The organism is Vibrio sp. Vb1018 (genome assembly GCF_033338775.1).
In the GTDB taxonomy this organism is placed as follows: domain Bacteria; phylum Pseudomonadota; class Gammaproteobacteria; order Enterobacterales; family Vibrionaceae; genus Vibrio; species Vibrio alginolyticus.
On record NZ_JAWOTI010000003.1, the window covers coordinates 1 to 57,671 of the forward strand.

A 57,671-nucleotide genomic window follows, 5' to 3' on the forward strand; every position below is an offset into this window, starting at 1 on the left:
TACGAGAGGACCGGAGTGGACGAACCTCTGGTGTTCGGGTTGTGTCGCCAGACGCATTGCCCGGTAGCTAAGTTCGGGATCGATAACCGCTGAAAGCATCTAAGCGGGAAGCGAGCCTTGAGATGAGTTCTCCCTGATACTTTAAGTATCCTAAAGGGTTGTCGTAGACTACGACGTTGATAGGCAGGGTGTGTAAGCGTTGTGAGGCGTTGAGCTAACCTGTACTAATTGCCCGTGAGGCTTAACCATACAACACCCAAGGGGTTTTGATGGACTCAATGAAAGAACATTGAATGTGTAAGAACGAGAATTAAAAAAACAGCTTTCCGAATTAAAGAATTTGCTTGGCGACCATAGCGTTTTGGACCCACCTGATTTCCATGCCGAACTCAGAAGTGAAACGAAATAGCGCCGATGGTAGTGTGGGGCTTCCCCATGTGAGAGTAGGACATCGCCAGGCTTTAAACATCGCTTTCAAGTTTCCTTTTCACTTGGTATAACTGAAGGCAAAACTAAAAATTAGCATCAATAGTATAAGACTAAGTTTTAGTAACAATTTGTGGAGAGATGGCTGAGTGGTTGAAAGCACCGGTCTTGAAAACCGGCATACGTTAATAGCGTATCTAGGGTTCAAATCCCTATCTCTCCGCCACTTTTAAAAAAACCGCTGTTCTTACAGCGGTTTTTTTGTATCTGCTGTTTTTTAACCGCTGTTATCGAAACTTCTAATTGGTTTTTCTCTAGCTCTTTCTCCAAGTTTTTGCGTACCTACATTGGGTTTAGTTTACGCAGTAATACCTTCAATCGAAGACATTTCCATACGTGTCATTTGGGCTTCAAATAGAGCTTTGTTAAGTCTCAACGTGGGATGCTTAAACGCATTTTGATAGAGTCCCAGTCTAAATACTGCAAATGTACTTGGAGAAAAAATGAAGCTACTTTACTGGTTAGATGAATGGCAAGCTCTTACTCAACAAGAACAAGAGACGGCTTTACCTATCTCTGGCTACGATTTACTTGATGATGTGTTTGTGAAGTATGAACTCGTCGATCTTAACAAGCCATTGTTGTTCACATTTTCTCCTTCTGGTACTGATGTGCAGGTACAAGACTTAACTCCGGATTTTTCTCCTTGGGGCTACGAGCTCGGAATACAACAAAAAGTAAACATTATTGCCTTTCAACATTTAGGACAAAGTAATTGGTTCCGTAGTCGGAATTTGATTTTCTTTCTGGAGCAGCTATCTGAGTTGCTTCATCCCTTCAAATGTCGTTTGGGTTATGGGCAAAGTCGAGGTGGCTTTGCAATTGGCGCGTTCGCTAACTTGCTGAAACTAGAACATCTTTTGTTGTTTTATCCTGTTAGCACTAAAAATAAAGCGTTAGTGCCTTGGGATGATCGGCCGAGTACTGAGCTTGCTCAGCAGTTTGCTTGGGAAAGCGGCTACCATGATCGAGATTTGGGCAATGCCAAAGGTTATATTATTTATGACCCATCCAATCGCATTGATCGTCTTCATGCTGAACGTTATCCAGAGCTTACCCATTTAAAAGTCGTCGGTATGGGACACGGCACTCAATCCACACAATTAGATAAATTAGAATTTTTTAATCTGGTGGCGCAGGAGTTTGTTCGCCATCAAACCTTAGATATTGACCAATTTAATAAGCAAATTCACGCTTTGTTTTAAAAGAGGACTGATATCAGAGTCCCCTGTAACCAGGGGGAGATGATCACACACTAAAAACTAGATTTTTAACACAATTGCTAGGCGCAATTTAGATGGAGGATTAATGAAGTTACTGTACTGGTTGGATGAATGGCTGGCTCTTTCTCGTGAAGAACAGCAAACCAGGCTACCGATGTCCGGGGAGGACTTACTTGATGATGTATTTGTTAAGTATGAGTTTGTCGACCGCAATAAACCGTTGTTGTTCACCTTTTCCCCTGCTGGTACGAATCTACAAGTACAGGACTTACACTCAGACTTTGCGCCTTGGGGCTATCGCTTAGCCCAGAAACAAAAAGTAAATATTATTTCATTTCAGCACCTTGGGAAAAGTAATTGGTTTCGCAGCCGTAATTTGATTTTCTTTCTAGAGCAGCTATCAACTTTACTTGAGCCTTTTGAATGTCGTTTAGGTTATGGGCTTAGCCGCGGTGGTTTTGCTATTGGTGCCTTTTCCAATCTATTAAAGTTGGATCAAGTATTGATGTTTCACCCGGTCAGCACAAAAAACAAAGTTTTGGTGCCATGGGATGATAGGCCAAGTACTGAACTAGCCCAACAATTTGATTGGGAAGGAAAGTATCACGACCTTGACCTTGGCGATGCAAAAGGCTACATCATTTATGATCCAACTAATGAAATCGACCGCCTTCACGCCAAACGCTACCCAGAGCTCACTCACTTGAGAGTCTTTGGGATGGGACATGGTACCCACGCGACGTATTTGAATAAATTCGGTTTTTATAAGCAAGTGGCCGTAGACTTTATACGTTATCAGAAGATAGATATAGCGCAGTTTCGTCATCAGACCAAAACGCTGCGCTTAAAAGAAGATTACTATCAGTGCCTTAACAAGGCGAATGCGAGTTCACAGCATCGTTTAAACTTACTGAGTACCGCTCATAATGTACTAATTGAAGAAAAGAAAGAACATGTGAAGGAGCATCAAGCGCAAATCGATATTCAGCCACTTGTTGATATTGCACTTAAGCATGAGTATGACAACCCGCAAGATGCAGTACAGCTTTTGGAAGTCGCTCAGCAGTTGGTTCCGAATGATCCCGTTGTGGAGCACAAGTTGCAGCAACTGTCGTAACGTTGAGATGTAATGCGGACGATATTGGTCGAAATAGGTCAGTGGCTTTTGTCGCTGGCCTTTTTAATAGCTTATGGATTGATATTTCGATGAAATCTAATGAAGCAGTACAAAATAAAAAGCCCAAGCAAATGCTTGGGCTCCATAAATGTTAATGCGAGTTTTAAAACTCTTTTGGCGCAAAGCCTGTCATCACATCAAGGCGAAGTTCTTTACCAACTTTTGTTAATGGGTGAACGATTACTAAGCCGCGTACACGTTTTTTCAGTTTGCCGATGTCCGCTTGTTCTGCTTTGGTGATTTCACGAGAGAAAGGCATATCAAGTAAGCTTTTACGTTCTTTGTTCAGCTCATAGTTTTGCTTGTGCTTTAACTGGTTAAGCTTTTTGGTCAGCTGTTCTACTTCATCCGTGAACTTTGTAATCATTTCGTGATCACCACGAGAACGTGCCGCATCAAGTTTACGTTGGCATGTATCTAAACGGTTGTGCAGCTTTTGAATATCAGTTTTTATGCTCATGGTAATTTGGCTCAAATTTTAAATAGTCGAGGAGTATAGCATAGCTGAGATCACACGCTCTACTATACTTCTCGATTGTCTGGCTTTAGTTAATCAGTTCATTGCCCGATACGTTACCAGAGAAAAAGGCTTCGACGTTATCAAGCGTCACAGAGGCAATATTATTCAGTGCTTCGTGAGTCAAGAATGCTTGGTGGCCAGTAAACAGCACGTTATGACAAGCCGATAAACGGCGGAAAACATCATCTACAATGACATCGTTAGATTTATCTTGGAAGAATAAGTCTTTTTCATTGTCATACACGTCTAGGCCAAGCGCACCAATCTTACCTTGTTTCAACGCTTCTATCGCGGCTAGTGAATCTAGCAACTCGCCTCGACTGGTGTTAATGATCATTACACCATCTTTCATTTGCGCGAAGGCTTTTTCGTTCAATAAGTGATAGTTTTCTTCACTCATTGGACAATGGAGAGAGATAATATCCGCATTAGCGTAGATTTCTTCAAGCGAACAGTAACGGGCTCCCATTTCTAGCGCTAATGGGTTTTCGTAGGGGTCGTAGCAAAGCAGTTCCATGCCAAGCCCTTTGAAGATACGCATCGTCGCGATACCAATCTTACCCGTACCAATAACACCAACGGTTTTTCCGAAAAAGTTAAAGCCAACAAGACCTTCTAGCGAGAAGTTGGCGTCACGTGTCCGTTGGTAGGCCTTGTGAAGACGGCGGTTTAGGCACATCATTAAACCAACCGTGTGCTCTGCCACTGCCTCTGGTGAGTAAGCAGGAACTCGAACCACTTGTAAACCTAGTTCTTTGGCTGCTTGTTGATCAACTTTATCAAATCCCGCGCAGCGCATAGCAATAAGCTTGGTCCCGCCCAGAGAAAGCTGTTTAAGGACAGGAGCTGAAAGATCATCATTAACAAACGCACATACGACTTCACTGCCGTGTGCCATCTTGGCTGTTTTTTCGGTTAGTCGGAAGTCGTGATAGTGAAATTCAAAATCGCGGTTATTTTTAATTTTATTAAAAGAGGCTTCGTCGTAGGATTTTGCACTAAAAAAAGCAATGTTAATCATGGTTCCCTCTCAAAAAGTGCGGACTTTATAAATAAATATGCTTATAAAGTAATGCAACTTAGCCGCAATGAATAGAGAAATCTTCTCTTTGACTTTTGTTGTATCAAACAACAACAAGAAGTACGCCTTTCAGCGAGTGCTATCTTACGGTTCCGCATTAGATACTGTTTGCTTTACGAGCATTAACTGACTAGCATTATCGCTCTTTTCTTGTTCACTTTATTAGCTTAGGCGTTACGACAATGTCAGTAAAATGGTGCTCTATGTTCTTGTGTTGTGTGTTTGCTTCTGGCACTCACGCAGCTGTTGACCTCGTTAAAGTCGACAAGTCTAAGCGTCGAATGTATTTGATGGAACAAGGAGCAGTGCTAAAAGAATACCGAATTGCTTTAGGAGCGAACCCTCAAGGACATAAACAAGAAGAGGGAGACAATCGCACGCCAGAGGGCGAGTACACTCTAGATTATGTTATAGAGGACTCTGCTTTTTATCGTTCTGTGCATATCAGTTACCCTGATGCGATTGATACGTTGGAAGCGAAGCGCCGAGGTGTGTCCCCTGGAGGGAACATCAAAATTCATGGCTTAAAAAACGGTGAGAGTCAGTTGCCGATTTACATCCAAAGTTTTGATTGGACTAATGGGTGTATTGCGATTACCAACGAGGAGATGGACGAATTTATCCAGCTTGTCGAGATGGGGACACCAATTCAGATTGAGTGGTAATAAAAGGTCCCCTTTAATGTTCTGGCTCTTATAGGCTATGGCATAAAGCGCTGTGGATGATCACTAAAAATACCGTCTAACTGAGGCAGGTATTTCAGTTTATTTGGATTGTTCACCGTATAGCACATCACTTTGTAACCGGCTTGTTGGAGTTTGTTTATCTGGCGAGTACGAACCCAGTTAATGTTTAGGTTGCAGCTATAGGCACTAACTTCTTCCAAAAGGCGTTTATCTTTTCTCGTAAAGAATTCACTTAACACACCCAATCGGTAGCCACTGCAGTATTTGTGCATCGCTCTAATGACGTCATGACTAAAGCTCGATAGGAGTACATTCTCTTGCGGCATTGGACTTTTTGTTAACGCATTGGCGAGAGTCTGCGCCACTTCTTCCGCTGGATGGTTGTCTACTTTAACTTCGATATTCAAGTTAAGCTTATTCTCAGTAGCTAAAGTGAGCAGTTCATCTAGTGTCACGATCTTCTCGCCTGAAAAGTCTGTGCTAAACCAACTACCGAAATCTAATGCTTTTAACTCTTCCAGGGTGAGCTCATCAACACGGCCTTGTCCATTGCTGCATCGATTGACGGTATGATCATGGCAAACCACTAAAACATTATCTTTGGTAGGCTGTATATCCACTTCCACCCACTTTAATCCCAGGTCAATGGCTGCTTGAATGCTTATTTTTGTATTCTCAGGGTATGAACCTGCCACGCCACGGTGACCAATTAATAACGTTTCCATTCGCTTTATCTTTTGCTTTGCGGTTGCCAGATTGTACTCGTTTTTTCTATGAAGATATATCTAGGTGCATATTGTTAGGAACCTTTAGTAAAAGTGAACATTAAACTCTAATGGCACGTTGCTGCTTCTTGGACTGAGTCCTGTGGACTTAAAGCCTTAGAGTGTGTAGTTGTTTAATTGGTAAATGAGTAATAAAATGCGAACCATTTTTATTTGAATGGTGAGTGGTAATGTCACGAGTTTTGATAGTCGATGATGACGTTCCTTTGTGTGAGCTGTTAGAAGCGGTTTTGCAAGAGGAGGGCTACATCGTCTCTTCTGTACATTGCGGTGAAAGTGCGCTGCAATATATGGAAAAAACGCCTGTAGATCTTGTATTGCTTGATGTCATGTTACCAAACCTTAACGGTATGCAAGTTGCTCGTAGGATCTGTCAGCGCTTCGCGACACCTATCCTAATGCTTACCGCTCTCAACGATGAAAACTCGATGCTTGATGGTTACCAAGCGGGGGCCGATCAGTATATCGGAAAGCCCTTTAATGTCGCTGAGCTTCTAATGCGCATCAAAGCGATTCTTCGTCGTGTTGGCTTGGAACGTCAACGTCAGACGATGTGTAGTACCGTTCAAACGATCAGTGACCAGCTTAATAGCTTACCCCTCACAAGTACGGAAGCTGAACTATTGAGCTACTTGGTAAAAAACCAAGGAGTCGTGATTTCAAAAGCAGAGCTTCAAACTGAAGTGTTAAAGAAAGAGCTGAGTCCTTTTGATCGCAACCTTGATATGCACATCAGTAACATACGTCGCAAGTTAGTTGAAGCGGGGCTTTCCAAGCAACATATCAAAACCTTCCGTGGCAAAGGTTACAGTTATTTAGAGGCTGTAAACCGTTAATGAAGCTCCGGTGTCCACCTTTTATTGCAAAACGTAAAGATAGCTTAGCGTTCAAGTTATTTAGTTGCATGACCGCAATTGTCATTAGTATTTTGGTCGTGCAATCCTTAGCGGAACAAGCTCTGGTGAAAGCCATGTTGAAAGTGCCCGATAGTGTGCGAGAAGAAATGCTAGACCTTGCACATCAAGCCAATGTATTGATTGAGCACGGAGACATGGACGAACTTGCTGACTGGGCAAATGCGCAAAACTTTTATTTATTTGTGTTGAATGAACATCAGCAACCAGTTACGCACCGTCTGATGCATCCGCACTTCGAGTTCAAACTTCAATTTAAGAGAAGCATTGATGATCAACTTGAGGGGAAAGTGAATCGCCCCATCATCAATATTCCTTTAGTTCATGGCAATACTTTAGTGATTCAGTTGCCACATCGACTGCACCCTGCAAATGACTTCATTCTGTATTTCTCTATTCTCAAAGTCGTGATTGCAGTGGTTATTTTGGCGCTCTTTTCACTGCTAATGGCACGTAACTTACAGCAACCATTGGATCGATTGAGAGAAGCAAGCAAAAAGCTATCTAATGGCGATTTTAATGTCAGTGTCGTGAAAGAGCTGAAGTCGAGCACGCGTGAGTTTAACGAGTTAGCGCAAGACTTCGATCACATGACGCAACAGATTCATTCTCTCGCTGAAAAGCAGCGACTGCTTATAAGAGATGTCTCTCACGAATTGAGAACGCCGTTAGCGAGGCAGAACTTGGTTCTGCATCTTTTGCGAAAGCGTGTTGGAGAAAGTGAGCAAAGCCTAGTGACAAGGCTAGAAGATGAAGCAAAAGAGCTAAACCATTTGATCAGCGATATATTGGAGTTCAGTCGCTTGGAAAATGCGCGCTTCGACAAAGCCACGAAACGCTGTGATTTAGAAGTTTTGCTCTCCCCGCAAGTAGAACGTTGCAAAATAGATTTGAAGTCAGAACAGACGTTGTCTTTCCGCTCAGAAGCTGTATGTGCTAAAGCCATTTGTGAAGAAACGCTGGTCATTCGTTGTTTGAACAATCTTATTGGTAATGCCATTAAATATTCAGGACAAGCATCTCAGATAGAAGTTTCTCTGGAAAATTATGTCAAAGAAGGGCAGCAATTCACCACCATGTCAGTATCTGATGATGGGCCTGGTATTCCAGAGAACAAGCTGGTCGATATTTTTGATCCGTTTACACGCTTAGATGCTTCTAGAGATAAAAAGCTTGGTGGCTACGGTTTAGGTCTTGCGATTGTCAAAGAATCCATGCGTATTATGGGTGGAGCAGTCACGGCGAAAAACCGTGAGCAAGGCGGTTTGAGGGTTACTTTAGTGTTCAAGCAATAAGTATGATTAAGTTGTAATTTTTGTGATTAATGTCACATTATCATGGCGCATCATCAGAGAGTACTTTACAAAAGTTTGCAAATGCAAAGAATGTAAATTTAATGCAAATGGTAATACTTATCACTTATATTCACCCGCGAAATAATTAAGAGGGAATCGCATTCAACAAGTATGTGACCCGAAAAATAATAATCGGAGTGAAAGGATATGTTTACTAAGAGCCATTTGGCGTTAGTGATCGGTGCAGTGTTAGCAACACCTGCAGTGGCGGAAGTTCAAACAGACGAACATGTAGTTGTAGAAGGTCGAGAGTTCGGCTACAAGGCAGATACAAACAGTACAGCAATGCGCATGGAAATGACGCAGCTGGAAACGCCGGGACAAGTAGCGGTTATCGATGAAACGGTAATTGATGAGCAGCGTGCAAGTACACTTGGTGAAGTGCTACGTAACGATGCAAGTGTTAGCGCGGGTGGTACAAGCCGTAACCGCGAACGTTTCTCTCTACGTGGTTTTGAACTTAGCAGTTCAGACGGTTTTCTTCGTGATGGTCGTCAACACTGGTCACACTACCGTCAGCCAATTGAGCTTTTAGAGCGTGTTGAAGTGCTTAAAGGTCCATCAGGTCTGCTATACGGTAAATCTGAGCCGGGTGGTTTGGTAAACATGGTTTCGAAAAAACCAACAACTCAAACACAAGCAAGTTTGAGTCAAGATCTAGGTTCGAATGATCACTCACGCACTGTGCTTGATGTGAGCGGCGCGCTAAATGATGCAGAGACACTGCGAGCGCGCGCAATTTTTGCCAAAGAAAGCTACGGCTCTTGGCGCAGGTACGGTGATGGCACTGAGCCTAAAACAGATCGTACGGTAGCTGGCCTAGTGGTTGAGTACGATATCACAGACAACTTTATGGTATCGGCTCATTACGATCGCACGAAAGACGATGGTAGCGTGGACTCTGGCGCATACATTGTTGATGGCAAAGCGGTTCGCGGTGATAAGTACATTTGGGATGCGCAGTGGTCTGAAATTGATAACGAAGTAGAAAACTACGGTGTCGATATTAATGCGCAAGTCACGGATAACGTGAACGTAAAAGCAGGTTACAACCGCCAAGACTTTAAGCGTTTTGATGTAGAGTCTTACCCTAAGTTTGATCAGTATGAAGAGTTAAATACGATTAAGCATCGAGGCAACGATCGCTCCGATAATTGGGTATTTGATACTGCATATATAGATGTGACGACGGACTTTACTTTGTTCGGTACGGAAAATACGTTGTTAGTGGGCGCTAACTACTTAGATTACAGTTATGATCGCTTTATGGCATTTCATAATGAGGCGAGTATTGCGCCAGGAGAAACGGTGCCTAAGCCTAGCTATCGTAGTTCGAAGAAATCACCAACTGCTGAGTACGATACTTGGGGTATCTACGCGCAAAATATGATGACGATTAATGATTACTGGCAAGTGCTTGCAGGTGTTCGTTATGACGAAAAGCGTGATGATGAACTGACCGAAAACCAGGTTTCTCCAAAATTTGGTGTCATTTTCCACCCATCGACGAATGGCTCGGTTTACGTTCAGTATTCTGAAAGCTTCATGCCTCAAGGTGAAGTCAGCAACGGTAGTCGTACCTACATCAATGAAGGTGAGAAACTCGACGCTGAGCGTGGTATCTCTTATGAAATCGGTACGAAGTGGGAACTGTTTGATCAGCGTTTATTTGTATCTGGTGCTGTGTTTGATATCACATTAGAGAACATCTCGCTGGATGTTGAAAGCGGCAAAGACGCGGGCGGCAATCTCCTACACAAGAAAACGCAAGGTGGTGAGCAAGTTCACAAAGGCGCTGAGTTAATGGCTCAAGGTTTTGTGACCCCAGAGTTGTCGCTAACCGCTTCTGCAATGTATTTGGATGCAGAGCTTAAGAAGGCAGAAAGATATGAAGGTAACCGCCCTGTAGACGTGCCAGAGTTCTCGGCAAGTCTATGGTCTAGCTACAAGGTTCAAGACAACACTAACTTAAACCTTGGTTTGATTTATGAAGGTGATCGCTACGGTGATGCAAAGAACACCTTCAAGAAAGATGGCTACGCTCGCGTTGATATGGGCGTGTCATACAAACATAAGTACGATGAAAACTTGGATATCATTGCTCGATTCAATGTCGAGAATTTATTCGATACCGACTACTTCGCAGGTGGTGGTAGCACGAATGGCGAGCAAAAAGGTGCGAGTGGGGTTGTGGTTGGAGAAAGCCGCAACTACATGGCAACAATCCAGTTCAAGTACTGATAACAATTTGATTATTAAAGGGGAAGGGTAGTCTTCCCCTTTGGTCGTTTTTGGAACACAGAAATATAACTCGTATGAATCTAATGAAATCAAGTATCGCTCTGTTGATATCATCGGTTTTGATTCCCGCTCACGCGGCGAACTTAAACGATGCACAAGCTGTGCAGAGTAAAACAAACCAGTCGTCGGCGGTAAGCCAAAAACGTATTGATGCAAGCGCAGAAAAATCACTTACTCTAGAAGCTGAAATTGAGCAGCTGCAAGAAGAAGTCGGTAACTTGAAGATTTATCGCGATCATCTTGCAAGCCTTGTTGAGAGCCAAAATCAAGAAGTTGATAGCTTGAACGAGCAAATTGAACAGATTGCTCAAACTCGTCAAGGTGTCGTGCCTTTAATGTATCACATGCTTGAGGGCTTAAAAGTGCTCGTCGCTAACGACAAGCCTATACGCAAAGCGCAACGTGAGGAGCGAATTGCAAAGCTGGATTCCATGATGACGCGTGCAGACGTTGCGGATGCAGAGAAGTTTCGTCGTATTTTAGAAGCGTACCAAATTGAAATGGATTACGGCACCAAGCTTGGCGTTTACCAAGGCAAGATTAACCTGGGTGACAATGAAGCTGTGGAGGCGGACATTCTCTATTTAGGCCGTTTGTCTTTGGTAGCGCGTAGCTTATCTGGTGACACATTTTGGAGCTGGTCACAGCAACAACAAGCATGGCAACAAGTGGGTTCTGAGCAAAAATCAGAGCTAGACAAAGCGTTCGCTATGGCGAATAAACAGATCGCGCCGAGTATGTTAACTCTGCCAGTGTCGTTAACCGCTGCGGAGGGCAAATAAATGATGAAAAAATGGTTATCGGTTGCATTAATCTCGACAGCCGCATTAATGCCTTATACAACTTTTGCTAGTGATGCGTTGTTACAAAAGGCGCAGCAAGAAAATCGTCAACAGCAATCGCACAATGTCGCGCGTGAATCAGGTTTTAAGCAAACAGAGCAAGACCTACAGGCTATAAAGAATAAATTGGTGGCAGAGCGTGCTGCTCTTCAAGCAGAGGCGGACTCATTAAGTGTTACCTTCGGTGAAAATGAAGCAGAACTGGCACAGCTAGAAGAAAAGTTGCGTCTAGAAACCGGGAGCCTAGGTGAGTTATTTGGCGTCGTTCGCCAGAACGCAAAAGAGCTAGAGTCTGAGCTAAAAAGCTCAGTAACCGGTGTAGATGCAAACTCATATCAGAAAGATATCGATGCTATTGTTGCGGCTAAATCACTGCCAACGTTGACCCAACTTCAGGCGATGTGGCGCAGCATGGAAGAACAAATCAAAGCAAGCGGTGAAATGGCAAACGTCTCTTTCACACTGCTAAATGGCGAGGGTCGTGAACAAACGGTTAGTGGTGTTCGTCTTGGTTCTATGGCGCTGCTGGATGACACTGGCTACGTTAAGTGGAATGGTCAACGCGGAGATGCGGTAAACTATCTTCGTCAGCCTGAAAGCGGTCCAACAGCGAATACTATTTCCTCTGGTGACATTGATGCGCTTGTCATAGATCCGTCACGTGGCATTCTTCTTGAGCAGCTCGCAAACTCACCGACTTTGGCTGATCGCCTAAATGCGGGTGGCGTTGTCGGCAAAATCATCCTTGGTTTATTGGCTATCGGCCTATTGATTGCGCTCGTACGTGGTGCATCTCTGATGATTTCGCGCCAGAAAATCATGAAGCAACTGAAAACCCCAGCGCAGCCAGGAAACAACCCTTTGGGTCGCGTGCTTGCGGTATACCAGAAAGACAAGCATCGCAGCGTAGAAGCGTTAGAACTACGTCTTTTGGAAGCTGTTGTTGATGAGCAAACCCACCTAGAAAAAGGGTTGTCGATGCTTAAGCTTCTTGCTGCTCTAGCTCCTATGCTTGGCCTACTAGGCACGGTAACGGGTATGATCGAAACCTTCCAAGTCATCACTCAATTTGGTAATGGTGATCCGAAAGTAATGGCGGGTGGTATTTCAATGGCACTTGTGACTACCGTACTTGGCCTTGTTTCAGCCATGCCTTTGCTATTAGCGCACAACGTATTGAGCTCTCAAGCAGAAAATATTCGCAGTATCTTAGAAAAACAAGGCATCGGTTTAGTTGCAGAACAAGCTGAGCGTGATATGCCGAGTAACAAAAGTCACTCTAACACCTTAGCGGAGAACGCAGCGTAATGGAGCAGATCCTACTCAGCACATTGGGTTTGATCAGTGAGGATTGGGCCACAACCTTGATGAGCTTTATGCAGCAAGGTGGTCAAATCCTATGGTGGCTGGCCGCCGTCGTGGCGGTGTGCTGGCTGTTGGTTATGGAGCGAGTTATTTATCTCACAACGGTTTTCCCTGGGGTAAAAAAACAGCTTTGTGAGCAGTGGCAAGCAAGATCAGAGCACCACTCTTGGTACGCGCATCAAATCCGTGAAGGATGGATTGCAAAAGCGCAAATCGAACTGCGCCAAAACCTATCGACTATTAAGCTACTTGTGGCGGTTTGCCCAATGCTAGGGTTGTTAGGGACGGTGACAGGCATGATTACGGTGTTTGACGTAATGGCATCGCAAGGCAGCAGCAATCCGAAATTGATGGCTTCTGGTATCTCACTTGCTACGCTGCCAACCATGGCAGGTATGGTAGCAGCGCTTGCGGGCATGTTTATTCATGCTCGCCTTAGCAAAGTGTGTGAACGAAAAGCTATCCAGTTAGAACAATCTTTAAGGAGTCAAAAGTGAGACTCGGACGCAGACCTAACCAACAAGATGAAGCTCAAGTCGATTTAACCTCGATGCTTGATATCGTCTTCATCATGTTGATCTTCTTCATTGTGACCAGTTCGTTTGTACGTGAATCCGGTGTAGAAGTGAATCGCCCTCAGGCTTCTAATGTAGTAAGCCAAAAAGATGCGGGCATTTTTATCGCAGTAACGGCAGCGAATGATGTGTACATCGACAAACGAGTGGTTGATATTGAGCGTGTTGAGGCCTCTATTGAGCACTTGTTACTTGATCAGCCTGATGCCTCGTTAGTTATCCAAGCTGACGAGCATGCTTACAATGGCACTGTCGTGAAAGTGATGGACGCTGCAAAGGCGGCGGGTGTGAAGAACATTGCATTGGCGGCGGAGAAACCTTAATGGGCAGGCTGTTACTTGCACTACCAGCATCACTGTTAATTTCTGTGAGCTTGTTTAGCTTTATGGCGTGGATGGTTGATAAAGGCAACCAGCGTGCACCAGAAGCTTCAGAAGCCGTTCGTTTTGATATGGTGATGGTAGAGAATGAAGCAGACGTGCAGCGTCGTCAACGTTCAGTGCCGGAGCAACCAGAACCACCTCAAGCGCCGGAGCCAATGGATCTGTCTCAAGCTGACACTCAAATGGAACCAATGAGTCAGATGACGCCAGTCAGTGCTTTAGGTTTAAACACTGCCCTTGAAGGTATCGCGATCAGTGCCCCAAACTTGAAGGGAACAATGGGCAACCAGCAAGCACTGCCGTTGTATCGTGTTGATCCTCGCTATCCAAGTAAGGCGCTGAAACGTAGAGTGGAAGGTTATGTCATTATGCGTTTCACGATCGATGCAACTGGACGACCAAAAGATATTGAAGTGATCGAGGCTGAGCCCGAGCGCATGTTTGAAAGGGAAGCAATCCGTGCGCTTAAAAAATGGAAGTATCAGCCAAAAGTTGAGGATGGTGTGTCAATTGAGCAGTTCGGACAAACCGCTAAAGTGGAGTTCAAGTTAGCCAAATGATGAAAAAATTCTTAATCGGTACGGTATTAAGCCTGAGTGCACTCTCAACCATTGCCAGTGAGTTAAGCCAATACACCGCAGCGAGAGTTCAACGAGCACACAACTTGGCTCAAGAGGAGAAACTAAAAGAAGCGATTTCATCTCTTGAGGCTATGGAGCTTTCTCGTGGATATGACCAAGCTTATGTCGCTCGAATGTTGGGTATTTTTTACTGGCAGAACGAGCAAACTCAAGCGGCGATTAAGCAACTTGAGTTGGCAGTCAATAGTGGTTTGCTACAAGATGAGCAAGCATGGCAAACCCGAAAAATGTTGGCTGATATACTACTAAACGAGCAACGTTTTTCTAAGGCTTTACCTCATTACTATGCCTTGAGCAAAAACATTCCTAAAGGTCAAAAAGCGCATGAGCTATGGCTGCGTATTTCCCAATCTCATTATCAACTGAGTCAGTGGCAAAAAGTGCTTTCAGCAATGGCTCGTTATGAGAAATTTGGTCAGCCAGACAAGCTTGGCGCATTGTCGATAAAGCTTTCTGCTGAGCTAGAACTGAAAAAGTGGAAGCCGGCAATCTCGACCATCAAACGCTTAATCGTGATTGAACCTGAGCGAATTGAATGGTGGCGTCAGCTTGTTGCTCTATACCTACGGGTTGATGACAACAAACGTGCCCTAGACTCTTTGGCGTTGGCAAAACTGAAAGGGTTACAACTTAGCCAAGATGACTTAAAGCTGCTGGCACAATTGTACGCGAAACGAGGTATTCCTGAGAGAGCTGCATTGGTGATGAACGAGCTAGAGGATGTAAACTCGAATAGTAAGCTAAAAGCTCAGCAAGCAACGTATTGGCAAATGGCAAAAGAGTGGGAAGAGTCTATTGATAGCTGGCGTATTGCAGCTCAGCTAGATAGGCAGTATTACTGGAACTATTCTCAACTGCTGGTGCAAGAAGGCCATTATAAAGATGCCATTGCCGCGCTCGATAATGTCAGAGGTCGTAAAGCGGATGTTGCACTTATCAAAACTCGCGCTTACTACAAACTTAAGCGGTTTGACGATGCGCTCGCTAATGCCAAAAGAGCGAATGAGATTAAGCCATCGAATCAGGCAAAAAGTTGGGTTAAGTATCTATCACAGCTACGCAAAGTAGAATCGACGCAGAACTCATAGCGAACATTTTTATTAAATACCCGAGCTCAGTCTCGGGTATTTTTTATCTAAAGTCATAAAGGCTATTTACTGCATGAGTTTTTCATAAAAGGCTAACGCATCAAATGGTCGGGAGAAAAAGGGGCTTTTCTCTATATATTCTTGATGTACTTTGCTCAGTGTTTCAAACTTTTCTATAGATGTAGGTTCGATATGAAAAGTAAGGCTTTCAGTCGATTCTACAAGCTTTAATGTTGAGGTTCTTGAAGCGTTATTTTTTGCTATTAATAAGTAATATGCTAGTTCTTGTTTCTCTTTTAAGACACAAGCTTCAAAAGCTTTTTCGCTTAAAAAAGGTAGAGCAGGAGTTAATGCTTCTATATGGTTCTTTGAATACTCTAGGGTTTGTTTGTCAGGTGTATTCTGGTCTGCCATAGATTCGCACAGCTTTATCTTAGCACCATAATTATCGATAGATTGGCTTACGTTGTTAAACAAACTGGCTTCAAACTTTTCACTTGCGAAAGTGACACTTGAGAAAAGTGATAAGAGAATTATTCCAACATTCTTGTTCATATTTTTCCTTCTGAACTACACCATAACGTTTGGCTAGCATCAGAAAATCTTCTCTATCTAACCCTACACTAACTTCTTAGCTTACCTTTTTTATCTAGTTTATGGATAGCTTTTAAGCTTTTCATTAAATATACATAAAGGCGCATTTTGGTGGAGTCTATCCCACTTTTTAGTATTGGAAATATCATTAAATTTTGAGTCATTAAAATTGATAGGGTTATTATCTAGAGGGTAGGCAATCGGTAACTCGCATTGGCCCAAATAGCTAAAACATTTGCAAGCCAAGCTGAATTGAAAAAGTAAACAATGTAAATTAAATGCCAATACGAATGATTATCACCTAAATTATGCCCCACATTTATTGGTGATGATTGTTTCTATGTTGCTTAAAAGCAAAGGTGTTCAAACTTGGGCTCGCCGCCTACATATCTATATTTCGATGGCTCTTCTCTTAGTTACGCTGTTTTTTGCAGTAACTGGTATTACCCTCAATCGCCCCGAATTGTTTGAACGCAGTGAACCTATCATTCAACAACATACTCTGACGGTTCCGCACTCAGTTCTATTCTCACATTCAGATACCTTTCAACCTAATCGTGAAGAACTGGTAGCTTTCTTGACTAAAGAAACCGAGCTTCGCGGCACTCCCTCCGCACTAGATGTGTATACCGAAGTTGAGCAAGGTGAGTTGTTACTCGGAGAGCTTTCTATGGATTTTAAAGGCCCGGGTTATAACGCTACGGTCTTTATTGATATGACTACTGGTGCAGCAGACGTCGAAACGACGCACTACGGTATTGTTGCGCTGCTGAACGATCTACATAAAGGACGCAACAGTGGTGGGATTTGGAAGTGGTTTATCGACGTCACTGCGCTTTTGATGGTGTTTTTTGTTCTTACAGGCGTGTGCTTGTTACTGCCTAAGAAGAAGACGCTCAGAACGTCAATGCAATGGATGAGCTTTGGTACGTTACTGTCGCTCGTAATTTATTTTGTTGCTGTTCCATAACAGCTTTTTAGAGAACACTTATGTTGAACACAGGAAGATTTTTCCGCCGTAATCACTTTTGTAAAGCCGCTTTGATCGCGGCTTTTACTCCTTTCTCTCTTTCCGCGGCGCCTCTACCAGATAACGCGAAGGTCGACTTCGAACTCGAACTTCCAAAGATAGATACCTCAATGTATGCACGCCCTTATGTGGCGGTTTGGGTTGAAAACGATCAGCGTAAACCGGTTAAAACCATTCAGTTATGGGTAGGGAAAGACGAATGGTTAAAAGATCTACGCAGCTGGTGGAGAAAAACGGGTCGTTATGATCGTGAACTTGTTGATGCGGTGACTTCTGCAACACGTCCTGCTGGTCAGTACCGCTTTGTCTGGGATGGAACCAATGACTCAGGGGAGCGTTTGGAACAAGGAAATTACACGTTGTACGTCGAAGTCGTTCGTGAACACGGTGGGCGAAACTACTTACGTCAAAAAATAACGCTAGCGGACAGTGACGTACGCTATGAGCTTAAACCAACACAAGAGACGGGTGTCATCACCGTCAATTATCAAGTTAAGTGATTAAAGGACACAACAATGAAAACCAAAATGAAAGCAGTGGCATTGGCGAGTGTAATGGCAATGGGATTGGCTGTAACCACCACCGCACAAGCACATCCACGTTGGGTTCTGCCCTCTCACTTTACGGTTTCTAAAGAAGGCGGTGACTGGCTGACATTTGATGTTACTGCCTCTCACGGAACGTTTGTTTTTGATAAGCCTGCGGGTAGTGACCAGGCATTTGTGGTGATGCCGGATGGCCGCTCTGAGCGTCCTAACTTTGTTGTTCGTGGCAAGCGTCGCTCTATGTTTGATTTCTTTTTTACAGAAGAAGGCACGCACAAAGTCGCGATTAATAATCAGCCGAGCTACTACACACAATACAAAGCGGGCCGTCGTGATACGGTGAAATGGGCGCGAGCAAACAAAGCTGAGCGTGGTGACGTGCTTCCTGAGCAAGCGCGTGATGTGGTTACTCAACTAAGTTACACCCGAGCAGAAAGCTACATTACGGTTGGTATGCCAACGGACAAAGCGTTGGAGATTGAAGGCAAAATGCTGGAGATGAAACCGATCACGCATCCATCGGACATCATTGAAGGTGAGCCTGTGACTTTCCAGTTTTTCTTTAACGGAGAGCCACAAGAGGGCGTTACTGCTGAGATTACACGTGAAGGTACCATGTACCGAAACCATCAAGAACAAATCGATGTGGTGAGCGATAAAGATGGCAAAGTGATCTTCACGCCAGAAGTCGCCGGGCGCTACTTAATGAAAGCGAACTACAAAGGTGAATTAAAAGATAATCCATTGGCGGATAAAGCGAGTGCCAATGTTCACCTTACGTTTGAAACTCAACTTAACTAATCGAATTAGGCTCAGCAATTGCTGGGCCATTTTGGAATTATCATGAATAACACTTCTCTTCTAAAAGCGGTTTTGCTTTTTTCTGGATTTGCGTCCTTTCACGCTGCTGCACATTTTCCTCTGATGAGCTGTCACTTGGCGCAAGATAAAGTGATTTGTGAAGCGGGCTACTCGGATGGATCGACAGCGGTCGACTACGATGTCGAAATGTACGATTACGACGACAATCTGATCGCCAAAGAAAAAACAGATAAGCGTTCCATCGCAGAATTTACTCACCCTGAAACAGATTTCTATTTGGTATTTGATGCCGGACATGAAAGCCCGGTGGAAGTGGATATCGTTGAGCTGAAAGAGAAATGAGTGTACAGAAAGTTCGCCCTGATGATGGTAACCGAGAAGGAAAGTGGGTCGCACTGACAATCGCAGCAATTCTCAGTTCAGCAGCCATACTTATGCCCTACCATCAGGTCGCGACTGAAAAGCCAGACATGCAGTCTCATCAAGTGTTAATCACGGATTTACATCAAAATGAGTTGGGGTTGATCGCTGAGCTTAAGCTCGCTCATGAAGAGATTCGTGATTTGCAGTTAGATACCGGAACTTGGCCTGAGATCTCTGATATGGAGGTGCTTTGGATTGCTCCGTTCGTGAAAGACCAAAACTGGAAGCGTAAAGGTTCTCATCAGTGGCAACGAATTGATGACGGTGTCTACATTGGCGTGAAGACCAGTGCCCAAGGCTCTGCTTCCATGCTGTTGGATAGCCGCAGTTCTCAAGCTGATATTTGGCTTAATGATTCTAGCCGTTCGTTAAATGTGGAGGGACTAAGCGATCTAGCTAAACGCCACGATTTCGGGTGGAAACAAATCGTTCTGTCAGACTCTTCCTCTCATTCTCACGCCCATTAAGACAACATAATTGATAAGTACTATGATCAAACGCTCTCTTTTACGTCGTATTCTTACAGCCACCGCGTTATTGACGGTGTCTTCTACTGGCTTTGCTGCCGATAAACTCAGTATTGGTATTACGCTTCAACCTTATTACAGCTATGTTAAAGCCGTTGTTGGTGAGAAGGCGGACATCGTTCCTTTGGTTGATGCTGGTTTTAATCCTCACAACTATTTGCCACAACCTAATGATCTTAAGCGCTTAAATGAAATGGACGTAATAGTGATCAATGGTATTGGTCATGACGATTTTGCACTGAAAGTGATCAAGGCTTCTCAGCGTGATGATCTCGTGGTTATAGAAGCGAACAAAGAAGTGCCTTTATTGCCCGCTATGGGGCAGTCTGTTGGTCAAGGAGCAGTGAACCCTCACACCTTTGTCGGTCTATCAACAACCATTCAAAAGGTTTACACCATCGCGAGTGAGCTAAGCCAATTGGACCCAGACAATGCTACGTTCTATCGCCAAAATGCTCGTAAATACGCGAAAACATTTCGCCTGATGAAGCGTGATGCAATGTTGTCTCTTGGTGAGTTGGACACGGCTGGTATGAAGGTGGCGACAACCCACAATGCTTACGGATATATCCTTCAGGAGTTTGGTGTTGACGTTGCCGCTGTCATTGAGCCTGCTCATGGTGTAGAACCAAGTGCAAGTCAGCTACAGGAAACGATAGAGAAAATTCGTGAATCGGGCATTGATGTTCTGTTTTATGAGCTCAATATGCCGAATCGCTTTGTTGATACCATCGAAGAGGCGACTGGGGTGCAGCTTTATCGCTTTTCTCACATGACTCACGGTGAGTATGAGGCCGATAAAGTTGAGGTTGAGATGCGAGATAATGTGGAAACACTAATCGAAGCCATGAAATTTGTGGCGAGTAAGCGAGCAGGGGAAAAGGCGTAATGACTGGACCTTCCGTTTCCTTAAGTAACGTGGGCCTAAAATACGCCGACAATATCATTTTGCAGAACATCAGCGCCGAATTCGAGAACGCGAAATGTCACGTGATTATGGGACCGAATGGTGGTGGGAAAACTTCTTTGCTTCGTTCGGTACTTGGACTTACGCCATTTTCGGGAAACATTGCACTCAATTGGCCAGAACCATCAGCTGCATCGGGGAAGATAGGGTATGTGCCACAAAAAGCGATGTTTGAAGCAAGCCTCCCGTTAACCGTGATGGATTTTGTACTGCTTAACCAAACCCGTATCCCTCTATTTTGGCGACGTAAAACGAAACAAACTCAACATGCCCTGGCCCAGCTGGATCGCGTGGGTATGGCAACGCGTAGCGACCGTCGTATGGGGCAACTCTCTGGCGGTGAGCAACAGCGTGTTTTGTTTGCGCAAGCTTTACTGGATGAGCCCAATTTATTGGTTTTAGACGAACCTACAACTGGCATGGATGAGCAAGGTGTTCGATATCTTGAAGGTTTGATTCATGAAGTCGTTGGAGAAGGCAAAACGGTACTGGCAGTACACCATGACGTGACCGCAGTGCGCCGTTTAGATGCGCAGGTCCATGTTGTAAATCGTCAAATTGTGGCGTCAGGGCACCATTCAGATGTACTAAGTCCTGATCGTATAGAAACATTATTCAAGCACTACACAGCAAAAGTGGAGGCTGCATAATGGATTGGTTGCGAGAGTTAGCGGTTAGCGGCGTTGAAGCTGGATGGTTAAGCGATAGCTTTTCTTATGCTTTCATGGTGAACGCAATTGTTGCAGCGCTGATATTAGGACCATTACTTGGTGGTCTTGGTACATTAGTCATCGCCAAGCGACTGGCTTTTTTCTCTGAAGCGGTTGGGCATGCTGCGCTTACCGGAATCGCGATTGGTGTGTTGCTCGGTGAGCCGCCAGAGAATCCGATCATCGGATTGTTTAGCTTTTGTATGATTTTTGCGCTGTTGCTTCACTTTGTTCGTAATCGTACGAATGTACCTTACGACACACTGGTTGGGGTTTTTCTTGCACTAGCGTTAGCGGTTGGTGCTGCGCTGTTAATGTACGTTGCTCGCAAGATCAACATTCACATGTTGGAGAACGTGTTGTTTGGCTCGATCTTGACTGTGACGGACAACGATATCCTTATTTTAGCGATCAGTTGTTTGATCATATTACTGCTTCTTATTCCAACGTTTAACCGCATTTTGCTGACTTGTATTAGCCCGGATATTGCACGTGTACGCGGCTTTAATACCAGCTTTTATGATTACTTATTTGTCATGATGATCACCTTGGTCACCATCGCCGCGGTAAAGATTATTGGCGCTGTATTGGTTGGTGCATTGCTACTGATTCCTGGTGCAACGGCTCGGTTATTGACTAAACGCATGGGCAGTTTTGTTCTCCTTTCTTCTTTATTGGCAACCATTGCGTGTTTAGTAGGAACCATACTGCCGATGGAGCTTGAGCTACCAGTGCCATCAGGCGCATCCATCATCATTGTTTCTGCGGCATTTTTCCTAACAGCAACGGTTTACCGAATTATCCAAAAAGCGTAACCCTTTTTATAAAGTAATGAACATGAAGATAAAAAAATTAGCGATAACTTTTGGTTTGGTTATAGCGACGACACTTCCATCGTTGGCAAGCGCCAAAGACATTTTAACCAGCACTCCCGTCACGTACATGTTGTCTGAGCAACTCATGAAAGGTACAGGGATAGAGACTCAGTATCTGCCTCCAAAGCGTTACGGCGTTGAGCGTCTTGAGAACTGGTTCGCAAATAAAGGTACAGAGCAAGTTAAGCAAGCGGGTCAAGCCGCGACGGTTGCTATTACTCTTGGTGCGATTTGGAAACAAGACCCGACTTATGTTTATGCTCGACAGGGCAACATTCACTTGATTGAAATCGATGCATCGCAGGCCATTTCTCCTAGAGCTCAAGGAGTTGCAGTACTGACATTGGAAAACGGGTCAACATCGAAGTACGCGTGGCTTAACCCTACAAACTTAATCCGAATGGCGGGTATTGTTGGAGAGGATCTACAACGTGTATATCCTGAACACCAAAAGACGATTCAAACGAATCAACAGGCTCTTATGCTCAATGTGCGTGAACTGATCAACCAACAACAGGCAGAGATCTTCGATAAAGGCATCGATTCAGTGGTACTGATGAGTGAGTCACTAGAGGACTTTGCCTCTGGCAACCAATTGTTTGTGGTTGGGCGCGAATTTAAGCCGGAATTTGAGTGGACAGAAGAAGACAAATTATCTTTAAAAGCTCAGTTTGAACAAGATAAAACGCTATGGTTAGTGACGGATAAACGACCGTCGAAAACCTTGACATCGCTTATTAAACCGAGCCGCATACTGCAAATTGATGTTATTGACCGCTGGGGCAGTAAGGGTATCAAAACTGAGAAGCCACTCGCACGTTGGGAGATGTGACACGTAAAAAGCCACAGATTTTATGATGGGGAATGAAAAGTTCCCTATTTTTTTGTGATCAATTTCAAAATGTGAGCATTAATACCACTGGTTGCATAAGAAAGTGTTTGTTTCATTTCTATTTCATTACTACTTTGTTATGTGTTCGTTGCGATTGATTCGGATTTAATCTGTGTCTAAGCGAACCGGTACAAACAACTATACGGATGTTAACAATGAAAATGAAAACTCTAGCCGTTGCAGTGGCGGCACTAGCATGTGGTTCACAGGCCTTCGCAGCAGAAGTTTACAACAGCGATGGTACATCTTTATCGATCGGCGGTCACGTTTCAGTTGGCGTGGGTGAGTATTTCGAAGAAGATGTAAAAGTTCACCAAGTGTCTCCACGTATTAACGTTGCGGGTAAGAAGGACATTGGCAACGGTATTACTATCGACGCTAAAGGTGAATGGGCGCTTAACTACCTAAACGGTGGTGAACAGTCATTCAAAACTCGTCTAGGTTACATCGGTGCTACTCATGAGCAGTTTGGCCGTTTAGTAGCAGGTACTCAATGGTCACCGTACTACGATGTCGCTGGCGTTGCGGATCTACCTATCGCGTTTGCGAACGATTTCTTGTACAGCAACCACGGTAGCCTAGGTTCAGCTCGTGCTGATAAAATGCTTAGTTACCGTAAAGGTTTTGAATTTGGTGAAGGTTTTGCTTTCAACCTAGGTCTAGGTTGGCAAGGTGAGCAAACTTCAGACGCCGTAACTTACGAGCAACGTGGTCAAATTGCATTGAGCGGCTCTATAGCTGGCTTTGGCCTAGGGTACGTATACAGCGGTGGTGATATTAAGGAACAGAACCTAGGAACTAAAACAGCTGAATCACACCTATTCTCTGTAAACTATGGTCAATACGGTTCAGGTCTATACGCAGCAGTAGTATACGGCATGAATGATTACTTCTTTACTTATGATGGTGCTCTTTACGAAGAGACTGCTCAGTTGGAGGCTCTACTTGCCTACGGCGTTAATGATTGGACATTCAGCGTTAACTACGAAGCTGTTGAAGATGATAAAGCTAACGACACGCTATTTAGTCAATCAGCTCTACAAGCTGAGTATGCTGTAACTCCGGCGTTTGTAACGTTTGCAGCTTACCAGTTTGACCTAGGTAATGATATCGACGTTAAAGAGAACGACTACTGGACTCTAGGTGCTCGTTACTACTTCTAATAAATAGGCCAGTTTCTACTGCCTAAACACATTTATTGTGTTAACGCCTACTCGTTGTGAGTAGGCGTTTTTCTTTCTGCTATCCTTTGGCTATAAGAGACGCTAGTCATTCTGTGCTTAGGTAACCCCACTCTTTGTTTAGAGAGTGCGTCTATAAAAATGCCCGCAACTTGCGGGCATTTTTTGTTGTTAGAGATACAGTTCTATTAATACGCTTATTTTTTATCGAGTAAATCGAGGAAGAAGGCATACTCTAGCGCATCTTCTTTTAAGCGCTTAAATCGACCAGATGCGCCGCCGTGTCCGGCTTCCATATCGGTTTTGAACAACAAGACGTTATCGTCTGTCTTCATTTCACGAAGTTTGGCGACCCACTTCATTGGTTCAAAGTACTGTACTTGAGAGTCGTGCAAGCCAGTCGTTACCAACATGTTCGGGTAGTTTTGCGCCTTGATGTTGTCGTAAGGCGAGTAACTCAACATATAGTCATAGTATGTTTTGTTATTTGGGTTACCCCATTCATCATACTCATTGGTGGTCAATGGAATTGATTCATCGAGCATAGTGGTTACCACGTCCACAAACGGAACATGTGCACCGATACCGCGGTACAGTTCTGGTGCTTGGTTGATGATAGCCCCCATTAAGAGACCTCCTGCAGAGCCACCAACAGCGAAGACTTTATCTTTCGCGCCGTAGCCTTGTTCAACCAAACCTTTAGTCACATCAATAAAGTCGTTGAATGTGTTTTGCTTGGTTAGTTTTTTACCGTCTTCATACCAAGGGCGGCCAAGCATTTCAGAACCACGAATATGAGCGATGGCGTAAACAAAGCCGCGATCCAATAGGCTCAAACGTGTCGAGCGGAAAGTTGGCTCAATGGTTGCGCCATAAGATCCATAACCATATTGGTAGAGTGGATTCGTACCATCTTTCTTAAATAAGTCTTTACGATACACCAAAGAAACGGGTACTTCTTTACCGTCACGGGCTGTGACCATGATGCGTTCTGATTGGTAATTGTCAGGATTAAAATCACCAAGTACAGGTGTTTGCTTCATGATTTCTGACCCGCCCGTTTTTAGATCGAAATCGTAGTAGGTTCCTGGAGTGGTTAAACTGCTGTAATAAATACGAACTTTCTCGTTATCCAGCTCTAGGTTACCTGTCAAATAGGCAGCAAACGCATCGTCATTAAATGTGAGGGGGAGTTCTTTTCCTGTTGAAAGCTGACGTACAGTGACGCTTGCTAGGCCGTTAGAGCGCTGCTCATAGACGATGTGATCATCGAACAACTCGAAGTCGACAAGTTGAGTGTTGTCGTCTGCGGCAATCACATCTTGCCATTTAGAGCGGTCATGCATGTCATTTTGATGAACTTTCATCAAACGGAAGTTGACGGCTTGATAGTTAGTATAAATGTAGTACCAATCGCCTAGCTTAGAAATACTGTATTCAATGCCATCTTCACGAGGATAGAACGGTTTCGCCTTTGCTTTAGGGTTGTTCGCATCAATAATAGAGACCCCACTGGTTTCTGTACTCGAATGCCAGATATAAATATCTTCGCCATCTTTGCTTTTGCTTAGTGAGGTGTAATAGGCGCTGTCGGTTTCCTCAAAAATCAGCTCATCGCTGCTTTGTGGTGTGCCCAATACATGACGATAAACTTGGTAGCCCAATAAGGTCTGTGGATCTTTTTTGATGTAGTAAAAGGCGTTGTTATCGTTCTGCCATGCGACAGCGCTTGAGGCCCCTTCGATTTCATCTTGTAGGTAATTGCCTGTTGTCAGGTCTTTGATCTTAAGGGTGTACACGCGGCGGCTTAATGTGTCTTCGCCATACGCTAATAAGTTTTCATTCGGACTAACGTATAGGCCGCCGATACTGAAAAATTCATGTTCTTTTGCTAGTTCATTGACATCTAAAATGATTTGTTTGTCTTTGCCTGCAAAGTCTTTAGCTCGCAAATGGACTTCGTACTCGTTATCTCCGGTCACTTCACTGGAGTAGAAGTAGTTGCCTTTACGAACCGGTACTGAGTTGTCGTCTTTTGCGACGCGCCCTTTAATTTCTTCAAATAGCGTATCTTGAAGTGTTTCAGTGTGCTTTAGAACGGTTTCTGCGTACTGATTTTCTGTCTCTAGGTGCTGTAAAATTTCAGGGTCTTTACGTTCGTCGTCACGCATCCAGTAGTAGTTATCAACGCGGGTATCGCCATGAATAGTCATCGCGTGAGGGATTTTTTTCGCAACCGGAGCTTGAGTTTGTTGAGCAACGATCTGTGTTTGGGAGTATTGAGTCATGCTGGGGATTCCTTGATTGCTGCATCCGGCGACAAGCGCGACCGAGACGGCCAACGTAGTTAAAGTGAAACGCATCTGATTTTATCCTTATTGTACACCCAAGTGGCCTCATCCTGAGGGCTGGGCTTTCATTTTGTTAGTGGTTTTCAGTTGTCCATTCTTTGTTATGGGGTATGCCGAAAAAGTGAGAATCCTCAATATTTTCGAGTTGGCTACTCAATTTGAAGGAAGCTGAAAACACATTGTGTAAGCAGCTGTTATTTTTAACAAATATCAATTCGAAAGTTAAATCATTCTCATCGGGAAATCGATATAGTGTGATATGAAAAAAGGGACACACTTGTTGAGTGTGTCCCTTTTGGATTTTGAAAGTAAGCTGATAATGATCAGATAACTTGCGGTACTTCGTTTGAGTGATTGTGTGCTCGATTCACCCACATTAACCCAAGCATTGCAATTACCGACATTGCCATCATCAAAATGCCCAAAGGCATCTGGTTATGCGCTGGAAATAGTGACGCGAGCAAAGTTGCGACACCTGCCCCCAAGTTTTGCATACCACCCAATGTCGCGCCTGCTGTTCCTGCATGGTATGGGAATGGCGCAATCGCTCCAGTTGTTGCTGCTGGGAAGAGAATACCCGCACCCAAAAAGTACACGGTTGCGCCTCCAACAAGCGTTAATGCCGTGGTTAAACCAAACAAGCCTGGGATGAGCACAATAGCAGAGCCCACAAAAATAGAGACCAAGCCTACGTTTAAAGCACGACGCTCAGAGCGACGTCTTGCGATGTAGCTAGATAAGCCAGCACCCACCAAGTAACCTGGGATCGGCAATATAAACAGCAAACTTACCGTTGTTGCCGGTAATTCTAATACCCCACCTAACAACACCCCAGCCGCCGCTTCGAATACACCCACACCAGCGAATGTTGCAACCAGGCAAATCAAAAAGCCTTGAAAGCGACGGTCAGACAAAACGTGTTTGTAGCTTTTGGCTACTGGTTCGAATTTGCGTTTCTCTTTTGGTAGTGTCTCCATCATGCTTGTCATCATGGTGATCACAACCGCGATAGCAAATAGCGCTAAGAACAAGTAGCTTGACCGCCATCCGAAAGCTTCTGTTAGGTAACCGCCTAATACTGGTGCCATTAAAGGTGAGAAAATCACACACATGCTAATTAAGCTGTTTGCTCTGTGTAGATCAGAGCCTTCAAAGCAATCGCGAGTCAGAGTGCGTGACATCGCACCGCCGCAGCCAATACCTAAGCCTTGGATAAAGCTACCAATCAAGAACCATTCAAATTGATGTGCAAATAATGCTACCAGTGTACCCGCGATGTAGATAAGCAGCCCGACGATGATGATCGGTTTGCGTCCCAAGCGGTCCGATAGTGTGCCATACGCAAATTGCGACAAGCCATATGGGATTAGGTAACAAGCCATCACAGCTTGAAGTGATGACGCAGATACCAAAAACTCGCCCGCCATATGACCGATTGAAGGCACGTACATTGTCTGGGTCATTTGACCCACGGCAGTCAATATAGCGATTAAAAAGGTAAGTTTCGCTAATGGAAACGAAGCAGACATTTGCGTATCTCTCCAAAAAATTTAAGACGTAAAAACCCTTAGCGCTCTTTTACAGAGTGCCAACTGACTTCTTGTGTTGCGGGGGTATTTGCGCGAGATAATAGTGCTTGCTTGTATAATTAGCAATCGAAAAGTGTGAAGTTGAGCAAGATAAAAATCTATGATTTCAGTTAGAAAAACTAATCCGATTTTGTTTTCAAAAAGCGGTGCATTTCTTTGTCTAATTACGTTAAATCTTTTACTTTTCGTGAATAGAATGAGCCTTATAGGTAACTGGTTTTAATGGTTAAAGTGCAAAAATAAAGCGTCTGCTCGGTTGATCTGAGTTCAAGATGAAACGAGTGAATAAAAGGTAGAGGAAGGCATCAGAAAGAAAAGGGAGCCGAAGCTCCCTTAGAAATGATTATGTCTATTCGCGCTCAGATGCGTATGCGTAAAGCATTTCTAGTGCGATGGTTGCTCCCGCTAGTGCGGTAACATCACTGTGGTCGTATGGAGGCGATACTTCGACAACATCCATACCCACGATATTCATGCCGGCTAAACCACGAATAATTTTCAGCGCTTTGTCTGAGTTCAAGCCACCACAAACTGGTGTACCAGTTCCCGGTGCGAAGGCCGGGTCTAAGCAGTCGATGTCAAAAGTAACATACACTGGCTTGTCTGCGACGGTGCGACGAATTTCTTCTAGGATCTCGTTCACCGACATGTCATTCGCTTGCATCGCATTAATCACATTGAAGCCGTGATCTTGCTGTTTGTACTCCGTACGAATGCCGATTTGTATTGAGTTCTTCGCTGAGATCAAACCTTCTTTCGGCGCATGGTAGAACATCGTACCGTGGTCGTATGAACTACCATTTGCATAGGTGTCCGTATGAGCATCAAAGTGAATCAAAGCTATTTGGCCATGATGCTTCGCATAGGCACGTAGGATAGGTAGCGTGATGAAGTGGTCACCGCCCAATCCCAACATGGTTTTACCACTTTTTAGAATTTCACTGGTTGCCGCTTCAAGGCGGTAAGTAAAATCTTCCGCATCACCGCAATCGAACACGAGATCACCTGCGTCGATCACTTTCAGTTTATCCAATACGTTGAAGCTCCACGGGAACTTCTTACCTTCCCATGCCAAGTTGACTGAGGCACGGCGAATTGCATCTGGACCCATACGCGCACCTGGACGACCAGATGTTGCCATGTCCAGAGGGACTCCCAACACCACAACGTCTGCGTCTGCCGATACCGGGTTACGAATGTACGGCAGACGTAAAAACGACATAGAGTTGGAGTAAAGCGAATAATCAGTTTTAGTAAACAAATCATTCATATCAGAAGTCCTCTAAATAGGTGTATCCTGCTAGACCTTGTTCTAGTTCTGCTAGGATTTGTGCTTGTTCATTGGCTTCAACTCGCTGTGAAACCAATTGTTTATAATTGTCACGAATCGCATCCACGTCGATATGAACGTAGCGCATCATGTCTTCTACACTATCACCTTCGTTGATGTAACTGATCTCAAATTGACCGTGTTCATCAACATTGACTACAGCACTGTGGGTATCACCAAATAGGTTGTGCATGTCACCAAGGATTTCTTGGTATGCGCCTACTAGGAAAAAGCCCATTAAGTACGGTTTGTCTTTGCTCCAAGCTGGTACAGGTAGCGTGCTCTCGATGCCTTGACCATCAACGTAGTGATCGATCGCGCCATCAGAGTCACATGTGATGTCCAACATCACTGCACGACGCTCTTCCGCCTCGCCAAGACCAGAAAGTGGCAGAACAGGGAAAACCTGATCAATACCCCAAGCATCTGGTAGAGATTGGAAGAGAGAGAAGTTCACGAAGAACTTATCCGCAAGACGTTCGCTCAACTCGTCCAGAATCGGACGGTGGAAGCGATTCTTAGTGCTCATCTTGCGGCTTAATTCGAAGTAAATGCGCAGTGACAATTGTTCTGCCCACGCACGTTGTTCCAAGTTAAGCACACCTGTAGCAAATTGAGAGTGCACTTCTGCCAAATCACTTTGGGTATCATTGTAAATCTCAATTAACGCACGAGCGTCTGTACCATCTTGCAAGTTTTCCCAGTTTCGCCACATGTTTTGTAGCAAAAGCGGAGCGTCATCATCAAGCTCATGTACTTCTTCCGGTAGGTACGACTCGGTACCAATTACGTTAGAAATCAATACAGCGTGGTGCGCTGTTAGCGAGCGACCCGATTCCGAAATGATCACTGGCATTGGTTGTTCGTATTGCAGACACACATCGCCCACTGTGTTGACGATATTACGTGCGTATTCTGCAAGGCCGTAGTTCATCGAATTCGATGATTGGCTGCGTGTGCCGTCATAATCCACTGCCAAGCCGCCGCCCACATCGAAGTACTCGATGTTTGCACCGAGCGCGCGTAGTTCGCAGTAGAAACGTGCAGACTCGTTCACACCATTGCGTACATCACGGATGTTTGCCATCTGTGAACCAAGGTGGAAGTGAACCAGTTGCATCGCGTCTAGGTTGCCTTCGCGTTTAAGGCGTTCAATAACGCTAAGCACTTGCGATGCTGATAAACCAAACTTCGATTTTTCACCGCCACTTGCTTGCCATTTCCCTGCGCCTTGAGAGGCGAGGCGAATGCGTAAACCAAGGCGCGGTTTTACGCCCAAACTTTTCGCTTCTTCTAGTACCAGATCCAGCTCAGAAAGCTTCTCTAGTACGATGAATACCTTGTGACCCAGCTTTTCACCGATCAGTGCAAGACGCACATACTCTCGGTCTTTGTAGCCATTACACACGATCACGGAGCTACCTTGTTGAGCCAATGCAAGTACCGCCAACAATTCTGGCTTGCTACCCGCTTCAAGACCAAGCTGCTTGGTTTCTAGTTGAGCTTGGCTCGCTAGAATTTCATCCACCACTTCACGTTGTTGGTTTACTTTAATTGGGTACACCAACAAGTATTTGTTTGGATATTGGTATTCTTCAATTGCTTGGTTGAATGCGTGGCAAATACCGTGCACACGTTGGTGCACGATTTGCGGGAAGCGTACTAATACAGGCAGATTTAACTGCTTCGCTTCTAGCTCATTTACAATAGCGCTGAAAGGGATTTGATGTGCACGATCACTACGTGGTGATACATATACTTCGCCTTGGTCATCAATGCCGTAGAAACCTTGGCTCCAGTAGTGAACGTTGTAGTCCGCGCGGATGCGGTCTAATTTAGTTGCTTTTTCCAACTCGATTCTCACAAAAATGTACTTAACTCCTTAATTAATTAGAAGGAAAAGTACAAAAAAGCAAATCATGAGGTATTTACCTCATACCCTGACACGAACTCCGTGTGCGCGCATTAACGGATAAAAGGGCCCTTGAGTCTAATGATTAAAATCTATCATCTCGATTATGATTTGTTGTCGTCGCTACGTGTGAATATTTGTTTACCGAAGCTTCCATTCTGCTGTTATAGTTGGTCTGACCAGTAAGGATTCGGTCATGAAGCATCTCACTAAAATAAGGACATATTTTGCAGCTGCACAGAATTCAGGGGTACATTCAGACCATGTATCTCGCCGAATATTCCGATAAATTATTGTTGCTTGATGGTGCCAGTCGAGCAGACATCCCTCATCTTAAAGACTTTATTGAACATCAACTCCATCGTCCTTTTTCTGACCTAAAGTTGGTTGTTGTGACCCACATGCATCCAGACCATGCTGGTGGTGCGCACAAACTACGTGATTTAACAGGATGCAAGCTATTGGCCGCAAAGCGAGAGAACCAGTGGTATAGCGGTGTAGACGGTTGGCTAATGCATTTGACCGATTTGATGTTAGCACGCTGGATGGCGAATCGGATGCGTAAACCAAAGCAAAACCTGTGGTATTCCCGCAAGCTAAAGCCAGATATTGAACTTATTGATGGAGAGTTTATTCCTGGATTTGATGATTGGCAGGTGCTAGAAACGCTTGGGCATACCGACAGAGATCTGTCGGTTTATCATTCTGAACAAGATGTGCTGTATGTGGCGGATTTAATGGTGCAGGTGAAAAAGCATCTGATTGCGCCGTTTCCCATATTTCATCCGAATCAATATCGGCAATCATTAAAGCGTGTGTTTGAGATGAATCCGCAATGTTTGCTTCTGGCACATGGGGGAGAGGTGACTTTGGATGAAAAAGCGTATCAGCACATTTTGAATACAGCGCCGACTAAGCCAATGACGCACTGGCGAGTGACAAAAGTTAAAGCGAAGGGATTGTTGTTTGCGTTATTTCGTAGGAAGTAGGCGAAGATAAAGCCAGACGAGTGATGCTCAACAAAAACGTTCGATCACTCATCTGAAGCTACGGGGTTAAGATGCCAATAAGTGAGATTGGCTAGGATCAACGAGCACTTTGTCTGCCATGCCCTGACGACCTAACAACATCATGTAAGTCATTTTTTCACGGTTAGTCAACGTAATGTCGATTGGCCATTGTTGGTCGCCTATACGCAGCATCGTCGTGATCACGCAGCGGTGCTCAAAAGTACCGTTAGAAGATTTAACCTTACGGTTTGCTTTTAGTTTCGCTGTGCAGCGAACCACTTGTTCTAAATGGTATACATCTGGGTGCAGATCGAATGCAACATAAGACTGACCATCTTTTTCAAAGCAATCAATATTGTCTACATGTAATGAAGAGGTTTGAGCGCCTGTATCAATACGCGCTTCAAGGTGAGTAATCCCTAACTCTGGCAAGCAAATAGCTTCGGCATTCCCAATGATCATTTTCTGATTCATAGTGTCATCCTAGCGACGAGTAACAAGAGAGCCGGTTTTTGGCTCTCTTGTACGTTAAACAAAAATCAACCTTTACCGCGAGTACGGTTTGAATTTGGCTTAGCGTTTTTCTCGATAAAATCGAAGATCATACCTGCAATGTTTTTACCCGTTGCTAGTTCGATGCCTTCTAGACCAGGGGAAGAATTCACTTCCATTACCACTGGGCCATTTTTAGATTGAAGGATATCCACACCACAAAGGTTCAAGCCCATCACTTTCGCTGCATTTACAGCGGTCGCACGCTCTTCTTTGCTCAAACGCACGAGTTGTGCAGAGCCACCACGGTGAAGGTTGGAACGGAACTCGCCTTCTTTTGCTTGGCGCTTCATTGCGGCAATCACCTTATTTCCGACAACAAAACAACGGATGTCCGCGCCTTTTGCTTCTTCGATAAATTCTTGCACCATGATGTTAGCTTTCAAACCCATGAAAGCTTCAATCACGCTTTCTGCCGCTTTATTTGTTTCAGCAAGTACAACACCAATGCCTTGAGTGCCTTCTAGCAATTTAATCACTAGAGGTGCGCCACCAACGTTTTTGATCACGTCCTGAATGTTGTCAGGATGGTGAGCAAAGCCAGTGCGTGGCAAACCGATGCCTTTACGTGATAGCAGTTGTAATGAGCGCAACTTGTCACGAGAGCGGCTGATCGCGACAGATTCGTTGACACAAAATGTACCCATCATTTCAAACTGACGTACAACAGCAGTGCCGTAAAACGTAATAGATGCCCCAATACGTGGAATAACAGCATCGTATTGCGGTAATTCTTCACCCTTGTAGCGGATCTTAGGGTTGTTGCTCGTAATGTCCATATAACAGTGAAGCGTGTCGATCACATCGATTTGATGCCCACGTTCTTCACCCGCCTGTTTTAGGCGCATGGTTGAATATAAATTTTCATTACGAGAGAGAATAGCAATACGCATGGCAATTCCTTAGTAAGTCAGTACCAAATTAAAATATAAGTATAGAGCATAGAATGCAGTAGGCAGGTGATCATGTTATGACATAACCTACTTACTTCAACGATTTAGAATTGTGGTTGAACAACCACGTCGTCAGAGGTGCGCACCTTAGGGCGTTTTTTTGTGAGATGAAAACGAAAAAGCATCGTCGACACGACAAAAATATTTTATCGAACGCTCACGCCTTGCGGTATGAGACTGTCAAGGGTGAGATAAATAAAATTGAGCAAAAATTTCATCGCTTTGTCACGAATTATCGCTTAAAAAAGCGGCCAATTTGACCGCTGTTTTTAGCTGTTTTGATAGTGACTTAAAAAAAGTTCCGCCGTTTGGGTAGCTAACAGCCTAGATTCTTCATTCGACAAAGAGGGGCGAATTCCCATTAACTGCGGCCAGAATGCACTGCCTTTAAGTAAGTTGTGCAATTGAGTGCTTGCTATATGTACATCATCAATTTGCAAAGCGCCACTGTTCGATTTCTCAGTAAGCCAGCGGTACAGGGCGGTTTCCTGTTTCGACATTTGTTCTGCTTGTTCTTTGAGATCTTCCGGCTTAAATAAGAAGTGCCCAAATGCCACTTTTGCCAGCTCAATATAGTTTGGTTCCGTTACCACAATGATCTCGCTGTAGAGTAATTCAATCAATTGATCTTTGAGTGGCAGAGTGGCCAAGCGTTTAATATCGCTTTCCATCATTGACGAACGCCAAAGCTCACTCAGCAACTCCGTCACGATCGCTTCCTTAGAAGGGAAGTGATTATAGACCGTGCGCTTAGAGACTTGTGCGATTGCAGAGAGCTTATCCATGCTGGTGTTTTGCACCCCAAACTCTTGGAACGCTTGCCTTGCCGCGCACAAGATGGCTTCTCTTTTGGTTTCGCTACGACTTTTTCTTTTTACATTCATAAGCTTGCTAAGTTAAGAAGATCATTTCTTGATCTATTTTACACTAAGTAGTTTACTTTTGATAATTAGAATGTAAACTGCACCGTGTAGTTTACTTTTGTTCGGGTTAACTTTTTATGAAAAAAACTTTGCTAGCCACAGTAGGAGCGTTCGCGATGGGTACATCAATGATTTCTTGTTCTAATGTTGATACTGAAAAAGCGCCAACATACCCGGACAAATTTGCAAATACAGAGTTGGAATACAAAAGCGGTTTGGGCGACATGTTCGAAATCATGAAAGCGTATTTTACGACTGAGCGCCTTAACCCAACACCAACGATTGAAATTCCAGTGCATGTGATCACAGCGCGGCAACTGTTAGAAGAGCAAGATGACGTCATCTATCGTCTGGGTCACTCAAGCGTATTAATGAAGCTCGATGGAAAACTGGTGATGACTGACCCTGTATTCAGTGATCGCGCGTCTCCTGTACAATGGGCAGGGCCAAAACGCTTTCACCAAACCCCCATCACGATAGAAGATTTGCCAACTATCGATGTGGTGGTGATCAGTCATGACCATTACGATCACCTAGATAAAGCTTCTATTAAAGTGCTAGGCGACAAGGTGGGCACTTTCTTGGTGCCGTTAAAAGTTGGCCAATTACTGGTGAATTGGGGTGTACCCAAAGAGAAAGTGATCGAACTAGACTGGTGGGAGTCACACTCTGTTGACGGCATTGAATATACACTAACTCCGACTCAGCATTTCTCTGGTCGAGGTTTGACAGACCGCGATACGACGCTGTGGGGCAGTTGGGTTATCAATGCACAACAACACAAAGTGTTCTTCAGTGGTGACTCTGGTTACTTCAATGGCTTTAAAGAGATTGGCGAAAAGTACGGTCCATTTGACTTCACCATGATTGAAACAGGTGCGTACAATGAACTCTGGTCAGACATTCACATGTTCCCAGAGCAAAGCGTTCAAGCACACATCGATGTGCAGGGCAAAGTTATGATGCCGATCCATAACAGCACGTTTGATTTATCGATGCACGATTGGAATGAACCGATGCAACGCGCGTTAGACATCAGTGAAGAGCGCGGTGTAACGTTAGTTAGCCCTGAGATCGGTCAACGCTTGGCGATTGCGGAGCCTCAGCCTGCTCAGGCATGGTGGCAATAATTGCTGAACTAAACAGCCAAACACCAGAATAGTTAAGTCACTTATCAGTAGTTACTATTAGTAGTTACGTGGTCAGGGATAAGGATAAAGGTGCGATGAAAGCAAAGTGGACGTTGTTACTTACATTAAGCATTCTGCCGACCTTTGCACTAGCAGGGGTAGAGCAAGATATCTCGACGTTGATAAAACGAGTTGAGCAATCCTCTTGCACCTTTATCCGCAACGGCAAGGCGTACACTAATCAAGAAGCGGCAGAACACATGCGTAATAAATGGGATTACGCCAAAGATGACGTTGATTCCGTGGATGTGTTTATAAAAGAGGTCGCGTCAAAGAGCTGGTTATCTGGCAAACCATATTGGGTGGATTGCCAAGAGGAACGCATTACCAGCGAAGAGTGGCTAACATCATTGATGCGCGCCACCGATCACATCCAATAACACTTCTTTGATGGTCTGATAGCGCAGAGGTAGAGCACGACTGCGCTTACGAACCAGAAATAGCTCTTCACATACAGTGTTTTTCAGTTGAGCAATGTATAACGTGTCTTTTAGTGGAAAATTGTCGACCGCACTTTGAGGCAGCACGGTGAAGCCAAGTCCTTTGCTGACAGGCAGCAAAATTTGGCTCAACTGATTTACGTAGCCGGATAATGGTAAATCGCTCATCTTAATTTCTTGGAGCTGTGGTTCTTCACATTGGTCAAAAAACAGCGTCATGTAATGCTCGGCATCAGGGTGGCTAATGACACCACAGTCATGCAAGAGTTGTGGCGTTATCTGCTTATTTTGATATTGCTTTGGCAGAACCAAGCACAACCTCTCTTTACCAATTCGCTCACTGTGAAACAGACCTTTGTTGGGAACATCAGTCACGATACCAATATCAATGTGCCCTTGCGTTATGGCGTTGAGAATAGATTGATTTGGCGCGGCTTCTAAATGTAACGATAAGCTCGGGTGCTGTTTTTGCTTCTCCAAAATGGGCCCATACAACATTAACGCCATTGCACCAGAACAAGCCAGTTTACAGTGGCCTGAAAACGCATCATCAAAACTGAGCTCTTCGAGCAGCTTCTTCTCTCTATCTTCTAACTCGAGCGCATATGCGTAGACAATCCTGCCTTGTTCGGTTAATTCGAAGCTTTTGTTTTCGCGCTTGATCAAGGCATGCTGACAACTTTGCTCTAATTTTTTGATGTGTTGGCTGACGCCAGGCTGAGTCATAAAAAGTTTTTCTGCCGTTTGCGTAAAATGACCGACTTCAATCAATGTCTTAAATGTATGTAACCAAACAGGATTAAGCATAGTGTGTGATTTTCTGAGAGCTTTGTTGGGAGACGTAAAGAAAATGATAGCACGGTGTTTTATGAAAACAGAGAAGACTTAAACGATAAAGATGAATCTTTATCAATACATTACAGACAAAATAAAACCCCGCCTGGTTTCCCAGACGGGGCTTATTCTTTTTCGCAGCAATCCAGCTACTAATAGGTGCTCCCTGCATCTATCCTTGATTGTGGCTAAGTCCTTTAACCGAGTTCCTTGTTCATCGCCTTCCTAGCGGTGTCCATTCTTGCCTATCATCCTGACGGGCGAACTCTATCCTAGAGCTTAACTACATCCTTGCTGACAACTCATCCTAAGCTATCAAATCTTCATCCTGAAGATACCCAATCCTTTAGGCTTTTTTCCTGTTCCCGCCAACATCCTGTCGACAAATTGAGTATTGATGTTTTGCTGATTTGACTCAATTAACTTTTCTAAATTATTTTTACTTATTATTTTAAGTGAATTTAAATATTACTGTTAAATCATATGTTTAATGTTTTTTCTGGCATTGCTCTTAGACGTGGTTAATCTATTTGCTTACAACTCTTGTAAGAGATATCGCACAAGTTTGGTGGTGAATGTATTAATGAGCGCTTTTTGTTCCGAGTTCTGTGGATTGAACTGGATCACAATGCGTTAAAAGGGAGACGATAAAGATGAAAGTGAATTGATCTTGAGTAGAGATTTGTTTGAAAAGAAATAAAAAATCTTGCGGTTTTTATAAACAGTATGGTAAATCTGAAATGCCCACCTTGTTAATCCTTATTAAGATTCAATGACAGTATAAGTAGGGAACTTGATTGCCATTTTTCTGTCATATCTGGTGAGTAAGTTAACTGTGTCAGATAGATAATATGCCGTTTGCCAGTAAAAACAGGCTGCAAGAAATCGGTAATTATCATTATGTTGTGAAATTGGTCACGGTTAAATGATTGATTCCCTTATAGATTGAAGGGGATACGACCTTAGACAATAAGCTCCATGAGGAGCGTTACTTATATAAGATGAGGGACTTTACTATGAAAAAGACTAGAAGAGCTCAGCTACATCGTGTGCGTATTCAATACTGGAAAGACACGAAAGACGCCCCAGCTAAAAAATCATAGTTAATTATACCTAAAGGCACGAGCTGGCTGTGGAACGCAGTTTCCCGTTGATTGCCAGCTCAAAAACGCCAAAATCACTCCGCGCAACTTCCCAAGCACCCTATTTTTAATATCGCATTCTTCCAAAAATAAAAAAGCCAGTCTTAAGACCAGCTTTCTCTACCATTTATTGAGCTCTGCGTATTACAGGTTGCCCTTTAGTTACAGGTAGTTGGCGTCAACTAGTTCGCCCGCTTGCGCGCTTTTCACTTCTGGGCGTGCTTCTAACCATTTGATAACTTGCGCTTTCTGTTCTTCAGTCGCACTGCCGTAACGGTTAGTAGAACATAGGAAGCCTTCAAACAGTTCTAGACCACCGCCACCGAAGCAAAGACCAAGCTCGTCAATGTAGTCGATAAAGTCATCAACGAATGCATCGTAACGGTCGAAGTCGTTAATGTCTGTTTCACAGCTGATCTCGAAACCTAGGATTGCGAACTCCCCTAAGAACAGCTTTTTACGGATACGACGGCTCTTGTTATCGATCTTGTCTAATTTCATGATTATCTCTCGTAGATGATTTGATTTCGTACACCTTATACCTTCTATCATACTTTAGCCCAAGTAAAATCAGAATGAAGCGATACAGTTGGTGATTATGTGACCAGAATTTAATTGCTTCGTTAGCTGTGTTGGTTGGTTTGCAGTATTGTTGAAACACAAGTTTCATATGTTTTAAGCACTTTTGTCATTTTTCTTATCCAAACTTCTTGCCGTTCAACTAATCACCTATTTATTAATTAAACTATAAGATCGGGAAAGTAAAAATGAGCAAGGAAACCTTTGACGCGACGCGTTATAACCAAAGTGAAAACAAACCATTTGAAGAAGTATTAGAAGCGAGCCTATCTCGACGCAGCATTCTGAAAGGTGGTTTAGGTATCAGTGCGATGACAGCGTTTGGTGCTTTCGGATTGGCTGGTTGTAACTCGTCTGACTCAGGGAGTACAGTAAGCAGTGGTTCGGGCGCATCTAAAGCCGTTCTTAACTTTGAATCTATCCCTGGCTCACTCACTGACGCAGTTTCAATTCCACAAGGCTACACCGCACAAGTACTAGTACCTTGGGGAACACCACTTAATGCGCAAGGCAGCGCATGGCAAAATGATGGTACCAACACCAGTACCGATCAGTTAAATGCGCTAGGCATGCACCATGACGGCATGCATTTTTTCCCATTGAACGATAGCACTACAGATGGCTTGCTATGTATTAACCACGAGTACATCGACACATCAGCACTGCATCCAAATGGTCCGACGGTTGAAAATGGCGTACGTACCATTGTAGATGAAGTGCGCAAAGAGATTAACGCGCACGGTGTGTCAGTGGTTCGCATTCAACTGGAAGACAACATGTGGAAGTTGGTTGATACCGATCCACTAAACCGTCGTTATACTGGTGCGACAGTCATGGATTTGTCTGGCCCGGTGGCCCACACATCTTTAACTGTCACTCGTTTCTCGCCAGATGGCAGCCAAGCGCGTGGTACGTTAAACAACTGTGGCAACGGCTACACGCCGTGGGGCACGTACTTAACGTGTGAAGAGAACTGGCCAGGTTACTTTGTTAATGCCGGGACTCGTACAGAAGAGCAAGATCGCATTGGTGTCGATGATCAAAGTACACGCTACTTGTGGGAGACATTAGCAGGAAATTCAGAAGAGCGTCTTGATGAGTTCTCTCGCTTTAATGTGGCTCCAACAGGAGCAAGTGCGATGGATGATTACCGTAATGAAGCCAATGGTCACGGTTACATTGTCGAGATTGACCCTTACACGCAAAACTCACGTGCGAAGAAACGTACTGCGCTAGGTCGTTTCCGTCACGAGGGCTGTACTTTCGGTAAGCTTGAAGAAGGCAAACCAGTGGTATTTTATTCTGGTCACGATTCTCGCTTTGAGTACCTATACAAATTTGAATCAGCGGCAGCGTGGGATCCAGCAGATGCTAACCCTGATAACCGCTTGGCGATGGGTGACAAGTACATGGACGAAGGCACACTGTATGTGGCGCGCTTCAATGAAGACAGCACAGGTACTTGGTTACCATTAACGCTTGATAGCGTAACAACCGCTGGTGGTACATTAGCGGATCACTTTGATTCACTGGCTGAAATTATCATCAATACTGCGGGTGCGGCGGATTTAGTTGGGGCAACACCAATGGATCGACCAGAGTGGTGTACGGTTGATCCATTCACGGGTTCAGTATATTTAACATTGACGAACAATACGCGCCGTACAGATGAAACCAACCCTGCGAATCCACGTTTGAATAACAAGTTTGGTCATGTTATTCGTTGGGATGAAGGTGCTTCAGCAACTGACTTTACTTGGGATATCTTTGTCTTCGGTTCGCCAGCAAATGGTGATGCAGATACCAACCGTTCTGGCTTGAATGAGCTAAACCAGTTTGCGAGCCCAGACGGATTAGCGTTTGATGGCCGTGGTATTTTGTGGATTCAGACTGATAACGGCGCAGATGAAGTCACGTCTTACACCAATGATCAAATGTTGGCTGTTGTGCCATCTAAGCTAACAGATGAGAATGGTGATCAAGCTGTGATTGGTGCGGATAATCAAGCTGAATTGAAACGCTTCTTTGTCGGACCAAATGGTTGTGAAGTAACAGGCTTTACCATCAGCCCTGATTACAAATCATTGTTTGTGAATATTCAGCACCCAGGCAACTGGCCATACAGTGAAGATGCAGCCGAAGAAACGCCTGCTGGTGTTTCTGTGCGCCCACGAGCGGCGACAGTGGTTATTCGACGTGAAGACGGTGGAGAGATTGCAGTTTAATCTCTAAATGAATAAACACCTTAAAATTCAAGCCCTGCAATTGCAGGGCTTGATGGTTTAGGCGAATGCCTAGTTGCACTTTATACCTAGACAACCGGCTTAGCTTTTCAATGAACCGCCTGAAGTACGAATCACGTCTTGATACCAGAAAAAGCTTTTCTTGCGTTTACGTTCTAGCGTTCCTTGCCCATCATCATGACGATCGACATAGATAAAGCCGTAACGTTTGCTCATCTCTGCGGTTGAGTTTGCGACCAAATCGATTGGCCCCCAGCTGGTAAAGCCCATCAGCTCAACGCCATCCAGAATCGCTTCGTGTGCTTGAACAAGATGGTCGTTCAAGTAAGCGATGCGGTAATCATCTTGAATCTCACCGTTTTCATCGATTTCATCACGTGCACCTAAGCCGTTTTCTACGACAAACAGTGGTTTTTGGTAGCGATCGTGAAGGAAGTTCAGCAGAACGCGAAGACCCTTTGGATCGATCAACCAACCCCATTGGCTCTTCTCAAGATATGGGTTTGGTACGCTATCGACAATGTTACCCACTTCCTTCTGTTTCGGGTCTGCACTTGCACAGCCACTTGCGTAGTAGCTGAATGAGATGAAATCGACACTTGCCGATGCAATTTCTTCTAAGTCGCCTGCTTCCATCTGAATTTCGATACCGTTTTCACGGAAGTAACGCTTCATGTAGCCAGGGTACTGACCACGTGTTTGCACATCACCGAAGAACAACCACTTGTTGTTTTCATGCATTGCTGCCAGCACGTCATCAGGGTTACAGGTGTATGGGTAATTGATTGCGCCAAGCAGCATGTTACCAATCTTGCCGTTTGGTACGATTTGCTGACAAAGTTTTACCGCTTTTGCGTTTGCGACTAGCTGGTGGTGAATCGCTTGGTAAATCTCTTGTTCACTGGCGCCTTCTTGCAAACCAACACCAGTAAATGGTGCGTGTAGAGACATATTGATTTCGTTGAAGGTTAACCACAGCTTCACTTTGTCTTTGTAGCGTTCCAGCACTGTGCGAGCATAACGTTCGAAGAATTCGATGACGCGACGATCGCCCCAACCGCCATAGTTTTCAACCAGTGCGTAAGGCATTTCGTAGTGAGATAAGGTCACGAAAGGTTGGATGTTGTGCTCGGCAAGTTCGTCAAAAATTTTATCGTAGAACGCCAAACCTTCTTCGTTAGGTTCTAGTTCGTCCCCGTTCGGGAAGATGCGGCTCCATGCCAAAGAGAGACGCAGACAGTTAAAGCCCATCTCTTTGAACAGCGCGATGTCTTCTGGGTAGCGATTGTAGAAGTCGATCGCCACGTCTTTGATACCCGGTGTACGCTCTTCACGGGTTTGATGCGGACTCAAAATACCGTTTGGCAGCATGTCTGATGTCGATAACCCTTTACCCCCAAGGTTGTACGCCCCTTCTACTTGGTTTGCAGCAATGGCACCACCCCAAAGAAAATGTTCAGGAAACTTAATCATGTTTCTCACTCTTTATCGTTCGGAAGTTATTCGTTTTATTTGCTTGAGAATAGTGTAGGTCAAGGAGGGATTCTTGTATCGAGATCGTGTTTTTCTCAAACAGCGGGGATGCCTAGTTCTAATGATGATTTTGTAATCAATATCAACCTAGGCTGATTTGAACAATAGAGTGAAAGTCAGCCCATTTTGTTCATTCTTATGCACGGTAATTTGTCCGTTCATATCACGCATATTGTTGGCCGTAATCGCTAAACCCAGCCCCAATCCTTCACCAATTTTCTTTGAGGTTTGGAAGGGCTCGAACATCGACTCAAGCATCTCATCCGACACGCCGCAGCCATTATCACTGACGATCAGTTCGACCTGATTGCCGGTTGGGTTGACGATCAAGCTGAGCTGCGGGTGGGTGGTACGGTTCATTGCGTCTAGCGCATTCGAGACAAGATTACCGAGCACCTGAAGCAGTCGTTGTTCTTCACCCATGATGTTAGGTAAGTCATGAGGAACTCGAACACGTACATCCACCTTGTCTAATTGGGTTTGATAAACGCGTAGGGTTTCTTCGAGTGCGGAGGTAAGAGAAATTGCTTGTAGGCTTTCTGGTTTGTTGTAGGCGAACGTCTTTAGCTGACTGGTCATGCTTGCCATACGATCAATCAGCTTTTGCACCAAAACATTGTTGGCTTTCATCATCTCGGCTTCGCCGCGTTCCGCCAGCAGTTCGTTCGTGGTGAGTAGGGTACGCAAGCCTGTCAGTGGCTGATTGAGCTCATGAGTAATAGCGCTCGACATGCGCCCCAAGGCTGCCATTTTGCTCGATTCAATTAACTGGCTTTGCGCTTCTTTTAGCGCTTGAGTTCGCTCTTCAACCCGTTGTGCCAGTTCTTGGTTGACCTGTTGTAGTGACTGTTCGGCTTTTTTCCGCTTGCTGATGTCGATGATCGTTGCAAGGAAATACTGCTCGCCATGCCAAGGGAAACTGGTTAGCGAGAACAGGACAGGGAAGACGCTTCCATCGCTGCGTCTGGCAATGGTTTCGACCGTGCTGATCTCTGCGAGCTCTTTATGCTTAGGCAAGTCCTTGAGCAACTTAAGTGTGGTGGAATTGGGGTTGCCTGCGTCGAATAATTCCCAAGCAAAAGCGTGTCGATTGACGCTTTCTGGTAAACAGAACAAACGCTTCGCCATTGGGTTGAGATCGAACAGTTGTCCTTGTTCATCAATCAATAGCAAACCAACGTGAGTTTTATTGATCATCTGTTTCAAGCGGCGTTGGGACTCTTCCAACAGGGCTTGAATTCGCTGTTGATTGATGTGCTTTTGGCGACGTTGTAGACCAATGATGACGAGTAATATAACCAATAAGAGTAGCGCTGCTACGCTCCAACCAATTACGTTGATGGTTTGCTGAATCGGCTTAGAAGGGGTGAGGTAGCTTACGTACCAATTCAAATCATCCAATTTTACGGTGTGCGCAAAATAGCGTTGCTGATTGAGCGTCCACACACTGATATTGGTGTTGTCGTATAAGCGCTGCGTTTCTAACTGAACGGTGTTGCTCGGTTCGTTAAACCAGTCAGCGTTATAGAGCGAGCTGCTCGATAGGAAAAAGCGTTGCTGGCGATTTTGCAACGTAATGATGTCTTGGCTAGTAATGGTCTGTTCGGTCAACAAGCTGAGGTTGATCTGCACCACCACAATGCCTGCGATATCCAGACCGTCGTAGATAGGAGCTGCAAGGTAATACAACGGGCTCGAACCTTTGGTTTTGTTCACCAAGGAAACACCGCCGCCTTGATTGTGAATTTGTTCCACAATGGCTTTTCGGTCAGACAGGCTAAAGCGCTCTTCGATCAAACTCGATACCAATACTTCGCCAGAGTTAGACAGGATTAGCCAACCTTCCGTATTGGCGGCTTTATCTAGCTGAGTCAGTTGGGTTTGCAATGGCTCGTAATAAGTCCGGTTTCCTTTCACAAATGCGATGGTTTCCGGGTTATTGGTGACAAGGTAAGGCAAGTGATAGAAGCGTTTGAGTGCACGGCGAACTTCACCGATATAGTCGAGCAGTTTTTGTTGAGCTTCGGTTTGAGTTTGTACACTCAACCACTGACGAGCCACCTCTCTGCTGGCGCTATAACAAGACAACATCAGCACTGCTGCAATTACGACCACAAGCCACGTTTTGCCATTCCTTTTGTGCTGCATACTGACTCCGTTCAGCTAGTGCGTTCTCACCGAGAGTCATTAAAGAGTGCGCCTAACTGGTTGGATGTTAAAGACTTGTAAGCAAGAAGTGAGATCTAGCTCCTTTTCTCCTCAGTGGTTTTTGCTACCGTTAGCAAAGAGCGATTTCTATTCCACCTACGGTAGTAACTCATGGCTTTTGACGACACCCCTAAAATTGCACTTATCGAAGACGATGACATTGTTCGTCAGGCTACCAGCCAGTGGCTGCAACTGGCGGGGTTCGACGTGACCGTATTCAGTTTAGGAGAAGAGGGGAAAGCGGCCATTCTGAGCCAAGAATTTGATGCGATTGTCAGTGATGTTCGCCTGCCGGACACCGACGGCTTGTCGATACTAGAAAGCCTGATTGCTAATCACATCCCAACGCCAGTTATCTTGATCACCGGACATGGTGACGTCGATATGGCAGTAGGGGCGTTACAAAACGGTGCGTTCGATTTTATTGAGAAACCTTTCCAACCTGAGCGTTTATCCCAACGAGTGACCGATGCGGTCGAGAGCTATCGCGCACAAACGTCTACTCAAGATCGCCAAGAGTACCTATCTAGCGTTAGCGGCTTAGAAGAGGTGTTGATTGGGCGAAGCCGAGTGATGCAACAGCTTAGAGAACAAGTAGCCAAGTTAGCACGCATTGATACTAACGTGATCATTTACGGCGAAACAGGTTGTGGTAAAGAGCTGGTGGCGACCAGTTTGCACAATGAAAGCCAACGCAGAACCCATCATTTTGTGCCAATCAACTGTGGTGCAATTCCTGAGAATCTGTTTGAAAGTGAGCTGTTTGGGCATGAAGCAGGGGCATTTACCGGAGCGGGTAAAAAGCGCATTGGTAAGTTGGAATACGCGGATAAAGGCACTTTATTCTTTGATGAAATCGAGAGTATGCCGCTGTCTATGCAGGTGAAAGTGTTGCGTTCATTGCAGGAACATACGGTTGAGCGCGTTGGGGGTAATCAGCAGATCTCGGTTGATTTGAGAGTGATCGCCGCCGCGAAAGAAGATCTCAATGATCATGACGAGTTTCGTCAGGATTTGTACTATCGTCTTAATGTGGCGCAGATCTATTTGCCACCGCTACGTGAGCGAGAAGAAGACGCGTTGATCTTGTTCGAACACTTTGCTCTGAAAAGTAACCCTGAGAGTCGTCCGCTGAGTGAAGCTGATAGAAAAGCCATTCTTGCTTACGCTTGGCCCGGTAACGTGCGTGAGCTAAGGAATGTCGCGATGCGTTTTGCATTGGATGAAACCGTCTCCGTGATGGAAATTCTCTCCAGTCGACCATCCTCAACAACTGAAGAGACGCATGCGGGCGTGCCGTTGGCGATTCAGCTACATAACTTTGAACGTAAGGTGCTACATGATTCTTTAGTCAGGCATCATGGACGCATCAATGAGGTGATGCAGGAGTTGGATTTACCACGTCGAACCCTTAACCAAAAGATGCAGAAGTTTGGTTTGAATCGCTCCGACTATACTTAGTGCGATTTCTAGCTAATGTAAAATCATTGGCATAACAAACATGTTATGCGCTTTTGGCAGGAGCTGGGACAAACTTATAATTTAGGTCTTTCCCTTCTCCAAACAAGGTAACGAGGTTCCTTCCTGTATGTTTAGAGCTATATAGCGCTTCGTCTGCTTCAGCAAGCGCCTCTTGAAGTGATTGCCCCTCAGATAACTGACTGATACCAAAGCTCATGGTCACTTCAGTTTTAAATGATTGCAAAGCGGTTTCAGTTTCGACCGCAAGGCGAATTTGCTCTGCGACAATTTTGGCTTGCTGTGCTTTTTCGAGCAAAACAATCATGAACTCGTCACCACCAAATCGCACAATGCAGGCGGACTCAGGAAGATGCTTTTTAAAAATAGTGGAGATCGTTGCCATGACGGAGTCGCCAACCGTGTGACCATAGTGATCATTAATCGCTTTGAACTTGTCGACATCAGTCATAATAATGCTGATTGCTTGGCTTTTTTTATGTGCTTTACTAACCAAGTTTGGAACGATTTCTTCCATGGCTCGACGATTATATAGCCCTGTGAGTGCATCTAAATGAGAGAGATCATTAATGGATTGCACCAAGCGTCCGTTAATTAACCACAGCATACTAAAGCTCAAAGCAACGATCAGGCAGATGCTAAATAAGAACGTCAGCTGATGGATAAGGCCTGCGACCATAAAGCTTGGTAACTCACCTGAAAAAGTACTCCAAAGCGCCCTAAATCCCATAAAAAAACTAAATCCAAAGAAAGAGTAAGCCATTGCTTTAACAGGGAGCTTTAAGTCCTTTTGGGTACCTTTAAGCATAGCGACACCACTAAAGAAGGTGACGATACAAATATACATGCTCAGATAAATAATACGGCTTTTGATAGAAGGATCATGGAAGGTGAAATAGTAAAATGAACCACTGAAAACAGGTGTTAACAAGGTGAGACAGTGAGCCAATTTTAAAGGGTATTGACGAAAAATGCTTACGCTATATAGCGTAAGCAAGAAGCCGACTAATATGAGAGTGTTGGCTATGACGATGGTCAGCCAGTCTGGCGCAGAGCCTCTAAAGCCAAGTAAAAAAGGGCCTAAACCAATAAACAGTAGTGATATCGAGAAGGTTTTTAAGCCTTTGACTCTACCCTGAGTGTATTGATAACAAAGCAGACTAATAGAGTAAATGCAAGAGAACAGAATAACGATAAAGTTCAGTGTTCTGATGTCTAGATACTGATTATCCATAGGCGACCCATATCAATCTTTCATTCAGGCAACTCCTTTGCCTGATATCAATAAGCGAGCTACATAGTAACGCACTTATTGAGCGATGTCTTATGTTAAACGGCTATTCATTCACCAGCTCGAATTGTTCGGTTTGGTTGGTTTTCGTCGTAAACAGCAGACCAACAATCATCATAAATACGCTAGGCACAATCCAGCTAGCAAAGTCATTGTACAGAGGCATGTAATTACCCATCCACTCATCAGTGGAATTTGGCATGTAACCTAGGATGTGCAGCGCATCAACACAACCAAACGTTAGAGCAGTGAACGCCGTCGCGACGACCATGATTTGCGACATCTTGTTGCGAACCGGTGCCATGATCATCAACGCAATCGCTACTGGGTGAAGCGCCACAACCGCTGGCAATGTGATAGCCAATAGTTGCTCTAGACCTACGTTGGCGATCAAACCAGCCAATACCATGGTCGTGATAACGCAGCCTTTGTAGTTCACTTTGCTGAAAGTGTTGTCGTAGAACTCACTGCCTGCGGTGGTTACGCCGATAGCAGTAGTCAAACACGCCAATACCATCACGGCACCTAGTAATAGTGAGCCAAATGCGCCGAAGTGGCTGAAGGTGAATGCCGTTAAGATGTCGCCGCCATTACTGAACTCAGAACCCAAGTATGAGCTTGTCGAACCAATGTAAGCCAATGAGATGTAGACAAATGCCATAGCAACCGCGTACATCAAAGCTGCGATCAGCGTGTATTTTGCAGTGGCTTTCGGACAATCCACACCCATGCTACGAATCGCGCGGAAGATAATCCAACCAAAACCGATAGAACCTAGCGCATCCATGGTCATGTAGCCTTGGGTCAAGCCTTCAGCAAATGCGCCAGATACGTATGGTCCTGTTGCGGCAGTTAGCTCACCTGCAGGAGAAATCAAAGCCGTCACAGACATGATGATTAAGATAGCCATCAATGCTGGGGTTAAGATCTTGCCTAGGTTGTCGACCAATTTGCCCGGGTATAGCGCAAACAAAATGGTGGTAACACAGAAAGCAATTGTGAAAGGTATCAAAGCGGCATCACCAAACATTGGTGCAAAGCTAAATTGGTAAGCTACGGTAATCGCACGTGGGATCACGAACGCAGGACCAATCACAATAAATACCATCACCCAAAAACTGGTCGCCAAAGGTTTAGGTAGGGCGGCGGTTAGTTTGTCTGAACCGTTTACTATAGCCACCATCACCAGTGCCATTGCAGGCAGGCCTACGCCCGTTAAGAGGAAGCCAGACATCCCGCTCAGAAAGTTTTCACCTGCTTGGTAACCCAAAAATGGAGGGAAGATTAGGTTACCCGCGCCTAAGTACATGGCGAAAGTCATGAAGCCCAAAGCGGCGATATTGCGTGCGCTTAACATTGTTATTCCTCTTATGTTTCGCTTGGAAGAAACTGAAAGGAATGGGAGGAGTATGTGGTGTTCCCGTCAGCTTCTTCTCAAGCTGACAGAAAGTTTAGATATAGCCTGTCAGCTCTGAATCAGTTTCAGAGAGAGCAGGAGGATCGCAGCAGCAACGCCAGATGGGCGTTTTAAAGCGAATTGTAATTGCGCAGTTGCTGACATGGGTGATCCTTAATGACGAAAAAATACCAAGGAATACGTTTGCCTTGGTGTGTTGTTACCCTAACGAACATAGGGCTATTGGCACAACCCCGAAGTAGAAAATAAGTTGATACGGTCAATGTTTGTTTCTGAACTGGTGGATCGAACTGCTTTTTAAATTCAAAATTAGAATAAATGACTTTTCATTTCTGTAACATGGCTTGTTTTGCTGTATTTTTGTGCTATTTGTAGTCGTTTAGGCTATAAACCTCCGCTGATAAAGTGAGCAGTTTAGAATGATGCGCTTTTTCTTCTTATTGTTAAGACGCTCATTAGTTGCAGTTCAATCCAAAATTGCATCGGCAAAATATTGCTTATTAGTGAATCGTGCATTTGTTTTGTCTTGATCACATTTTATTAACCTTTTGCGATCTAGGCGCACAACCTTCTTCTCTTCAATGAGCAAGATCTTGCTCATTACTTTGCTATCAAATCAGCAGAATTTTGCTCATTTTTGATGTCTTTCAGCACTTAGTTCAATAAATACAAAGGGTTAAAAGTTGGCATTTCAATTGCTCTAGGGAATTTGTTGTTAATAAAGATTTAACATGATGTAAATCCCCAATCGTGAAACGACTACACGGAGAGTAATAATGAAAATGAATAAGCTGGTAAAAGCTTTGGCTGTCGCTGTGACTTCTTTTGGTATTGCTGCTAACGCTGCGGCAGAAGATCGTAGCTACATTCTTGCAACGGCATCGACAGGTGGTACTTACTACCCTGTGGGCGTAGCGTTGGCGACGTTAAGCAAAGTGAAATTGGCACCAAAGCACCACTTCTCCCTTTCTGCAATCAGCTCTGCGGGCTCTGGTGAAAACGTCAAACTGCTGAACGAAAACGAAGCACAGTTCGCGATTCTACAAGGTCTTTACGGTGCGTGGGCTTGGTCTGGCGAAGGTCCGTATGAGAAAAGCGGTCGCCAAGAACAACTGCGTTCAGTCTCTATGCTGTGGCAAAACGTTGAGCACTTTATTGTTCGTTCTGACCTAGCAAAAACTGGCACAGTGACTGACCTGAACAACCTTGACGGCAAGAAGTTTTCTATCGGTAAGAAGAACTCAGGTACTGAAAACTCTGGTCGCCAAATCATGAAAGGTCTGAAAGTAGATCCTGATAAATTCAACCTTGCTTACATGGGCTACGGCGGTAGTGCGAGTGCACTTCAAAACGGAACCATTGACGGTATGAACACGCCTGCAGGTGTACCTGTTGGTGCGGTTACTCAAGCTTTTGCTGCGTTGGGTAAAGACATTTCGATTCTTTCGTTTACTGACGAACAAATCAAAGAGGCGAACGGCAATTACAACCTATGGACGAAGTACGAGATCCCAGCGAACACGTACCCGGGTCTAGATAAGCCGATCACCACCATTGCACAGCCAAACTTCTTGGCAGTTCGTGAAGATATCTCGGAAGAAGACGTTTACCAGCTAACCAAAGCGATCTACGAGAACCTGCCTTTCCTACAAGGAATCCACAAAGCAACAAAAGCAATGGCGATTGAGAAAGCGATTGCTGGCTTGCCAGTGCCTCTTCATCCAGGTGCGGCGCGTTACTACGAAGAAATGGGCATCGAAATCCCATCAGACCTAATGGCGAAATAACGCTAACTTGGCCCCGAGTTTTGGCTCGGGGCATTTTATCCCTACCGATTTCTAAGATGGAAAAAGCCGCCAGAGCTTGGAGTATGAGATGAGCGACTCAATAGAAAAGGAATTGCAGAAATTTGAGCTGCCCACGCGCACTGATTTTCCGTGGGTAACCACCACAATCACAGTGTTTGGCGTGGTGTTGTCTGCTTTGCACATTTGGTTTAATACCTTATCGACGTTACCAGAGTTATGGATTTCCGCGACCCACTTTGCTGGCTTTGCGGTGATTTGTGCGCTTTGGTATCCGGCTCATATCTCTCTCAAGCAGAGTAAGATTGCACTCGGTATCGATGTGTTAATTGCCATGGGCGCGGTCGCGTGTTTGCTCTACATTCCCTATGCCGAAGATGCGCTCTACGAACGTGGTGTGAAGTTCGTGACCAGCGATTGGGTCTTCGCCATCATGGCAATCCTGATTGTGATTGAGCTTATCCGACGCACCATGGGTTGGTTTATTCCAGTGCTGATTGTGGTGTGTCTGAGCTACGTTGTGCTTTGGGGTAAGTGGGCGACAGGTATTTTCCACTTCCCGGGTTTGAGCATGGAAACCTTGCTCTACCGTAGCTTTTATTCTTCTGAGGGCATGTTTGGCTCTATCTCGCGCATCAGCTGGACTTTCGTATTCATGTTCATTCTGTTTGGTGCGTTTCTTGTGCGTTCTGGTGTCGGTGATTACATTATCAATGTGGCACGTGCTGCGGCTGGCAAAGTCATTGGTGGTCCCGGTTTTATTGCGGTGATTGGCTCCGGTTTGATGGGCTCAGTATCCGGCTCTAGTGTGGCAAATACGGTTTCCACCGGTGTTATCAGTATTCCTTTAATGCAAAAAGCAGGTTTTCCTTCGCGCTTTGCGGCGGGGGTTGAAGCTGCAGCGTCGACAGGTGGTCAGTTGATGCCACCAGTGATGGGGGCGGGTGCTTTCATCATGGCGTCTTACACGCAAATTCCTTATGTCGATATCATCGCAGTTTCTTTCATTCCTGCTCTTATCTATTTCTTGTCTGTGGCGTTCTTTGTGCGTATCGAAGCCAAACGCAGCGGCGTTCAAAAAATCACGACCAGCGATGAATCTCTATTAAAAGTGTTGATCAGCGGTTGGCACAACCTTATCCCGCTGGCGGTATTGGTTACTTTGTTGGTTCAAGGTTTTACACCGACTTACGCTGCGGGCTTGTCGATCATCTCAGTGGTGGTGGCGTCTTGGTTCTCGAAAGATCACAAGATGGGACCAAAAGCGCTCATCGAAGCACTTTCGCAAGGCGCGAAAAACATGGCGACAACTGCCGTATTGCTGGTGGGTATTGGTCTGGTGATCAACGTGATCAGTACAACAGGCATCGGCAACACGTTCTCACTGATGATCGACGGTTGGGCGAATGGTGACTTGTTCATCATGATCGTTCTGATTGCGCTCGCTTCTCTTGTTTTGGGTATGGGTTTACCCGTGACAGCGGCGTATATTGTATTGGGCACACTGTCTGCCCCTGCGCTTTACAAGTTGATTGCGGAAAACCAATTGCTTGAATTGATGGTGTCGGGTCAATTGCCTGAACAAGCAAAAGCCATCTTCATGTTGGCGGCGCCAGAAAAGCTGGAACTGCTTAATGCACCAATGGCGTTGGAAACTGCGAAAGAAATGGTGGCGCTAGTACCCGCGGACTTTATGGAAACCCTACTAGAGCAAAGTTTGGGTATGGAAGCGGTAGGCTTGGCATTGCTGGCTGCTCACCTCATCATCTTCTGGTTATCGCAAGACAGCAACGTTACGCCTCCAGTGTGTTTGACCGCATTTGCAGCAGCAACCATTGCAAAAACACCGCCAATGCGTACCGGTTTGATGGCATGGAAAATCGCTAAGGGTTTGTATCTTGTACCATTACTTATTGCCTACACAGGCTTAGTAAGTTGGGATGTAACGTCGGTAATTACCGTGGGCTTCTTCGCCATCATCGGAACCTATGCATTGATTGGTGCGATTGAAGGCTACTTGGAAGGTCCTCTAAACATTCTGACTCGTCTCTTGTTGGTAGTGGTGGGTACATTGCTGGTTTGGCACGACATCCCAATGTTGGTTCGTGTGGCAAGCTGCGCGGTATTTGTCGCGGTGTTCATTTACAGTGGTCGCAAGTTCAAATTGCAACAATCTCAACTATCGGTTTTATAAGAGGTCGTATGAAATCAGTCTATGACTACATTATTGTCGGTGGCGGTATCGTCGGCGTATCGACAGCATGGCAACTGCAACAACGTCACCCAGACAAATCCATTTTATTGGTTGAGAAAGAGTCCGGTTTTGCCAAGCACCAAACCGGACACAATAGCGGTGTGATTCATGCTGGGGTGTACTATGCTCCGGGCAGCTTAAAAGCCGACTTTTGTAAGCGTGGGGTAGAGCGAACCATTTCGTTCTGTGCTGAGCACGATATTCCGGTGGAGAACTGTGGCAAGTTGTTGGTTGCCACTAATGAGCAAGAAGTCGAACGCATGAATGCCCTCTATGAGCGCTGCCATGTCAACGGCATCGACGTAAAGCTACTCGATGAAGTTCAACTCAAACTGGCTGAACCAAACATCACAGGCTTGGGCGCGATTTATGTCAAAACCACCAGTATTGTCGATTATCGTTTGGTCACTGAGCAGATGGCGGAAGAATTCAAAAAGCTCGGCGGTCAAATCAGCTTGAGAACCAAAGTGGTGGCTGCCGAAGAGAAGGACGAGGAAGTCCAACTGACCTGCATTTCAGACGGTCAAACGATGCAGCTTAATACTAAGTTCTTGGTTACTTGCAGCGGCTTGATGGCGGATCGAATGACTAAGATGATGGGTATTCCAACTGACTTTCAGATCATCCCTTATCGTGGTGAATACTACCGCTTAGATAGCAAACACGACCAAGTGGTGAATCATCTTATTTACCCAATTCCCGACCCTGATTTGCCATTCTTGGGCGTCCACCTGACTCGTATGATTGATGGCAGTGTGACTGTTGGTCCAAATGCGGTGCAAGGCTGGAAGCGAGAAGGGTACGATAAGGTCAACTTCAGCTTGCAAGATACCATGCAAATGCTGAGATTCTCCGGTTTCTGGAAGGTAACACAAAAGCATCTAAAAACCGGATTGGATGAGTTCAAGAACTCGTGGTGGAAGCCGGGCTATCTCAAACTGGTCAATAAGTACTGCCCAAGCATCAAGGTCGAAGACCTCAAACCATATCCTGCGGGTATTCGTGCACAAGCAGTGTTATCCGATGGCTCTTTGGTTCATGACTTCCTGTTTGCCGAGAGCGCAAGAAGCCTACACGTTTGCAACGCGCCCTCTCCCGCAGCGACATCTGCAATGCCTATTGGAGAGTACATTTGCGATAAAGTGAATGAGAAGATAGAGGCGAAAACGGTATAAAACAAAGGCGACGTAACGGTCGCCTTTATTGTATTTGAATCTGGGATTTAGGAGTTGCCATCTTTAGGGCAGAGTTCGCCTTTCTTTGCGTGTCTTTCTATCATGTAATCGCCTCGGGCACTGTGCAATACAATTGCATTCCAGACTTGACCATCTTGCAACTCGAACTCAAAAGCATAATGGGTGCCGCCGACCATTTTCGTTCTCACCTCATGAATTGCTTTCAATTTATCATCGGCATTCATTTGATAAAGCACCATGTTAAGTGAACGTCTGGCGTCAGGAGTTGCCTCAGCAAGTTGCCAATGGCTCTGTTCGTTTGTTGCGGAGCAAATAGACCGCATTTTACTTTTCATGGCGGATGACATCTGCTTGTCTACGGCCAATGCATTTGGTGAAAACAGTGGAACCGTCAAAGGAATCAAAGTTACCAGAAACCGCTTTAAGGTCATAAAAACACTCCGTTGTTTTACTCTTGCTTGAGTATAGACCTCAATGGCTTCAGATGTGGTGCAGTAGACTCTGGGCCTACAATATCGCAGTTCGTATCAACGAACTGATGATAAACAAGGCGACCACGCTTGCCAGCCAAATGCCAATGAACCACAAAATGGGTTTTAGTTTCATCAGTGATATCCTTCTCCACGTTTCATCTTGCCGCGGAAAACCCAGTACGAATAAGCCGTGTAGGCTATGATCAGAGGAAGTAATACCACCGCACCGGCAAGTAAAAATGCCAAACTCTTATCTGGCGCGGCGACGTCTTGATAAGTGAGTGCGAATGGGACCAAGTAAGGGAATGTACTGACACCGAAACCCATCGCGGACAAAAGAAACAGGCCGATCGCAAGAACGTAGGCTCGGACGGCTTTGTGATCGAGTAAGGCTTTGAATAGCTGCCAAATAAGTGCCGCAGCAATAATTGGTAAAATGAAAAACAGTAGCGAGTTTGGTAATGAGAACCAACGTTCAAAGACGATATTTTGGCTCAATGGCAGCCACAAACTGGCGATGAATATACAGGCTACCATCGCTAGTCCCCATCGTCGCGCGACCACGTAATAGCGCCCCATCAGCTCTTCTGGAAGCTTGATTAATAACCAGCATGAACCGAGCAGAATATAAGCACAAACAAGCGCCAGGCCACAAAATACGCTAAATGGTGAAAGCCAATCAAACCATCCACCTGCGTATGCTCGTTCACTAACCTCTATACCTTGGAGCAGGGTTCCGAGCATAATGCCTTGCATCAATGCCGCGGTGAGTGAACCAATGAAAAAAGCGCTATCCCATAAAAACTTTCCGCGTTGTGTTCGGAAGCGATACTCAAAAGAAACCCCGCGCAGAATTAACCCGAGCAGCATTAAAATCAGGGGAGCATAGAGTGCTGGCATAATGACCGCGTAGGCGAGGGGGAACACGGCAAAAAGCCCACCTCCGCCAAGAACTAGCCAAGTTTCATTCCCATCCCAAACAGGAGCGATGCTGTTCATCATCATGTCGCGCTCTTCATCGTCATTAGCGCTGAGAAATAGGATACCAATACCGAGATCAAAGCCATCTAACACGATATAAATCAGAACAGCGAGCCCAATCAAAGCGTACCAAATTAATGCGTAATCCATGAGTAAGCTCCTAGGTTAGATGGTTAGAGTGTGTGATGGCATCGGTTTTCGTGCCATCAGGAAGTCGGCTATCTAGACCTTCTTCATATCGAGTTGGAGACTTGCGCATCAAACGTAGGAGATAGAAGAAGCCAGCTCCAAAAACCACAAAGTAAACCACGATGAACGCCGTCAGGGAGACGCTCACCGCGGCGGCATCAATAGGCGATGCCGAATTGGCTGTGGTTAAAAGACCGTATACGGTGTAAGGCTGTCGACCGACTTCGGTAGTTATCCAGCCTGCTAAAACTGCAATGAACCCCGCTGGGGCAAACAGCACACAAATACGTTGAAGTGCCCTCGAATCAAAAAGTTTGCGACGTTTTCTTAGCCAAAGGCTCCACAAACCAATAACAAGCATGCCAAAACCAAGCGCGACCATGACTCGGAAAGACCAGAAAACGATAGAGACAGGAGGGTGTTCCTCCTCTGGAAAAGCATCTAATCCCTTCACTTCACCGTTGAGGTCATGAGTTAAAATCAAACTACCGAGTTTGGGGATTTCCAGTGCGTATTCCATACGTTTTTCTTCATCGTTAGGGATACCGAAGAGGATCAATGGCGCGCCTTGGTGAGACTCATAGTGCCCTTCCATCGCGGCGACTTTGGCGGGTTGATGTTCAAGGGTGTTCAATCCATGCATGTCTCCAGCAACGATTTGAATTGGTGTCACGATGGCTGCCATCCACATTGCCATCGAGAACATAATTCTGGCTAGTGGATTATGGTTTGCTTTTAGTAAGTGATAAGCGGCAACGCCCGCTACAACAAAGGCGGTAGTGAGGTAAGCGGCGAGCAACATATGAACGAGCCGATAAGGGAAGGAAGGGTTGAAGACAATCGCCCACCAATCTTCTGGGATAAACTGTCCGGCTTCGTTGATACTGTAGCCCGTTGGTGTTTGCATCCAGCTATTGACCGAAAGTATCCAAAACGCAGACAAAAACGTCCCGAATGCAACAATACAAGTCGCTGTGAAGTGAAGCTTCTTGCCTACCTTATCCATACCGAAGAGCATCACGCCTAAAAACCCCGCTTCGAGGAAAAACGCAGTGAAAACTTCATATCCCATTAACGGGCCTAAGACTGGGCCTGTTTTGTCGGCAAATACGCTCCAGTTGGTCCCGAATTGATAGCTCAACACGATGCCACTTACCACACCCATACCAAAACTGATGGCAAAGATTTTGAGCCAGTATTTATATATCTGCATGTACTGTTTGTTGCCCGTTTTTAAGTACAAGCCCTCTAACACGGCGAGGTAACTTGCCAAACCAATCGTAAACGCTGGAAAAATGATGTGGAAAGAGACAGTAAAGGCAAATTGGAATCTGGCTAAATCGATGGCGAGTGTATCCATGGGCATTCCCTTTTAAGTTTCGAATTAACAGTTCGCCGAATTAGAAGAGATGAGGGAAGAGCGACGAACAAAATGGAATACGAAGAAGGAAGGCTAAGAGATTAAAAAACGATCGCTTTTTACGGCAGTGCGTACCATCTTTTAAACAAAGGAGGAGTTGTTATGAGCCTTAAACACTACTTTGAGAAAGCGACACCTAAGTTTGGCCCAGGTGGGAAGTATCACAAGTTCTATCCATTGTTCGAAGCTGTCGAAACCATTTTTTACACGCCTGGTAAGGTTAACCAGGGCATGACTCACGTTCGAGATAGCATCGATTTAAAACGTATTATGATCATGGTGTGGCTGGCGGTCTTCCCTGCCATGTTCTGGGGTATGTACAACATAGGTCAGCAGTCCAGCGATGCTTTGTTGTATGGAATGGATCAAGCCTCAGCTCAGCAAGCGCT

Annotated in this window: 51 protein-coding genes, 1 tRNA gene and 2 rRNA genes (1 of these 54 running past the window's edge); 34 read left to right on the forward strand and 20 right to left on the reverse strand. The window is 44.9% G+C overall.

Annotated elements, in window-relative coordinates:
* The 5 genes from R7Z10_RS04665 to R7Z10_RS04685 form a co-directional block, all read left to right on the forward strand.
* Positions 1-249, forward strand: a 23S ribosomal RNA gene (locus R7Z10_RS04665); the annotation flags it as partial.
* A gap of 94 nt (positions 250-343) precedes the next feature.
* Positions 344-460: ribosomal RNA gene (gene rrf, locus R7Z10_RS04670) — 5S ribosomal RNA — on the forward strand.
* Positions 461-561: 101 nt separating this feature from the next.
* A tRNA-Ser gene (locus R7Z10_RS04675) sits at positions 562-652 on the forward strand.
* 277 nt (positions 653-929) lie between these two features.
* Positions 930-1,691, forward strand: coding sequence for a cytosolic protein (locus R7Z10_RS04680; RefSeq protein WP_213870206.1), 762 nt, complete (start codon positions 930-932; stop codon positions 1,689-1,691).
* Positions 1,692-1,794: 103 nt separating this feature from the next.
* A complete protein-coding gene (locus R7Z10_RS04685) occupies positions 1,795-2,826 on the forward strand; it encodes a hypothetical protein (protein ID WP_005374275.1) in 1,032 nt (343 codons plus the stop codon).
* A 163-nt stretch (positions 2,827-2,989) separates the two neighbouring features.
* On the opposite strand, the gene R7Z10_RS04690 is transcribed toward R7Z10_RS04685, so the two are convergent.
* Both R7Z10_RS04690 and R7Z10_RS04695 read right to left on the reverse strand, forming a co-directional pair.
* Positions 2,990-3,346 (reverse strand): YibL family ribosome-associated protein, encoded by a 357-nt coding sequence (locus tag R7Z10_RS04690; protein WP_005374274.1) that lies wholly within the window; start codon positions 3,344-3,346, stop codon positions 2,990-2,992.
* A gap of 85 nt (positions 3,347-3,431) precedes the next feature.
* The gene (locus tag R7Z10_RS04695) at positions 3,432-4,427 is read right to left on the reverse strand and encodes a 2-hydroxyacid dehydrogenase (protein WP_064369510.1); all 996 of its coding nucleotides are present in this window, start codon (positions 4,425-4,427) and stop codon (positions 3,432-3,434) included.
* Positions 4,428-4,669: 242 nt separating this feature from the next.
* Between R7Z10_RS04695 and R7Z10_RS04700 the strand changes: the two genes are divergently transcribed.
* Entirely contained in the window at positions 4,670-5,152 is a 483-nt protein-coding gene (locus tag R7Z10_RS04700) for a murein L,D-transpeptidase family protein (RefSeq protein WP_017819702.1), read from the forward strand.
* A gap of 35 nt (positions 5,153-5,187) precedes the next feature.
* On the opposite strand, the gene R7Z10_RS04705 is transcribed toward R7Z10_RS04700, so the two are convergent.
* Positions 5,188-5,898, reverse strand: a complete 711-nt coding sequence (locus R7Z10_RS04705; protein WP_005374268.1) for a glycerophosphodiester phosphodiesterase family protein — start codon at positions 5,896-5,898, stop codon at positions 5,188-5,190.
* Positions 5,899-6,128: 230 nt separating this feature from the next.
* Between R7Z10_RS04705 and R7Z10_RS04710 the strand changes: the two genes are divergently transcribed.
* The 9 genes from R7Z10_RS04710 (at position 6,129) to R7Z10_RS04750 (ending at position 15,422) form a co-directional block, all read left to right on the forward strand.
* The gene (locus R7Z10_RS04710) at positions 6,129-6,794 is read left to right on the forward strand and encodes a response regulator transcription factor (RefSeq protein WP_005386018.1); all 666 of its coding nucleotides are present in this window, start codon (positions 6,129-6,131) and stop codon (positions 6,792-6,794) included.
* Positions 6,794-8,167, forward strand: coding sequence for a sensor histidine kinase (locus tag R7Z10_RS04715; RefSeq protein WP_054579203.1), 1,374 nt, complete (start codon positions 6,794-6,796; stop codon positions 8,165-8,167). The genes R7Z10_RS04710 and R7Z10_RS04715 overlap by 1 nt, the downstream gene beginning before the upstream one ends.
* A 207-nt stretch (positions 8,168-8,374) precedes the next feature.
* Positions 8,375-10,468 (forward strand): TonB-dependent siderophore receptor, encoded by a 2,094-nt coding sequence (locus tag R7Z10_RS04720; RefSeq protein ID WP_213871503.1) that lies wholly within the window; start codon positions 8,375-8,377, stop codon positions 10,466-10,468.
* A gap of 74 nt (positions 10,469-10,542) precedes the next feature.
* Positions 10,543-11,310, forward strand: coding sequence for a DUF3450 domain-containing protein (locus R7Z10_RS04725; RefSeq protein ID WP_005374260.1), 768 nt, complete (start codon positions 10,543-10,545; stop codon positions 11,308-11,310).
* The gene (locus R7Z10_RS04730) at positions 11,311-12,678 is read left to right on the forward strand and encodes a MotA/TolQ/ExbB proton channel family protein (RefSeq protein ID WP_053350833.1); all 1,368 of its coding nucleotides are present in this window, start codon (positions 11,311-11,313) and stop codon (positions 12,676-12,678) included.
* Entirely contained in the window at positions 12,678-13,232 is a 555-nt protein-coding gene (locus R7Z10_RS04735) for a MotA/TolQ/ExbB proton channel family protein (protein ID WP_017635540.1), read from the forward strand. The genes R7Z10_RS04730 and R7Z10_RS04735 overlap by 1 nt, the downstream gene beginning before the upstream one ends.
* Positions 13,229-13,633 (forward strand): biopolymer transporter ExbD, encoded by a 405-nt coding sequence (locus R7Z10_RS04740; protein ID WP_005374257.1) that lies wholly within the window; start codon positions 13,229-13,231, stop codon positions 13,631-13,633. The genes R7Z10_RS04735 and R7Z10_RS04740 overlap by 4 nt, the downstream gene beginning before the upstream one ends.
* Positions 13,633-14,253: an energy transducer TonB gene (locus R7Z10_RS04745; protein WP_005374256.1), complete on the forward strand. Its 621-nt coding sequence runs from the start codon at positions 13,633-13,635 to the stop codon at positions 14,251-14,253. The genes R7Z10_RS04740 and R7Z10_RS04745 overlap by 1 nt, the downstream gene beginning before the upstream one ends.
* Entirely contained in the window at positions 14,250-15,422 is a 1,173-nt protein-coding gene (locus R7Z10_RS04750) for a hypothetical protein (protein ID WP_005374255.1), read from the forward strand. The genes R7Z10_RS04745 and R7Z10_RS04750 overlap by 4 nt, the downstream gene beginning before the upstream one ends.
* A gap of 66 nt (positions 15,423-15,488) precedes the next feature.
* Here the strand turns inward: R7Z10_RS04750 and R7Z10_RS04755 are convergent, their stop codons facing one another.
* The gene (locus R7Z10_RS04755; RefSeq protein ID WP_318104145.1) at positions 15,489-15,977 is read right to left on the reverse strand and encodes a hypothetical protein; all 489 of its coding nucleotides are present in this window, start codon (positions 15,975-15,977) and stop codon (positions 15,489-15,491) included.
* A gap of 379 nt (positions 15,978-16,356) precedes the next feature.
* On the opposite strand from R7Z10_RS04755, the gene R7Z10_RS04760 reads away from it, so the two are divergent.
* The 10 genes from R7Z10_RS04760 to R7Z10_RS04805 all read left to right on the forward strand — a co-directional run bounded on the left by R7Z10_RS04760 (position 16,357) and on the right by R7Z10_RS04805 (position 23,970).
* Positions 16,357-16,986, forward strand: coding sequence for a PepSY-associated TM helix domain-containing protein (locus R7Z10_RS04760; RefSeq protein ID WP_021035904.1), 630 nt, complete (start codon positions 16,357-16,359; stop codon positions 16,984-16,986).
* Between the two features lie 20 nt (positions 16,987-17,006).
* Complete coding sequence (locus R7Z10_RS04765; RefSeq protein WP_025768071.1) at positions 17,007-17,546, forward strand: DUF2271 domain-containing protein; 540 nt, start codon at positions 17,007-17,009, stop codon at positions 17,544-17,546.
* Positions 17,547-17,561: 15 nt separating this feature from the next.
* Complete coding sequence (locus R7Z10_RS04770) at positions 17,562-18,392, forward strand: DUF4198 domain-containing protein (RefSeq protein ID WP_005374252.1); 831 nt, start codon at positions 17,562-17,564, stop codon at positions 18,390-18,392.
* A gap of 42 nt (positions 18,393-18,434) precedes the next feature.
* Positions 18,435-18,755: a hypothetical protein gene (locus R7Z10_RS04775; RefSeq protein WP_005374251.1), complete on the forward strand. Its 321-nt coding sequence runs from the start codon at positions 18,435-18,437 to the stop codon at positions 18,753-18,755.
* Positions 18,752-19,303: a DUF6162 family protein gene (locus R7Z10_RS04780; RefSeq protein ID WP_318104147.1), complete on the forward strand. Its 552-nt coding sequence runs from the start codon at positions 18,752-18,754 to the stop codon at positions 19,301-19,303. The genes R7Z10_RS04775 and R7Z10_RS04780 overlap by 4 nt, the downstream gene beginning before the upstream one ends.
* Positions 19,304-19,325: 22 nt before the next feature.
* A complete protein-coding gene (locus R7Z10_RS04785) occupies positions 19,326-20,252 on the forward strand; it encodes a metal ABC transporter solute-binding protein, Zn/Mn family (protein WP_005374249.1) in 927 nt (308 codons plus the stop codon).
* The gene (locus tag R7Z10_RS04790; protein ID WP_017635536.1) at positions 20,252-20,980 is read left to right on the forward strand and encodes a metal ABC transporter ATP-binding protein; all 729 of its coding nucleotides are present in this window, start codon (positions 20,252-20,254) and stop codon (positions 20,978-20,980) included. Before R7Z10_RS04785 ends, R7Z10_RS04790 begins: the two co-directional genes overlap by 1 nt.
* On the forward strand, positions 20,980-21,855 hold the full coding sequence (locus R7Z10_RS04795) for a metal ABC transporter permease (RefSeq protein WP_005393560.1): 876 nt from the start codon (positions 20,980-20,982) through the stop codon (positions 21,853-21,855). The genes R7Z10_RS04790 and R7Z10_RS04795 overlap by 1 nt, the downstream gene beginning before the upstream one ends.
* A gap of 22 nt (positions 21,856-21,877) precedes the next feature.
* A complete protein-coding gene (locus R7Z10_RS04800) occupies positions 21,878-22,747 on the forward strand; it encodes a metal ABC transporter solute-binding protein, Zn/Mn family (RefSeq protein WP_047102837.1) in 870 nt (289 codons plus the stop codon).
* 215 nt (positions 22,748-22,962) lie between these two features.
* Positions 22,963-23,970: a porin gene (locus R7Z10_RS04805; RefSeq protein WP_191115964.1), complete on the forward strand. Its 1,008-nt coding sequence runs from the start codon at positions 22,963-22,965 to the stop codon at positions 23,968-23,970.
* 215 nt (positions 23,971-24,185) lie between these two features.
* On the opposite strand, the gene R7Z10_RS04810 is transcribed toward R7Z10_RS04805, so the two are convergent.
* From R7Z10_RS04810 to speA, 4 genes are all read right to left on the reverse strand, one after another.
* Positions 24,186-26,351 carry a S9 family peptidase gene (locus R7Z10_RS04810; RefSeq protein WP_318104153.1) on the reverse strand — a complete coding sequence of 722 codons (2,166 nt, stop codon included), beginning with the start codon at positions 26,349-26,351 and terminating at the stop codon, positions 24,186-24,188.
* A gap of 311 nt (positions 26,352-26,662) precedes the next feature.
* Positions 26,663-27,868 carry a multidrug efflux MFS transporter EmrD gene (gene emrD / locus R7Z10_RS04815; RefSeq protein WP_005374234.1) on the reverse strand — a complete coding sequence of 402 codons (1,206 nt, stop codon included), beginning with the start codon at positions 27,866-27,868 and terminating at the stop codon, positions 26,663-26,665.
* Between the two features lie 409 nt (positions 27,869-28,277).
* Complete coding sequence (speB, locus tag R7Z10_RS04820) at positions 28,278-29,198, reverse strand: agmatinase (RefSeq protein ID WP_318104156.1); 921 nt, start codon at positions 29,196-29,198, stop codon at positions 28,278-28,280.
* Position 29,199: 1 nt separating this feature from the next.
* A complete protein-coding gene (gene speA, locus R7Z10_RS04825) occupies positions 29,200-31,122 on the reverse strand; it encodes an arginine decarboxylase (RefSeq protein WP_102970217.1) in 1,923 nt (640 codons plus the stop codon).
* 311 nt (positions 31,123-31,433) lie between these two features.
* On the opposite strand from speA, the gene R7Z10_RS04830 reads away from it, so the two are divergent.
* A complete protein-coding gene (locus R7Z10_RS04830; protein ID WP_165935377.1) occupies positions 31,434-32,159 on the forward strand; it encodes an MBL fold metallo-hydrolase in 726 nt (241 codons plus the stop codon).
* 66 nt (positions 32,160-32,225) lie between these two features.
* Here R7Z10_RS04830 and R7Z10_RS04835 read toward each other — a convergent pair whose 3' ends face one another.
* The 3 genes from R7Z10_RS04835 to R7Z10_RS04845 all read right to left on the reverse strand — a co-directional run bounded on the left by R7Z10_RS04835 (position 32,226) and on the right by R7Z10_RS04845 (position 34,569).
* Positions 32,226-32,654: a RimK/LysX family protein gene (locus R7Z10_RS04835; RefSeq protein ID WP_132936948.1), complete on the reverse strand. Its 429-nt coding sequence runs from the start codon at positions 32,652-32,654 to the stop codon at positions 32,226-32,228.
* 65 nt (positions 32,655-32,719) lie between these two features.
* A complete protein-coding gene (rimK, locus tag R7Z10_RS04840; protein WP_005374224.1) occupies positions 32,720-33,625 on the reverse strand; it encodes a 30S ribosomal protein S6--L-glutamate ligase in 906 nt (301 codons plus the stop codon).
* A 329-nt stretch (positions 33,626-33,954) separates the two neighbouring features.
* A complete protein-coding gene (locus R7Z10_RS04845; protein ID WP_132936949.1) occupies positions 33,955-34,569 on the reverse strand; it encodes a TetR/AcrR family transcriptional regulator in 615 nt (204 codons plus the stop codon).
* 155 nt (positions 34,570-34,724) lie between these two features.
* Between R7Z10_RS04845 and R7Z10_RS04850 the strand changes: the two genes are divergently transcribed.
* Positions 34,725-35,738: an MBL fold metallo-hydrolase gene (locus tag R7Z10_RS04850; protein WP_053349394.1), complete on the forward strand. Its 1,014-nt coding sequence runs from the start codon at positions 34,725-34,727 to the stop codon at positions 35,736-35,738.
* Positions 35,739-35,833: 95 nt separating this feature from the next.
* On the forward strand, positions 35,834-36,178 hold the full coding sequence (locus R7Z10_RS04855) for a DUF5329 family protein (RefSeq protein WP_033906240.1): 345 nt from the start codon (positions 35,834-35,836) through the stop codon (positions 36,176-36,178).
* Here R7Z10_RS04855 and R7Z10_RS04860 read toward each other — a convergent pair.
* A complete protein-coding gene (locus tag R7Z10_RS04860; RefSeq protein WP_017819717.1) occupies positions 36,146-37,045 on the reverse strand; it encodes a LysR family transcriptional regulator in 900 nt (299 codons plus the stop codon). The genes R7Z10_RS04855 and R7Z10_RS04860 overlap by 33 nt on opposite strands.
* 1,331 nt (positions 37,046-38,376) lie before the next feature.
* Positions 38,377-38,715 carry a YggL family protein gene (locus R7Z10_RS04865; protein WP_054701928.1) on the reverse strand — a complete coding sequence of 113 codons (339 nt, stop codon included), beginning with the start codon at positions 38,713-38,715 and terminating at the stop codon, positions 38,377-38,379.
* Between the two features lie 266 nt (positions 38,716-38,981).
* Here R7Z10_RS04865 and R7Z10_RS04870 point away from each other — a divergent pair, with 266 nt between their 5' ends.
* Positions 38,982-41,018, forward strand: a complete 2,037-nt coding sequence (locus R7Z10_RS04870) for a PhoX family phosphatase (protein WP_130546491.1) — start codon at positions 38,982-38,984, stop codon at positions 41,016-41,018.
* A 99-nt stretch (positions 41,019-41,117) separates the two neighbouring features.
* On the opposite strand, the gene R7Z10_RS04875 is transcribed toward R7Z10_RS04870, so the two are convergent.
* Both R7Z10_RS04875 and R7Z10_RS04880 read right to left on the reverse strand, forming a co-directional pair.
* Positions 41,118-42,509 (reverse strand): glycoside hydrolase family 1 protein, encoded by a 1,392-nt coding sequence (locus R7Z10_RS04875; protein WP_213971483.1) that lies wholly within the window; start codon positions 42,507-42,509, stop codon positions 41,118-41,120.
* Positions 42,510-42,656: 147 nt separating this feature from the next.
* Positions 42,657-44,717: an ATP-binding protein gene (locus R7Z10_RS04880; RefSeq protein WP_318104163.1), complete on the reverse strand. Its 2,061-nt coding sequence runs from the start codon at positions 44,715-44,717 to the stop codon at positions 42,657-42,659.
* Between the two features lie 171 nt (positions 44,718-44,888).
* Between R7Z10_RS04880 and R7Z10_RS04885 the strand changes: the two genes are divergently transcribed.
* A complete protein-coding gene (locus R7Z10_RS04885) occupies positions 44,889-46,238 on the forward strand; it encodes a sigma-54 dependent transcriptional regulator (protein ID WP_262688881.1) in 1,350 nt (449 codons plus the stop codon).
* 43 nt (positions 46,239-46,281) lie between these two features.
* On the opposite strand, the gene R7Z10_RS04890 is transcribed toward R7Z10_RS04885, so the two are convergent.
* Together R7Z10_RS04890 and brnQ are read right to left on the reverse strand one after the other, a co-directional pair.
* A complete protein-coding gene (locus R7Z10_RS04890) occupies positions 46,282-47,490 on the reverse strand; it encodes a GGDEF domain-containing protein (protein ID WP_005374203.1) in 1,209 nt (402 codons plus the stop codon).
* Between the two features lie 103 nt (positions 47,491-47,593).
* Positions 47,594-48,904, reverse strand: a complete 1,311-nt coding sequence (brnQ, locus tag R7Z10_RS04895) for a branched-chain amino acid transport system II carrier protein (RefSeq protein ID WP_248486016.1) — start codon at positions 48,902-48,904, stop codon at positions 47,594-47,596.
* Between the two features lie 836 nt (positions 48,905-49,740).
* On the opposite strand from brnQ, the gene R7Z10_RS04900 reads away from it, so the two are divergent.
* From R7Z10_RS04900 to lhgO, 3 genes are all read left to right on the forward strand, one after another.
* Positions 49,741-50,751, forward strand: coding sequence for a TAXI family TRAP transporter solute-binding subunit (locus R7Z10_RS04900; RefSeq protein ID WP_158155677.1), 1,011 nt, complete (start codon positions 49,741-49,743; stop codon positions 50,749-50,751).
* An 88-nt stretch (positions 50,752-50,839) separates the two neighbouring features.
* Entirely contained in the window at positions 50,840-52,963 is a 2,124-nt protein-coding gene (locus R7Z10_RS04905) for a TRAP transporter permease (RefSeq protein ID WP_318104168.1), read from the forward strand.
* Between the two features lie 8 nt (positions 52,964-52,971).
* Positions 52,972-54,198, forward strand: a complete 1,227-nt coding sequence (lhgO, locus tag R7Z10_RS04910) for an L-2-hydroxyglutarate oxidase (RefSeq protein ID WP_258614174.1) — start codon at positions 52,972-52,974, stop codon at positions 54,196-54,198.
* 47 nt (positions 54,199-54,245) lie between these two features.
* Here the strand turns inward: lhgO and R7Z10_RS04915 are convergent, their stop codons facing one another.
* The 3 genes from R7Z10_RS04915 to R7Z10_RS04925 all read right to left on the reverse strand — a co-directional run bounded on the left by R7Z10_RS04915 (position 54,246) and on the right by R7Z10_RS04925 (position 57,222).
* Positions 54,246-54,650, reverse strand: coding sequence for a hypothetical protein (locus R7Z10_RS04915; protein WP_054574501.1), 405 nt, complete (start codon positions 54,648-54,650; stop codon positions 54,246-54,248).
* A 174-nt stretch (positions 54,651-54,824) separates the two neighbouring features.
* Positions 54,825-55,823 (reverse strand): cytochrome d ubiquinol oxidase subunit II, encoded by a 999-nt coding sequence (gene cydB, locus R7Z10_RS04920; protein ID WP_318104177.1) that lies wholly within the window; start codon positions 55,821-55,823, stop codon positions 54,825-54,827.
* Positions 55,824-55,833: 10 nt separating this feature from the next.
* Positions 55,834-57,222, reverse strand: coding sequence for a cytochrome ubiquinol oxidase subunit I (locus tag R7Z10_RS04925; protein WP_115386451.1), 1,389 nt, complete (start codon positions 57,220-57,222; stop codon positions 55,834-55,836).
* Between the two features lie 162 nt (positions 57,223-57,384).
* On the opposite strand from R7Z10_RS04925, the gene R7Z10_RS04930 reads away from it, so the two are divergent.
* A protein-coding gene (locus tag R7Z10_RS04930; protein WP_318104182.1) for an NADH:ubiquinone reductase (Na(+)-transporting) subunit B crosses the window boundary here: on the forward strand, positions 57,385-57,671 show its 5' portion. 958 nt of this gene lie beyond the right edge of the window; only the first 287 of its 1,245 coding nucleotides appear in the window; its start codon is at positions 57,385-57,387; its stop codon lies off the right edge, out of view.

Excerpts from the sequence above, each read along its gene's own strand:
- R7Z10_RS04680 (WP_213870206.1), top strand. The coding sequence starts at position 930 with ATGAAGCTACTTTACTGGTTAGATGAATGGCAAGCTCTTACTCAACAA.
- R7Z10_RS04685 (WP_005374275.1), top strand. The coding sequence starts at position 1,795 with ATGAAGTTACTGTACTGGTTGGATGAATGGCTGGCTCTTTCTCGTGAA.
- R7Z10_RS04690 (WP_005374274.1), bottom strand. The coding sequence starts at position 3,346 with ATGAGCATAAAAACTGATATTCAAAAGCTGCACAACCGTTTAGATACA.
- R7Z10_RS04695 (WP_064369510.1), bottom strand. The coding sequence starts at position 4,427 with ATGATTAACATTGCTTTTTTTAGTGCAAAATCCTACGACGAAGCCTCT.
- R7Z10_RS04700 (WP_017819702.1), top strand. The coding sequence starts at position 4,670 with ATGTCAGTAAAATGGTGCTCTATGTTCTTGTGTTGTGTGTTTGCTTCT.
- R7Z10_RS04705 (WP_005374268.1), bottom strand. The coding sequence starts at position 5,898 with ATGGAAACGTTATTAATTGGTCACCGTGGCGTGGCAGGTTCATACCCT.
- R7Z10_RS04710 (WP_005386018.1), top strand. The coding sequence starts at position 6,129 with ATGTCACGAGTTTTGATAGTCGATGATGACGTTCCTTTGTGTGAGCTG.
- R7Z10_RS04715 (WP_054579203.1), top strand. The coding sequence starts at position 6,794 with ATGAAGCTCCGGTGTCCACCTTTTATTGCAAAACGTAAAGATAGCTTA.
- R7Z10_RS04720 (WP_213871503.1), top strand. The coding sequence starts at position 8,375 with ATGTTTACTAAGAGCCATTTGGCGTTAGTGATCGGTGCAGTGTTAGCA.
- R7Z10_RS04725 (WP_005374260.1), top strand. The coding sequence starts at position 10,543 with ATGAATCTAATGAAATCAAGTATCGCTCTGTTGATATCATCGGTTTTG.
- R7Z10_RS04730 (WP_053350833.1), top strand. The coding sequence starts at position 11,311 with ATGATGAAAAAATGGTTATCGGTTGCATTAATCTCGACAGCCGCATTA.
- R7Z10_RS04735 (WP_017635540.1), top strand. The coding sequence starts at position 12,678 with ATGGAGCAGATCCTACTCAGCACATTGGGTTTGATCAGTGAGGATTGG.
- R7Z10_RS04745 (WP_005374256.1), top strand. The coding sequence starts at position 13,633 with ATGGGCAGGCTGTTACTTGCACTACCAGCATCACTGTTAATTTCTGTG.
- R7Z10_RS04750 (WP_005374255.1), top strand. The coding sequence starts at position 14,250 with ATGATGAAAAAATTCTTAATCGGTACGGTATTAAGCCTGAGTGCACTC.
- R7Z10_RS04755 (WP_318104145.1), bottom strand. The coding sequence starts at position 15,977 with ATGAACAAGAATGTTGGAATAATTCTCTTATCACTTTTCTCAAGTGTC.
- R7Z10_RS04760 (WP_021035904.1), top strand. The coding sequence starts at position 16,357 with ATGTTGCTTAAAAGCAAAGGTGTTCAAACTTGGGCTCGCCGCCTACAT.
- R7Z10_RS04765 (WP_025768071.1), top strand. The coding sequence starts at position 17,007 with ATGTTGAACACAGGAAGATTTTTCCGCCGTAATCACTTTTGTAAAGCC.
- R7Z10_RS04770 (WP_005374252.1), top strand. The coding sequence starts at position 17,562 with ATGAAAACCAAAATGAAAGCAGTGGCATTGGCGAGTGTAATGGCAATG.
- R7Z10_RS04775 (WP_005374251.1), top strand. The coding sequence starts at position 18,435 with ATGAATAACACTTCTCTTCTAAAAGCGGTTTTGCTTTTTTCTGGATTT.
- R7Z10_RS04780 (WP_318104147.1), top strand. The coding sequence starts at position 18,752 with ATGAGTGTACAGAAAGTTCGCCCTGATGATGGTAACCGAGAAGGAAAG.
- R7Z10_RS04785 (WP_005374249.1), top strand. The coding sequence starts at position 19,326 with ATGATCAAACGCTCTCTTTTACGTCGTATTCTTACAGCCACCGCGTTA.
- R7Z10_RS04790 (WP_017635536.1), top strand. The coding sequence starts at position 20,252 with ATGACTGGACCTTCCGTTTCCTTAAGTAACGTGGGCCTAAAATACGCC.
- R7Z10_RS04795 (WP_005393560.1), top strand. The coding sequence starts at position 20,980 with ATGGATTGGTTGCGAGAGTTAGCGGTTAGCGGCGTTGAAGCTGGATGG.
- R7Z10_RS04800 (WP_047102837.1), top strand. The coding sequence starts at position 21,878 with ATGAAGATAAAAAAATTAGCGATAACTTTTGGTTTGGTTATAGCGACG.
- R7Z10_RS04805 (WP_191115964.1), top strand. The coding sequence starts at position 22,963 with ATGAAAATGAAAACTCTAGCCGTTGCAGTGGCGGCACTAGCATGTGGT.
- R7Z10_RS04810 (WP_318104153.1), bottom strand. The coding sequence starts at position 26,351 with ATGCGTTTCACTTTAACTACGTTGGCCGTCTCGGTCGCGCTTGTCGCC.
- emrD (WP_005374234.1), bottom strand. The coding sequence starts at position 27,868 with ATGTCTGCTTCGTTTCCATTAGCGAAACTTACCTTTTTAATCGCTATA.
- speB (WP_318104156.1), bottom strand. The coding sequence starts at position 29,198 with ATGAATGATTTGTTTACTAAAACTGATTATTCGCTTTACTCCAACTCT.
- R7Z10_RS04830 (WP_165935377.1), top strand. The coding sequence starts at position 31,434 with ATGTATCTCGCCGAATATTCCGATAAATTATTGTTGCTTGATGGTGCC.
- R7Z10_RS04835 (WP_132936948.1), bottom strand. The coding sequence starts at position 32,654 with ATGAATCAGAAAATGATCATTGGGAATGCCGAAGCTATTTGCTTGCCA.
- rimK (WP_005374224.1), bottom strand. The coding sequence starts at position 33,625 with ATGCGTATTGCTATTCTCTCTCGTAATGAAAATTTATATTCAACCATG.
- R7Z10_RS04845 (WP_132936949.1), bottom strand. The coding sequence starts at position 34,569 with ATGAATGTAAAAAGAAAAAGTCGTAGCGAAACCAAAAGAGAAGCCATC.
- R7Z10_RS04850 (WP_053349394.1), top strand. The coding sequence starts at position 34,725 with ATGGGTACATCAATGATTTCTTGTTCTAATGTTGATACTGAAAAAGCG.
- R7Z10_RS04855 (WP_033906240.1), top strand. The coding sequence starts at position 35,834 with ATGAAAGCAAAGTGGACGTTGTTACTTACATTAAGCATTCTGCCGACC.
- R7Z10_RS04860 (WP_017819717.1), bottom strand. The coding sequence starts at position 37,045 with ATGCTTAATCCTGTTTGGTTACATACATTTAAGACATTGATTGAAGTC.
- R7Z10_RS04865 (WP_054701928.1), bottom strand. The coding sequence starts at position 38,715 with ATGAAATTAGACAAGATCGATAACAAGAGCCGTCGTATCCGTAAAAAG.
- R7Z10_RS04870 (WP_130546491.1), top strand. The coding sequence starts at position 38,982 with ATGAGCAAGGAAACCTTTGACGCGACGCGTTATAACCAAAGTGAAAAC.
- R7Z10_RS04875 (WP_213971483.1), bottom strand. The coding sequence starts at position 42,509 with ATGATTAAGTTTCCTGAACATTTTCTTTGGGGTGGTGCCATTGCTGCA.
- R7Z10_RS04880 (WP_318104163.1), bottom strand. The coding sequence starts at position 44,717 with ATGCAGCACAAAAGGAATGGCAAAACGTGGCTTGTGGTCGTAATTGCA.
- R7Z10_RS04885 (WP_262688881.1), top strand. The coding sequence starts at position 44,889 with ATGGCTTTTGACGACACCCCTAAAATTGCACTTATCGAAGACGATGAC.
- R7Z10_RS04890 (WP_005374203.1), bottom strand. The coding sequence starts at position 47,490 with ATGGATAATCAGTATCTAGACATCAGAACACTGAACTTTATCGTTATT.
- brnQ (WP_248486016.1), bottom strand. The coding sequence starts at position 48,904 with ATGTTAAGCGCACGCAATATCGCCGCTTTGGGCTTCATGACTTTCGCC.
- R7Z10_RS04900 (WP_158155677.1), top strand. The coding sequence starts at position 49,741 with ATGAAAATGAATAAGCTGGTAAAAGCTTTGGCTGTCGCTGTGACTTCT.
- R7Z10_RS04905 (WP_318104168.1), top strand. The coding sequence starts at position 50,840 with ATGAGCGACTCAATAGAAAAGGAATTGCAGAAATTTGAGCTGCCCACG.
- lhgO (WP_258614174.1), top strand. The coding sequence starts at position 52,972 with ATGAAATCAGTCTATGACTACATTATTGTCGGTGGCGGTATCGTCGGC.
- R7Z10_RS04915 (WP_054574501.1), bottom strand. The coding sequence starts at position 54,650 with ATGACCTTAAAGCGGTTTCTGGTAACTTTGATTCCTTTGACGGTTCCA.
- cydB (WP_318104177.1), bottom strand. The coding sequence starts at position 55,823 with ATGGATTACGCATTAATTTGGTACGCTTTGATTGGGCTCGCTGTTCTG.
- R7Z10_RS04925 (WP_115386451.1), bottom strand. The coding sequence starts at position 57,222 with ATGGATACACTCGCCATCGATTTAGCCAGATTCCAATTTGCCTTTACT.